This window comes from Paenibacillus kobensis NBRC 15729 (assembly GCF_004000825.1).
Classification (GTDB): Bacteria; Bacillota; Bacilli; order Paenibacillales; family Paenibacillaceae; genus Paenibacillus_T; species Paenibacillus_T kobensis.
This window is the reverse complement of sequence record NZ_BILZ01000022.1, coordinates 1-57,671: the sequence shown is the minus strand read 5'-3', so window position 1 is coordinate 57,671 and position 57,671 is coordinate 1. Positions and strand designations below refer to the sequence as shown.

Genomic DNA, 57,671 nt, shown 5'->3' with positions numbered 1-57,671 from the left:
GGAGCCGCTGCCATTGCCGCTGCCCGCTCCTGCACCGCTTCCGTTACCGCCCGAGTCTCCGCCGGTCGATCCTCCCGAACCGCCGCTCGTGCGGGTAATCGTCATCGTAATCGTCTTCGTCGCTTGGTTTGCGCGTCCTTTGTCCGCATACCATGACTGCGCAAGCGTCTCAGCCGTAGGCTCAATATGCAGAACGAATGTGTTGACGCCTGCCGCTAGCGGCATTGCATCCAGATTCACGTTGCCGTATGCATCCATTGCGCCAGCTGCAAGCGGCTGGCCATTGATCGTGAATGCTGCGCCATAAGGCACGAACGCCTTCAGCTTCACGCTTGCTTCATCGGTCGTGAACGCGATATCCTCGCCGAACGATTGGCGCGGCATCGTAATGATCATCGGCATATCGACCCAACGCAGCACATAATCGTCGACGATCATTTGGTTGCTGCCCTGGTTCTGGATCGTCAGCCGCATGTTCGTATCGGTCGAGCTGTACGCCCAATTGCCGTAATCGGTCGTGTCATTTGCGCTGCGCGTATGGCTCGTGAACGCTTCCGTGTCCCAAGAACCGCGCGTATATTTGTACTGAATGCTCTTGCCTGCCATCATTTTGAACTTGTATTCCACGACCTCGCGCGTCGTAGCGCCGCTCGGCACATTCAGCTTGCCGCCGCTTGCATTCCAGCCGTTCAGATCGCCCGCAATGAATATATCGCTCGTCGTCGGCGTGTACGTTGGAATATGAAGCCGCAGCGTCACATCGACCATGACGAGCTTCGGCGTTACGGCTTGCATGCCGGATTGCGCACGATTGTATGCAGCATCATAGGAAGTAACGTAATACACATAGTTTTTGTCGTTGCTCACCGCAAAGTCGGTGAACGTTACCGCGTCCGCCGCAAGGCTTGCAATCCGCTTGAACGCAGAATCGCCCGGCGATTGGCGGAACACTTCATGCCCAGCCGGCGCTTCTCCGCCCGCCGGCTGCGTCCAGTTCAGCTGTACGCGGTTCGATTCCACCGTAATCGGCTGCAGCACCGGCGCCTCCGGCGCAGCCGTATCCGTCGTATCCGCCAACGCCTCCAGCGTAACGGACGGCGATACGGAGAACGATTCGCCGTTATTCGTCGATACCTTCGCGAAATAAGCATAGGTGCCCGGTTCCGTCGGTTCGAACGACGCCCAATATACTTTCTCTCCGCCTGCCGTATCCGATGCGTAACGCAGCTTGGTCTCCTGCGCCGTCGATGGGCCTTGTGCGAGATTGTAGTAGACGAGCTTCGCTTCCAGCCCTTTCGCTTCCTTGCCCGCGAGCGCCGGATCATCCGTCAATCCGTACACCGCCACCGACACCGAGACGGGTTCCGTCATCTTGCCCGTGCCGATCGTCAGGTTCGGCGCTTGCGCTGTAATCGCAACGCCGTTCACCGCGAACGCCGGCAGAGCTGATACCATCGCGCTCATCGCGCTTTCGGCTGTTCCTTGAGCAGCCGTTACGGCATAATAATACTTCGTGCCGTTCGTGACAGCCGTATCCGTGTAACCCCCTTGCGCGCCAGTCGCCGGCACCGAGCCAAGCAGTGTCAGGTCGCCGCCTTCAATCGCCGCACGGTAGACGTTGTAGCGGTCTGCGCCGGCCGCTTCGTCCCACGCCAGCTTGACGGAGCCGTTGCCGCCTGCTGCGGACAGCGCTTGCACGTCGGCAACCGATGACAGCTGCTGGTCGGACAGCATCATGTAACCTGTCAGCGCGGGTATCGTCAGCACGATTTTACCGCTTGCAACCGCCGCTTGCGCGCCGCTTCCGAGTGCATCCGTGAACGTAAGCCCCTCCGGCAGATAACCCGCCGTATTCGCCTCGATCGTTACCGCCGTCTCGCCCCGGTTAATCATAACCAGACCTGCTACCTTGCTATTCTTGCGGGCATAAGCGATGACATCGCCCTGCGCATAGACAGTCTTCAGATCGCCCGTGCTGAACACAGCATGCCCGTGGCGAACGGCTGCCGCCTTCTGGTACATCGACAGCAGCGACCCGTAAGTGCCTTGGCCTGCGAATGCGCCCCCGCTCTCCTGTACGCGTTCCCACGGGAACGTTTTGCGCGAATCCGGGTCCTTCGTGCCCGTCAGTCCGACTTCGTCGCCATAGTAGATCGTCGGTGCACCCGGATAACCGAGCTGGAACAGCGCCGTCAGCGCTTGGCGCTTCATAGCCAGATCTCCTGCTTCGCCCGCTATCGCCAGATGCTCTTCCTCCCAGTCCGGATGCTCCAACTTCGTAATGTTGCGTGTCGTGTCATGGGAGTCGACCAGGTTTAGCATCGACTGCCATGCTTCCTTCGGGTAGTCTTCGCGGATCGATTCGAGCGCTTCGTTCATCGCGGCTGCATCGCCGCTGATCATGAACGATTGCAGAGCGCCGCGGAATCGATAGTTCATGACGGAGTCGAATTGGTCGCCCAGCAGGAATTTCGTCGCTACGCCCCACTCCTCGCCGAGAATGAACGGTTCGTCGATTGCCGCTCCGTTCGTGTTCGTCCGTCCTTCAACCGATTTGACCGCATCGCGAAATTTCTCCCATGTGCCCGCTGATACGTCTGGGGCAACGTCGAGGCGCCAACCGCTTGCGCCCAACCACGCCCAGCGCTGCGATACCGTATTCTGCATCGCGGAATCGGCTTCGCCGGCTGTTTTGCCTGTCAGGTCGTGGCCGATAACCTCTTCGCGGTAATTCACATTGTTCCACTCATGCTGGCCGGACAGCGAATCCGTGTCGCCCGGCTGCGGTTCTACCGCATCCATAACCGGCAGCGAATCGTACCCCCACCATGCATCATATTTGTACCGGTAATTGCCGTTCGGATCTTTCTCGTTCGTCTTCTCGTTCAGAACCGTGAACCATGTCGTATACGTAAAATCGTCCGGATAAGCGTAATGAACACCTGTCAGCGGATTGATCTGCGACGTGAACGACGCGATCACCTGCTGCTCGGCATCCGGCTGCGATATACCTGCGTTCACTTTGTCCCATACCTTCGCCCAATACTCGTAAGCGCCGATCTCCGGATATTTCTCATACCGGTCAAAATAGATCGAGTCATCGCCGACATGGTTGAACACACCGTCCATAATAAGCCGGATGTCCTTCGCCATAGCCTGCTTCGCGAATTCGCTGAACACGCGGTCGGATGCGACTCGCGTCTTCTCGTAATCGAGTCCCGACAACGGATCGCCTGGCGTATTGTACACCGGCTCGCCAAACATCGGATCCAGATGCTTATAATCGGTAGCGTCGTACTTGTGGTTTGAAGCTGCCCAGGCAACCGGGTTCAAATAAATGGCCGTGATGCCGATCGACTTCAAGTAGTCCAGCTTCTTGCCGATCCCTTCGATATCGCCGCCGTAGAATTCGTTCGACCATACGCCGTCCGACTTCGCATTCGGATAATACGGCTTGTTCTCGGCGCTAATGCGGTCCGGATTCTCCGGTGCATCCGACCAGTTGCCCCATACTTGATCCGGCGTCGGATCATTCGGCACGCCGCCGTCGAAATACTGGCTCTTCGTCGCCGTAATGACCGGCTCGCCTGTGCCGCCGTCGTTGCGGACGCCGCGAACGCCGTCAACCGCTTTCGCGCGGTTGTTCGATGAGTCGCCATCGAAGAAACGGTCGACGAACAACTGGTACACGACCGCATCCTTGATCCAATCCGGCGTAGAGAATCCCGCTTTGTATACGGTCAAATCATAAGGCAGCGCGCCTTCTGCCGCCGCTGCGCCCTTGCCGCCGCGCGTGCCGTCGTCGCCGTATTCCACCTTCGTACTGCCGTCGATCAGTATAAATTTATAGGACCAAACGCCGTAAGGAGCAAGCTCGCTCTTCGGAATGACGGCTTCGAAGTAATCTTTGCCGCCGGCCGTCGTCGCTTTCGCCATGTCATAAGTGCGGGCGAGACCTGAGCCGTCTGTCAGCTCGGCACGCGCCATCTCTACGTCGCCCGCTTCCGCTGCAATGCGAAGCGTCAAATCCTGCTTGCCTTCCTCAATCGCGCCGAACGGCTTCTTGTAAGTAACCGATCGGCTGTCGAACACGATAGCATCCTTATTGATCTGGCCGTCGAACTCCTGGTCCTTCGGCTTGTAGTCGTGCGTCAGCTTCGCCGCAGCGCCTGATCCAAGATCAAGCGCGAATGTGACGTTCGTTGGATCGAGCACGTTCAGCGCAAGATTCGAACCATTCAGCCCGTTAGCGCCGTAATTGACCGTCCAGTCGCCCCCCATCGCCACCTTCGCTTCGTACTTGCCGGCAGGCATCGTGCGCTGCAGCAAGAAGAGGGTGCCGTCGAAGTTGTAGTCGACGAACATCTGCTTTGCTTCCGCAGGGTTCCAAGCCGGCTCGCCGAACGCCGTCTGGATGTCGCCTACGAGCCGCGGCCAGCTGCTAACCGGTACGGCCGGTACATACTGTGCCAAATTTTCAACGCCCGGAACGCTAATGCGCGCCTGTCCGAGCTCTTCATTAATATAGAATCGAACGTCGGTCTTCGCCGTTCCGCCGAGCGTCATGGAGAAGTTGTTGCCCGCGTTGCTGAAGCCGTCCCACGTTCCGTTCTTCGTCAGTTTAAACTCATAAGTGCCCGGATCCAGCGGAAGAACAAGCGTGTAGAACCCTCCTGCCAAATGTTTGAACTGGAATGCCGCATCGGCATTGTTCCATCCGTTGAAGCTTCCTGCCGCATACCATCTGGTCGTCCCGCCAGGCTGGCTGTCCGATCCGTAGTCCGGGTACTCGATGCTTCCTCCCGCACTCCCGTCGGAGCCTGCGCCCGCTGCATATGCCCTTCCCGTTAAGTTGCCGGAGAGCGCTGTCCCTATTCCGATCTGCATGACCAGCACAAGGCACAAAAACAACCTGTACGTTTGAATCGTATGATGCCGCATACACTACTCCTCCTTCTGACTTTCAAATGATCGAGCCTAACGTCCGAATATCCGCCCCCCGCCACCGATATCGATACCGTACGACCACTATCCTTGCTTCAACTGTATTCATGGTCCATTAGACTGGACAACCCCAATATGTGCAATCGTTTGCACAAATAAGAAAAAACAAGCTGCCGTATTCCAATCAGCCCCACTCTCCACTAGCAGCGAATAAGCCCTTAAAATACGACAATGTTTGATAAAACATAGAAAAAAACGAGTCCATCATTCTGGCAGACAATGTTTACTGGCGTGGAAAATAAAACGACGGTGGGGAGAATTTGTGGTAACGTTTGCATCATCCGGTGGAATTGATCATATCACCCGCCTGTAAGCGTTGTCAACCGGATTTTACCACCCGTTTCCGGAGGAGCCGTGTATCATTCTTGACGCTATTACCGAAAATAGGTAAGATGCAAGATGCAACGTTTTATCTATCATCGCATCTTAGGAGTGTCCACCGATGACTTCCGCAGAACTGATTTTACTGCTGCTTCTCCTGCTGCTTCCGGTCAATATATTGCTCGCCTGCGTCGTCGTCTTCATGGAACGGCGCAACGTCGAAGCCACCTGGTCTTGGCTGATGGTGCTGCTGTTCGTACCGGTGCTTGGCTTCGCGCTCTATATGTTTCTCGGGCAAAATTTGCGCAGAAGAAAGCTGTACCGTCTTGACCGGCGGTTCCGGGAACAACTGAATGCCGCCATTACGGAACAAGCGCGCATGCTCGCCGAAGGCTGGCCCGCCGACGAAGACGGAGCCATCGATCCTTACCGGAAGTTGATCGACTTGAATGCGACCCGCTCGCTGCTGACCCTGCACAACGAAGTCGATTTCTTCACGAACGGTCTGGCGAAGTTCGAGCGGCTATTAGCCGACATAGCCGCCGCGCAGCACCATATTCATATGCAATATTACATCTTCAACAATGACGAGTGGGGGCGGCGTATCCGCGATGCCCTCATCGCGAAGGCGAAGGAAGGGGTCCATGTCCGGCTGCTCTATGACGACATCGGTTCCAATCAGCTTAGCGACAGCTTCTTCACCGACTATGACGCTTCAGGCGCGCAGCGGGCAGTGTTCTTTCCTTCCCGCATCCGTTATTTGAATTACCGGATCAATTACCGTAATCACCGCAAAATCGTCGTCATCGACAGCCGGATCAGCTACACGGGCGGCTTCAACGTCGGCAACGAATATGTCGGGCTTAACCCCCGCTTCGGCCATTGGCGCGACACGCATATGCGCATTACGGGCGAGTCCGTCCGCACGCTGCAATCGTTGTTTCTAATGGACTGGAGCTTAGCGAAGCATCGGGTCGTCCAGCTCCGGCCGGAATTTTTCCTGCCTTCGGCAGAAGAGCATGAGCCGAAGAAGAAGCTGGCGATGCAATTCGTTGCGAGCGGTCCGAGCGATCAATGGCGCCATATCGAGAATGCGCTGCTGCACATGATCTATACGGCGAAGAAGACCATACTCGTGCAGACGCCATATTTTATACCCGATGAAAGCTTGTTGAACGCCCTTCGCGTTGCTTCATTGTCAGGCGTCGACGTCCGCATTATGATTCCGAATCTGGCGGATCACATGTTCGTTCATTGGGCGACACGCTACTATGTCGGCGAGTTGCTCCAAGCGGGCGTGAAATGCTACCTCTATAATGACGGTTTCCTCCATGCCAAAATGATGGTCATCGACGGATCGGTCGCCACCGTCGGAACCGCCAACTTCGATATTCGCAGCCTGCAGCTGAACTTCGAGGTGAACGCCGTCTTCTACGACCGGTCGACAGCTGGGCGGCTCGAAGAGATCTACTGGGCCGACGTCGAGAAGAGCATCCCGTTTACGCTGACCGACTACAACAACCGTTCTGCCTGGAGCAAGTTCAACGAATCGCTGTCCAAGCTGCTGTCTCCGATTCTATAAGCTCCTTTCCGTGCAATACAAAAAACCGCGCTCGTCCCCTTCCGGACGAAACGCGGTTTATTTGTTTTATAGGAAAATCGCCTTGATGATCTGGAAGATGAGCGCTGCGACCAACGATGAGATCGGGATCGTAATGATCCAGGACATAATGATCTTGCCGGCTACGCCCCACTTGACGCTGGAGAAGCGCTTCGCACTGCCCACGCCGAGAATTGAAGACGTAATGACATGCGTTGAGCTGACTGGGAAGTGCTGCATCGTCGCCGTCATAATGACCGCATACGACGTCACGTCCGCTGCGAAACCGTTGATCGGCTCGATTTTGAAGATCTTTGTGCCCATCGTCTTGATGATCTTATATCCGCCGATTGAAGTACCGAGCGCCATCGCGAGCGCCGCCGAAATTTTAACCCAGAGCGGCACGTCGTCCGTCTCCTGCACCTTCGCCGCCATCAGTGCGAATACGATAATGCCCATCGCCTTCTGCGCGTCGTTCGTGCCGTGCGCGAACGATTGAAGCATGGCCGTCGCAATTTGTCCGGTGCGGAATCCTTTGTTCAGCTTGTGCGGACTGAAGTTCGCGAATACTTTCTTCAGAATCCACATGACGATGAAGCCAATCGTGAACGCGATAAGCGGCGAGAAAATAAGCGCCTTAACGATGTCCTTAAAGCCGCTCGCATTGATGCCGTCCCAGCCTTCTGCCGAAATAACCGCACCCGCTAGCGAGCCGATCAAAGCATGGGAGGAGGACGACGGAATGCCGAACCACCACGTAATCAAGTTCCACGCGATAGCGGCGATCAACGCCGCTATCACGACCTCAACCCCATGCTCGATCTTAAGCGGATCCGCTACCTTGCCGCCGATGGTCTTCGCTACGCCGGTAAACAGTATCGCGCCGACGAAGTTCATAGCCGATGCCAGAAGAATCGCGACACGCGGCTTGAGCGCTCTCGTCGATACCGTTGTTGCGATGGCGTTGGCCGTATCGTGGAAACCGTTAATGAAATCGAACGCTAGCGCAAGAAAAACAACAAGACTAAGTATTAAATAAGTCTGATCTATATGCATGAGAATATCGCCCTGCCCCTCGTGAATTAGCTGTTACGCATAATAATGGACTCGAGGGTGTTGGCGACGTCCTCGCAGTAATCGGTCGTTTGTTCCAGCCGCTCGTAAATTTCCTTCTTCTTGATCAGCTCGATTGGATCCTTCACTTTGCTGAACAAGTTCGTAATGCCTACGCGCAGCAGATCATCCGCTTGATTCTCCAGCTCGTTGATGGCGATGTTCGGCTCGCGAATCGCCAGCAGCTTCTTCTCGGTCAACAGATAGATGGCTTTCTTGATCTGATGCGAGCAACGCACGAGATTGTCGGCGAACAACGCTATGTACTCATCGTGCTCCATAATATGATACATTTCAAAACGGGATGCGCACGCCTCAACGCCGTCAAGCACGTCGTCCAGCGACTTCGTCAGTGCCATGATGTCTTCGCGTTCGATCGGCGTGATGAACGTTTTGTTCAGCTCCGTCAAGATCGTATGCGTGTAATGGTCGCACTGCGATTCGTATTCTTTCATCTGCTTCGCGAATGCACTAACATCTTTGAGCTTCACGACGTTTGCACTGAAATATTCGATCGCTACAACAAGTGTATCCGCCATTTCTTCCAATGTTTTGAAAAAGATATCTTTTTTCTTAAATAACATGCACTTTTAGTCCCCTTCGCCCGATTCAGAAGTTTCTGTAAATATGAGCCGTTCATTATCTTATCACGCTTGAAAGGCAATGTTAAGTTTTCGTAAACGATTTAACACAGCGTTAACAATTTTCCTTGCTTGGACGACTTCATTTTACAGCTTTCCCAGAATCGAATAGATTCACCCATACTTCAAGTGATCTTCAAAGGTTGGCTTATTAGGAACAATATGGTAGAAGGTGTGTCCTGGAATAAACGGAAGCTCCTTGCCGTCCTTCACAAGACGAATCGTGTCGGTGCCTTATCTCGTCCATTCGCAGACAACAGCTTGTCCATTCTGGAACAGCACCGCCTTGCCGCCTGAAGACAGGTCGACCTTCATCCGGCCATAGTCGTCATATGTCTGCTGATTGGCGCCGAGCACAACGACATTGGAGGCCGACAGCTGCTCTTTATTGTTCAGATCGATATGCGGTTCACCGTTAATGGAGCGCAGGTACACATTTTTGGCCGCATCGTAGCTGTAATTGACTTTGTAATCGTCCATTAGAAACTTGATGTCGATGGTGTTCGCCAGCCCGTCGTAGGTGCCCGCTCCTTCTTGCGAGAAGGTGAATGACGGAATCGGAACATCGGCTGAATATTTCTTGTGCTCTGCGCCGTCGCGCATTTTGCCTAGATCGGAGTACAGATTGTGCGGCGCCTTGCGCGTTTTGTCCCGCCAGTAGTATGCGCCTGCGTTCGTAATTTCGTCCATATAGTCTTTGCCGCCGTGATGCTGGAGAATGTCGTAAGCATCGTTGCTCGCTCCCGCATGCACGAGCACGGCATGATAGGAATCGCCGATATCGATGAGATAAGGCCGGATGCTGCGGATCGGTCCGATCGGATCGGTCGATTCCGAGCTTTGGAATATGGCGACGAGTCGCGTAATGCCGCCTTCGGCGAGCACTTCCCACACGACATCGGCTTGCGTCAAGCCTGATTGAGGTCTTGCTGCCTTATAGTTGTTAACCATGACAGCAATCGGCCGGCGTGTCGCTTCCTGCTCGATCGGAAGTCCGGTAAGCGGTGTCGTAAATGCGGCTGGGACAGGCGTCTGTTCAGCCGTGGCAGTCTCCGTTGTATTCGGCTGCGTCTCGACGGGAGCAGACGTCTGCTGCGGCTCTTCCTTCTTGCCGCCGGAGCTGCACGCGGTCACCGTTAGCGCTGCGGCAAGAATGACAACCGCCAGATGATGCACGCGTTTCGAGCGTTTAACCATGTTCGTATTCCACCTTTGTCGATTGTAGTAGACAGCATTCACGTTGCTTGTTCCTTTGTATGGCGGGACGACTTCAACCAACCATAAATCTTTACATTTCCATTTAACCACATTAGAGGGTAAGTTGTCTTGCGGCGCGAGGCGCGTGCGTAATTGGAGCTGCGAGCGCACCTGCATGCGCGGCTGCAGCGAGTCAGCATCACTTTTTGTGTCACACCAGACCGGTTATCTCGACCATCGGCGTTCTTGCATCACTTTTTAAGTCACAACCATTCATCGCTTTTTGTGTGCAACAAAAAACCTCGAATTCCACTCCAAGTGGAATCCGAGGTTTTCGAGATCCAATAAAGGTCCAATAATCTCCCGCTGCTCAAATGCTCCAGTGATGCCATTCCTCATGGCGGCGGTCCAGACCGGCCAGCCAGTTTCTCGTTACGCTGATCGCTTCCTCTTGATGCTTCCGGTTCGAATACGTATGGTCCGCTTGAAAAATAATTTCTTTATCGCAAATGCCGTCGCTCCGAGTCCAGAACACTTTCTGGTACAAAAAGCTGTAGTCAGCCGGAATGACGTCGTCGCTCGTACCGTGAACGAGCAGAACGTCGCCGCCGAAGCGCGGCGCCTCTTGGAACGGTTGATGCTCCTGCAGCGAGTCGAAAAACACCGGCTTCAGCGAATAGCCTGCGTGGTCGGTGCTGCCCGTCTGGATCGCCTCGTCGTAGTTCGACCGGCCGACGATTCGGACGATGTCCGAGAACGGATGCGCAACCGAAGACCAGAGCACCAGCCGCTTTACCCGCCGGTCCCGAACAGCCGTAAGCAATGCCGTGGCTCCACCGAGCGAATGACCGAGCAGTACGATTCGATGCGGATCGACCGAGTCCATGGACGAGATGTAATCGAGTGCGGTACGCGTCTGCGCAATCATCGATTCGAGACCAAGATCGCCATAATCGCCGTCGCTTTCGCCGCAGCCGCCATAATCGAATCGAAGCACATAAGAGCCTGCCGCTGCAAGTGCGCGGGCTGTCTTAACGAACAACCGGTCAACGCCGACGCGGCTGCCGATAAAGCCGTGGCAAATAATAACCGCCTGACGCTTGCCTTCATTTCCGTCTCCCGTCGGATAGTGAAGGGTTGCCGTCAAATTCAAATGTTCATGCTTCAAAGTCAGCTGTTTTTCCATCATCATCCCGCCTTTTCTCTTGGTCGCTTTAGACCCGCAATCCGCAATATCATATTCTCCCGAATTCGCCTGAAGGCATTCAATCGAGTGAAGGTATGTCGTATCATTTATTAATACTTATTATTCCTACCAACTTAGTATGATTTATTGAATCAAGAATACCATCCTCTCCCTTAGATTGTCAACGGGTAAAAGCATAACCATTCCAATGGCATGGATAGCTTTGTGCGGACGGCTCATACTAACGGTACATCAATTGCAGAAGCGGAGAGGAGATGCCGGCATGCCTCTATGGATCGAATGGCTGACCGATCATTGGATTGGCACGATATTAGTGCTTGGAGTAATCGCTGCCGTCATATATGTTATGACCAATCGAAACTCCTTGTTTTATAAGGAATAACCAGACGGTATCCGAACAGAACATTCCTGATTCCTGATTCCAAACCCTGCCCTGCTCATGGGGAAAAAGCCTGCAGCCTACAGGCAGCGTCGTTTCGCCACTTCGCGAAACACCGCAATTCCGGTAGAACATGCAGGCTTTAAGTATGTCTATATGTCAAGTTGAAGGAGACGGCTCGAAGCTGTCGTTAATTTTCTTCATCCATTTGAGCATCAATGCCGCCTCTTCCTCTGAGAACCGCTGCCGAATCAGCATCTCGCCTTCCTCCGTTATCGCCAGCGACTCTTCTTTAATCGATTGGCCGAGCGGCGTCAGATAGATCCGGTTTATTCGCGAGTCGTGCTTATCCTGCACCCGGTGGACAAGCGTTTTCTCCTCAAGCCCCCGCAGCAATGAGGTTAGCGATGCTGGCTGAATGCCAAGCACCTGCACAATTTGCTTCTGAGTGACCCCCTCTTGTTCCCAGAGCATCATGAGTACACCGAGCTGCGAGTTGGTAACTCCCAAAGCGGCAAGCCGCTGGTCCAAAAAATTGCATACATTGCGATAATTTTTTTTCAGCCAGAACCCGATTGTCGATACAAGCAATTGATCCATGCAGCCACATCCCTTTTGCCCATTATGGCGTCTATCCCATCCTCACGCTGCCCCTGCCGCTTCATGAACAGCCAATTGCGAGGGCGGCGAAGATGCTCATCTATCATAGCTAGGATCGGCAGCAATGGTTACCATTCGACCTGAGCGATTTTTCTGATTGATCGGAACAAATCGATTAGAGCGGCAAGGCGGAAGCGGCCGCAACCGGCTTCCCCCTTCTGCTCTCCTGCGATTAAGTCATGCACCGGCAGAGACGTCCGCCGAACGGCTCTTATTCGAACCCGCACCAACCGATGCCTCATTTTTGAACTGTCCAACGATCGCGTCCCGGATACGAGAAGCGTCCTGCGCGACCCAGCCGATTAAGGCCGAGCCGCGGCAGGTCTGCCACGGGAGACCGACGTAATAAAGACCAACAACCGGCGACACGCCTTTCTCATGCAGCAGCTCGCCGCTGCTGTTCTTCGCCCCGGCAACTTGCAGCCAGTTGTAGTCCGGCCGGAAGCCGGTCGCCCACAATACGCCTTCTGTATCCATCCGGGAGCCGTCCTCGAATAGGATCGCATTCTCTTCCGCGTCCACGGCTCTTGGGGCGAGCGACAGCTTCCCGTCGGCAATCGCTTTCTTCAGCTCGTAACCGTACAACGGGTCCTGCTTGTTCTTCAACTTGCTGCCAAGCCGGGTTTCCGGCCCTTTGCGCAGCAATCCGATTCGCTCGTACCACCAGAACAAGCTTCTGCCGAGCACCTTGTAAGGCAAATAATTGATCGCCTTGCTCGCGGACAGCACGACTTTGTGCGTCGAAGCGCATTCGTAAGCGATTTGCCCGCCGGAGTTGCCGCCTCCGACGATAACGAGCCGGCCGGCCGGCATATCGCCCGGATTCAAATATTCCGACGTATGAAGCTGCTTGACCCGACTTGATAATTTGTGCGCAAAGTCCGGAATGTACGGCCGCTGGAAAGGACCGCTCGCCACGACAAGCCGATTTGCAGCGATCAATCCTTGACTCGTCTCGGCGATGAACTGTCCTTGGCGGTGAACGACCGATTGAACGTGTGTATTCATGAGCATCGGGAGCTCCAACGCCTTGCTGTACAGTTCCAAATAATCCGCCATTTCCTCCTTATCCGGATACCCCCACGGATTTCCATTCATCTCGATCGGCGGCATCGCGCTGTATTTGCGAGGCGTGAACAGCTTAAGCGAATCGTATCGGTTGCGCCAGCTGTCGCCCACTCTTTCATTCGCATCGACGATTAAGCACGGAATTCCTGATTGCTGCAAATAATAGCCGGTCGAGAGGCCGGCTTGGCCTCCGCCGATAATTAACGTATCGATTTCGCGCATTCCTAGTTCCCCCTTCTAGCAAAAGCAGACGAACGACGGCGCTGCGCCGTCCGTATTGGAAGGCCAACACGATTCCGTCTCCCATGCGTAGGTCGGCAGCATATGGCTGCCTCTTGCTCCGGCTTCCCGGTCACGGGGATGGCGAATATCGGCGCCCGCAGCGAACAGCTTGCCGGCAAGCGCAAGCGTCGGCATTCCGCCCGTGCCGCCAGCCGCAGCCAGAACGGCGCCTGCGGGACGATTCTGCCCCGCCATGGAGAGCTCTGCTTCGCCAAGCTCCGGATGAAGCACAATGACAACAGCATTCGCACCATCTGCCGGCCAAGGCGGCGCCGGCTCCTCAAGGTCTGACGGCTGCGTGTCTTCCGTCCGCAGCTGCAGCAACGCCTCCTCCAGCGTAGTCTCGCCGGAGATACAAGCAGCTGCCAGCTTGCCCCCGCCCGTCCCCTCATAGCCGGCTGCTTGAACGCCCTGCCGCTGCAGCCATTGGCACATGGCCAGCTGAAGGATGAACAGCTCGGCGCGAGGCGAAGCCGAAGGCGGTTCTCCGAACCGATCTTCGTACAACCGGGACAGCATCGCAATCGGTTGCTCAAGCTGCGGATCGTTCTGCCAGCTGGCATATCCGTTCGAAGCTTCCTTCCGCTCTCCTGCATCCGGGAAGAGAATCCATACAGCAGCGTCCGGTTTAGCTGTGCCGGAAGAGATGCCGCTGCACGGCTGGCCCGAGGCGAATGACAAGAGCCTCTCTGCCAACTGCTCCCGATTAGAAGCCGTTAACGCCAGCCGGTGCATATCCCGCTTCCGGCTTGTCGAAAGCGTTCGGCACACCTCGCCTAAAGCCCTCTCTTTCGTCCCAGGGATTTCCTTTGCGAGCTTCGCTGCAAGCTGCCGCAGCGAGCCTGCCGTCCTCGCCGACAGGAACAGCAGTTCTTGCTGCTCTACCTTCGGTTCGGTGCTGTACGCCGCTGCTGCAGCCACTTGTCCTCTGCCCTCCGGCGAATAAGGCGGTTCGGTCAGGACGACGTGAGCGTTCGTTCCGCCGAAGCCGAAGGAGCTTACGCCGGCAACGGCCGGGCCGTCATCCGGCCACTTCATGAGCGAGGCCGGTATCGCAAGCGGCAGCTTCTCCAAGCTAATGTGCGGATTGAGTCCTGTATAATGAAGGCTAGCCGGGATCTGTCGGTGCTTGATCGCAAGCGCCGCCTTAATGACGCCCGCAATGCCGGCGGCAGATTCCAGATGGCCGATATTCGTCTTCACCGAACCGAGCCAGCAGGTCCGGTTTCTCGGACGTCCGGCGCCAAGCACGGCGCTTAATGCCTCTGCCTCGATCGGATCGCCGAGATACGTTCCCGTACCATGCGCCTCGACCAGTCTGACCGCAGCCGGCGCAATGCCGGCGCTGCGGTAGGCATCCTTTAGCACCCGCTCCTGCGCAAGCCGATTCGGCGCCGTCAGCCCGTTGCTTCGTCCGTCTTGATTCATCGCGCTTCCCGGGATGACGGCATATATTTCATCCTTATCGTTTAATGCCATGGACAGCGGCTTTAACAGCAGCACGCCGCAGCCCTCTCCCCTAACGTAACCGTCGGCTCGCTGATCGAATGACTTGCAACGGTCATCCGGCGCCAGCATGCCGGCCTTATCGAGACTGTCCGTAATGGACGCCGACAACAGCAAGTTCGCGCCGCCCGCAATGGCACGGTCCGAATCGCCTTGCCATATGCTTTGACAAGCCAGATGAAGTGCGGCAAGCGAAGACGAGCAGGCGGTGTCGACTGCTAAGCTCGGCCCGCGCAGATCGAAGGCGTACGACAACCGGTTCGCCGCAATGCTAAACGCGCTGCCCGTCACCGCATGAATCGTCGCTTGCTCGGGATCGCTGAGCAAGGACCGGCCGTAATCGCTGTTCGATATACCAATGAACACGCCCGCATTCGTATCTGCCCATTCGTCGGCAATGATGCCCGCGTCCTCGAACGCCTCCCAGGTTACTTCCAGCAGCGCGCGCTGCTGCGGATCCATTCGAACCGCTTCCCGGTAAGACAGATGGAAGAACTTATAATCAAACCGGTCGATGCCTTCAAGGTATCCCCCTTGCCGGTATGGGCCTTCGAACGAGATGTCCCGGCCAAGCGCTTCCCGGGATGCCGGGTAAGGACCGACGGCGTCGATCCCCTCCCGCAGCAGCCGCCAGAAGGCGGCCGGTCCGTCAGCGCCGGGAAACCGGCAGCCGATGCCTACGATCGCAATCGGCTCCCGCGCCGCTGGCTTCAATATCCGCTCCTGCTCCTCGGCAGTCTCTGCCCGCTGCCCGTGCGACTCCCCAATGTGCACGCAAGCGCCTGCCAGCTCATGGATCGTCGGATAGTCCCACAGCATCGTCGGCGGAACCTCGCGTCCAAGCAGCTGCTCCATGTCGCCGCACATAATCATAGCTTCTGCGGAATCGATGCCGTAGTAGGAGAATGGACGGGACGCGTCCACTTCTTCACGGCCAATGCCGAATCTGGCGGCAACTTGATCCCGCAGCCATATTTCAATATTTTCCCGATTGTTCAACACGTTCGTAACGTTGCTCCCTTCTCTTACAACGTTTCGAGCTTCCCTTGCTCGTACAGCTGTTTCGTGTACTGGCGTTGGATTTTGCCGCTCGACGTTTTCGGAATCGTGCCTACCCTAATAAGCACAACACTGTGGACTGTCAACTCGTGCTGAATCGATACGTCCTGCCGGACGGCGGCGGACACTTCGGTCAGCAACTGCTTCATGCTTGCCGCCCCGCTGTCTCTTTGGCTGCCGCGCACCCGGTATTCCCGGTTGATCTCCGCCACGATGATTAGCCGGTCTTCGCCATCGCGCTGTTCGACGAACGCCGCGATACAATCCTCTTTCACCGCAGGATGCGCTTGCTGCGCCGTCAGTTCGATATCTTGCGGGTAATGGTTGCAGCCCCTAACGATAATGACGTCCTTCATCCGGCCCGCGATGTAGAGCTCGCCGGCAAGCGTAAAGCCGAGATCACCTGTCCTCAAATAGGCCGTGTCGCCCTCGCCCTCAATCCGGGCTTGAAACGTTTGGTTGGACGCTTCCGGCTTGCCCCAATAGCCGGTCGCGACGCTCTCGCCGTGGAGCCATATTTCGCCGATGGCTCCATCCGCAAGACGCTCACTTGAAGCCGGACTGACGATAGCAAGCTTCTGCTCCGGCGGAATCACTCCACAAGATACAATCGTCTGCGCATGCTCCGCATCCGGCAGCACAGGCTCGATAGTGCTCGCCTGAACGCTCCTGCTATCGACGGTGACCGTCCACCACGCCTCGTTATCCCGGCGGATGCCGGACACGAAGAGCGTACCTTCCGCTAACCCGTAAGCAGGCACGAGACTTTCCTTGCGGAAGCCGTAAGGGGCATAGCATGCCGCGAACTTGTCGAGTGTCTGGCTTCGCACCGGTTCGGCTCCGTTGAACGCCGTTAACCAACTGCTCAAATCCAGTCCTTCCGCAGCTTCTTCTTTAAACTTGGCTACGCACAGCTCGAATGCGAAGTTCGGCGCGCCGCTGTATGTCGCCTTCGTACGCGATATGGCCTGCAGCCAGCGGAGCGGCTTCTGCATGAAGCTGACGGGCGACATGAACGTCAGGCTGCAGCCGGCATGAAGCGCCGTCAGCAGCTTGCCGATCAGCCCCATATCGTGATGGGCCGGAAGCCAGCTGACGCCCCGCGTCTCCGAAGATACACGGAAGTATTTGGCGATCATCGACATGTTGTACAACAGGTTCTGATGCGTTACCATGACGCCCTTCGGCGTGGAAGTCGAGCCAGATGTATATTGCAGGAACGTGACGCCGTTTCCGTCGATGCGCGGCGGACTCCACGTCATGCCGGATGGCAGATTATCCGTTGCCAGCCAACGAAGCCCGCTCAAATGCTGCATATGGTCGCCGTGCAGCGCCGCTTCCCGCACGTCCTCGCAAAGTTTGTGTGTCGAGAGCGCAATGGACGCTCCCGTATCTTGGGCAATCGCAGCCAGCCTCGGTGTAGGCTTGCGCAGATGGGGCGGATATGCGGGAACTGCAATCATTCCCGCATACAAACAGCCCATAAAGCCAACTAGAAAATCAATGCCCGGCGGGTACAGCAGCAGCACGGGTTCGCCGGGACTGCCGATCTGCTGCAGCGCAGCTGCGGTAGCGACGGAACGCTCCCGCAAACTTGCCGCCGTCAATTTATGCTCAATCCGTTCACCGTCCGCCAGAAACGTATAAAGCTCCAGATCAGGCTGCGACCATGCCCGATATTCCAACAGATCGACTAAGTGCTGAAACATCGCTCCTGTTTTCATCGTAGTCACATGCCTCCTTACGCATCCGCCAGACAGCCGGCGACGAACAACGCTAACGTATTGACAGAACGAAAGTGATCCTTCATCAGATGCAGCTTCGTACGGTCAATCTGAATGCCGAACGATTCCTGCATACCGGCCGCGATATAGAACGCCTCGACGGATTCTAGTCCGAGTCCTTCTCCGAACAACGGCATATCGTCGCCGATATCCGCTTCGGTCACGCCGCGCAGCTCCAAATTTTTGATCAGTATGGTTTGTTTAATGGTCTGGCGAATGGATTCTAAGGTATGACCTCTCAAATCGATCGGTTGCGACACTTTCACACACTCCTATGTCCTATTTATTTGAAAGTCTATCTATACAGCGCCGACTACCGATAAAGCCCGCAAATGCAAGGCAGCCTCTGCAAGCTGGCAGATCAGCTTCTCCATCTCCGCCTCTCCAGCCGCCGGTCCGAAGCTAATCCGAACCGCGCTCCGGATTTGTTCATCGCTTCTGCCGATCGCACGAAGCACATGCGACAGCGATGCCTGCTTAGTCGCGCTGCATGCAGAGCCGACCGACACGGCCGCTCCATGCTTCACGCCGATATAAGCGGCAAGCGATTCCCCTCGAATGCCGGTGATTTCGATATTGATCGTATTCGGCAGCGCTTCGCTCCCGTCAACCGGCCCGTTGAAGCGGCAATCCGGCACAAGCTCTGTGAGCCTGTTGACCACCATGCGCTTCAGCTTGCTCCATTGCACGAGCTGAGCTTCCATCTTCGCGCGGTCGAGTACGGCAGCAGCCTTCCCCAGACCTGCAAGGCCGACCACATTCTCTGTCCCGCTGCGGAGCCCGAATTCCTGCCCGCCGCCGTGAATAAGCGGTTCCAGCTCTACGCCTGGCCGCACATATAACGCGCCGACGCCTTTCGGCCCGCCGAACTTATGCGCGGACATCGAGAGAGCATCGACGCCAAGTTGACGGACGTCGATCGGCAATTTGCCGGCTGCCTGCACCGCATCCGTATGCATAAGGATGCCGCGGCTCCTAGCCAGCAGCGCCGCTTCCCTGATCGGTTGAATCGTGCCGATCTCGTTGTTAGCCAGCATCATCGTGATGAGCCGCGTCTCGGGGCGAATGGCCGCTTCCAGCTCCGCAATCGAGACGGCGCCTGCTTGATCGACCGGCAAGTACGTCACGGCCGCTTGCCCCGTTCGCTCCAAATAGGCGCACACCTGCATAACGGACGGATGCTCGATAACGGTCGTAATCAGATGGGCCCGTCCGCGGTGTCCGCTCGCTTCAAGCAGCCCTTTGATCGCCCAGTTGTTCGATTCGCTGCCTCCTGAAGTGAATTTCACGGCTTCCGGTTCGCAGCCAATGAGGCGGGCAACCGATTCTCTCGCTTCGGAGACGATCGCTTTGGCAGCCGTGCCATAGCTGTGCCGGCTGGATGGATTGCCGAATACGTTTAAGCTGTCGATCATGGCTTGCCGCACTTGCTTGTCCAGCTCCGACGTCGCATTATAATCGTAATAGGCTTCGCTGCTCATCAGCCGTTCACTCCTTGAACCGATGCGCACGCGCGCTCTCGCAGTTCAAGCATGATGTCGATGCAATGCTTCTGATTCGGCTCCAATTCGCCAAGCAAAGCGGCAAGCTCCGCATTCGAACGGCCGCTGAGCTCTTTCAGCTCCTTGCCCGTAAAATATTCGCTCGCGATGCTCGCAGTAGCAATCGAAACCGCGCAGCCATAGGCCCGGTATTTGACGTCTGTAATCCGGCCGTCTTCAAGCGCCAGATGCATAATGATCGTATCGCCGCATACGGCGTTGCCAATTCGAACCGTCTCATCCGGCGATGCCAGCTCGCCCACGTTCATCGGATCCATGAAATGTCGTGCCACGATTTCGTTATACACGATTATCCCCCCTTGGATTATAAGTCGTTCTAACGGCCATTAATCGAGCAACTGCTCCAACTGTTTTCTTTATCCTCCATATGCTTCTCAAGGTTGATTGCGCAGCAGCCGATCTCCGCCCCGCGGGCCCGGTACATATAATGAACGACCTGACCATGCCGGCCGCATTCGCATGCACCATCGCTTAGATACACGATGTCCTCCGTCTGGATGAAGCCCGGATACGAACGGCAAGCCGGGTCCATGACGTGAAGAAGGCCTGGCTCGCCAACCGCGACTTCGCGGTCCAGCTCCTCTAAGCTGCGGACGGAGAAATGAACGGCAGGCGGCACATGCTTGCGGTGATGCTCGCATTCTATTGCCATAAAGTTCGTTTCGACGAGACCGAACATATCCCGAACTTGTCCTTCCCCAATACCGAAAGCAGCCGCACATGCAGCCCGGAATTCAGCAGCGTCGATCTCCCGTCCGGTATGCCGCTTCCATCCGCCGAGCGTAATGACTTTCGTGTTCCGGTCGAGCTGCACCGTAATACCGTTCTCCGCCATGTATTTCACGAGCCGGTCGATGACGAACGGAGGTCCGATAATGTGGCGCGTATGCTGATTTTCCCATTTGGTCAACTGCTCTATTGCGTCCTGCGGATTGAACGTGGAATGATGGATAAAATAGCTCGTCGTATCGAGCAAGCCAGAGAACATGCTGATCAGCTTAACGAGTCCCATCTCCGGCATGTCTTCCGCAGACGGCGACAAGAACAGCCCCGCTCCGCCGAATAGGCCGAACATATCGCGCAGCATGGCATAGATACCGACGACGCTGCGGTCAACCGTAATCGAGTCACGGCGCGAAATACTCGGAATGCCGCTCGTTCCCGTACTGCGAAGCTCGTGCTCCAGCTCTTGGAGCGGCAGCGACAACAGCTTGTGGGAGTTGACGTCCTTGAAGCTTTTGATCGGAATGGAAGGGATGCGCAGCAGATCTTCGAAATTGCGGATTTGATCCGGGTGTACTCCGCGTTCCTGAGCAATTTCCCGGTACACGCGGTTCGTCTCGTAATGATAACGGAAGCTGTCCTGCAAGAGCAGGAAGCGCACCGCCTCCTGCTCCTGCTGCGGCTGTCTCAGCAGCGTGCGAGTGGAGGCAAGGACGGCGGCGACGGGGTCAATCCCCATCGCCCGGAACGTTTCAATCGTCGAATGGTTGTGCTCGGTTTGCTGCATAGTCATTCTCCTTTATTTGCAATCTAGGAATCCTGAACATCATCTCATCCAGCGTCTTGCCCGCTTGCTTGACTTGCCCGTTGCCCCCGCAGCGCCAGAAGCGCCCCCATGAACAACACCGTCAGGATCGCACCGCCTAGATAGGAACGGCCCATCGAAGTCGCTTCGGACCGTCCCGCTTCGGCTGCAAGCCATGCTTTCAACTGTCTGGACCGCTCCTCACCAAGCGAGCCGATGTTGGCCGATGCAGCTGACGCCTCCGCCCGTTCAGCCGGCGCAGCATAGAAAGCATGAACAGTAGCGAGCGCTTCGCTCTTGGCCGGTTCCGCCCAGTCCGTCTGCTCGACTTGTGCGGTGACGGCTTTCTCCATCGCTGCTTCCGAACTATTGAATGAGCTGAGCATGATCGATACGAACAGTGCGACGCCGACCGCGCCTCCCAAATTGCGCATCATAGCGAATACGCCGGAGGCCATCGAAATATCGGAGGGCTTCACGTTGAGCGTGCTTAACATAAGGCTCGTTACGGCTATGAATCCGACGCCTGTGCCCACGATAGTGAGTGAAGCTATGACGTACGGAACGGAAGAATCAGATTGAATGACAGCCATCATTCCGCACCCGATAAGAGCGATGATGTAGCCGGCAGTCAACGGTTTTACAGCACCGGCGCGGTCGGCCCACTTGCCGACGAGAGGAGCAGCAACGAGTAGAATAGCGGATAGCGGCGTAATCGCCAGAGATGCGTGAATCGTGGAGTAATGCCGTACCTCGGTAAAATAGAGCGGAGCGAGTATCATGATGCCCATCAATAAAATGCCGCCTAAGAAGTTGGAAATGACGCCTACTGTGTACGCCCGGTTACGGAACAAGCGGAAATCGACGAGCGGCGACTTCGATCTGCGCTCCACTCCGATATAAGCGGCAAGCAGCACAACTGCACAACAGAAGCCGCCGATAATGCGCCAGCTGGTCCAGCCTTGATCCTGGCCGGACAGCAGCGAGTCGGTCAGCAGGTAAATCGCGCCGCTCAGAAGAATCGTAGAGACCGGATTCAGCCGGAGCCGTACCTTTTCGTCACGGTAACCTTTGAACAATCGAAGCATGAGCAGAAGTGCGACTCCGATGACGGGAATGTTAATGTAGAAGACGGACCGCCAGCCGGCCAACTCCGTCAGTGCGCCGCCTAGCGCAGGACCTGCCGCGATGGCGAGCGCGCCTGCTGCGCTCCATATCCCCATCGCCGACCCGACCTTGCCTTCAGGAGCAGCCGCGCGTACAAAGCCCATACTGGCCGGTATCGACATCGCGCCGCCGATGCCCTGAAGAACTCGGAACAGGATGAGCATTTCCGGCCCCTTCGCTAATGCGCACATGAGTGAGCTGAACAAGAACACGAACAATCCGAGCGTATACAGCCGGTATTTTCCGATCAAATCTGCCAGCCTTCCCATGAACACCAGCAGCATCGCTACCGTCATGGTATAACCGTTCATAATCCAAGCCGCCGTATCCAGACTCATGCCGAACTGCTCAATGATGCTGGATAGAGAAATATTGACGACTGTGCTGTCTAGAAATATGACGAACAGGCCTAGGCTAATCACCATGACTCGGACCATTCCCGACTGCTGCCCCCCTTGTTCCGATGCATTCAGCCGTACAGCAGCTGCATCGCCCGCGGTTTGTTTCGTTCCCATTCCGTCATCCCCTTGTATTGTCTTTAAAAACCGCAGCTCCGATAACGGGCTACGGTAGGAAAGTTTATTTGGCGCGCGGTGCTATCGAGCAGGTCGCCGTGCGCATTTTTCTAAAGCCATACCAGGTGCCAACGGCCCATATCGATGTCGTCAGAATGCCCGCTATAATCATATTGTCGCGGAACACGACGCCGAGCGCGGAGCCGCCAAGCAGAAAGGACAGTACCATGAGCGTGATCGGGAGGTGACAAGGGCACAGGATGAATGATATCCCGACCCATAACATTCCTTTGCGCCGCTGACGGACGCCCTGCTCATCCATTTCGCTCAGCAATTCTTGCTGGTTGTTCAATTGGTTCATTCTTCTTCACTTCCTTGTTCGTTTAACGTACGCTTCTCTTCTTCCGGAACATCGCAAACGCCGTAACCGTACATACGCAGACGCATACACAAATGATAACAATCGTCGTCGTCGTCAAGCTCATCACCTTCCTTCCATCGATTGTCCTCCGGGCGCACCGGCACAGGACGCGCCCGGTGAAACGTTCATTCGGAACCGTTAGGCGCCATCTCCTTCCGGATTCCGGTTAGCTCCTTCGTATTAGCTGTTCGCCGCTACGCCCGCTTGATCGAATGCGTTCAATGCGTTGATGCCGTGCGTCAGCACATAGCCAGCATTCGCTACGCCGCCGATCAGCAGCGCTTCGAGCGCTTCCTCGCGCGTTGCCCCTACATCGGCAAGGCGGCGGGAATGGCGGTCGATGCTGTAGGCGCAGCCGTTCACATGCGCAATGACGAAGGCGATCAGCTGTTTCGTCTTCGCGTCTACCGAACCTTCGCGGAACGCTTCTTCCGTGAAGCGGTCGAACGCTTCGAAAGCAGCTGGCGACATCAGCTTCGCTTCATTGTTGTACACATCCATGTTGGAAGTTTGGTACAACGGGTCTTCCGGACCGCCATTGCCGCTCATTGTGTTTATGGCATTGGCACTGTGGAACAATACCGTCTCCGCGTTGACCGCACCGGCAACCAGTACCGCTTCGACCGCCTCTTGCGGCGTGCCTTGGTAGCCTTTGAATTTGCCGGTATGAACGTCGATGCAATACGGGCAGCCGGTTACGTGTGTAACGGCAACCGCGATCAATTCTTTCGTACGGGCAGACAACAACTTAGGCGCGAAAGCTTGGTGCATGAATTGAAAGAACGCGGTCGCACCCTCCGGAATGAGCTTCTGCAGTTCTGGCACACGAGCCAAATTCGAGCGTTTATACAACGAATCGGACATTTGACAAATCCCTCCATTTCTTGATTTCGATATTATGATATCTAACTAAATCTTGGCTGTCAATGGGCAAAACATTAAGATTCCTCAAACGATGTTCCGCGCCTAATATTAATGCGCTTACACCAAGAAACCAATGGATCAATAGGTTGTATAACGCATAATATCTATAGTCCGTAAGCATTATCACCGATTTGACTTCTTTATTCAGCCTAATCCCCTGTTCCATGAAGTCCACTAAAACTGTTTAAGTATCAAACTATATTTTACTTTGATATCATCATAATTTAATCCTTTTTAGGTCTCTGTTCCTTTGCTCCCACCCTCGCTCGCGACCAAAGCCTGATAGGACGAGGACGGAACAAACCGCAAGCTTCGAACACTCCATGTCTGTCGCATCATTATTAACGAAGAAGACTAGCCGACCTAAACGCCAACGCCAAAAAGACCGCAGTCCTGCAAGAACGTTTCCGTTCTTACAAGACTGCGGTCTTTATTGTTCCAATAGCCTTATCTGAGTCTGTTGTACTGCCGACTGCTGCCGCCGCGCTGTATAATTAGCCTACGCAACAACGCAACAGGCTTGTTCAACGTTATTGCGTTAGCGTGTTTGCGTACTACCGCAATGCCTTCATTGCGATATCCGAGCGCGTGTGGGCACCTTCGAACTTAATAACGCTGACTGCTTCATACGCGCGTGCGCGAGCTTCTGCGATGTCACGGCCGCGGCCGACGACGCCGAGTACACGTCCGCCGTTAGTCACGACTTGACCGTCCTTGAACGCCGTACCTGCGTGGAATACGAGAGCGCCTTGCGCTTCCGCAGCAGCAATGCCTTCAATTACACGGCCTTTCGGATACGAGGCTGGGTAGCCCTCCGAAGCCATAACGACGCACACTGCCGCTTCGTCGTCCCATTGAATGTCGAGCTGGTCCAGACGGCCGTTGATCGACGCGAGGATGATATCGACGAGATCCGTTTTCAGACGCGGGAGCACAACTTGCGTCTCTGGATCGCCCATCCGAGCATTGAACTCGATCGTCTTCGGACCGTCCTTTGTAAGCATAAGACCGGCGTATAGAACGCCGCGGAACGGACGACCTTCGCTTACCATTGCTTTCGCAGTCGGCTTAATAATGTTCTCGATCGACTCTTCGATAATCGCCGGATCGATGTGTGGCAGCGGCGAGTATGTGCCCATGCCGCCAGTGTTCGGCCCTTTGTCGTCGTCATATACAGCCTTGTGGTCCTGTGCAGGAACCATTGCCCGCACCGTTTCACCATCCACGAACGCCAGGATAGACATCTCTTGGCCAGACAGGAATTCCTCGATGACGACTTGATTGCCGGATCCGCCGAACACCTTGTCGACCATCATTGCCCGGAGTGCCTGCTCCGCTTCTTCGAGCGTTGCGGCCACCGTTACGCCTTTGCCTTCCGCAAGACCATCCGCTTTAATAACGATCGGTGCTTGCTGCTGGCTCAAGTAAGCGAGCGCCGTCTCGAAGTCCTGGAACGTCTCATATTTCGCCGTAGGGATATTGTATTTTTTGAGCAGGTTTTTCATGAAAATCTTGCTGCCTTCGATCTCTGCCGCATTCTTGCGCGGTCCGAAGATCGGAATGTTCTTCGCTTCGAACGCATCGACGATGCCGCTAGCTAGTGGGCCATCCGGTCCAACGACGACCAGATCGATCGAATTGTCACAAGCGAATTGGATCAGTTCGTCGAATTGATTAACGGCGATTGGTACGCATTCCGCCACTTGTGCAATTCCGGCGTTGCCCGGCGCACAATAAATCTCTTTCACTTTCTCACTCTTCTTCAGCGCCCATGCGATCGCATGCTCACGTCCGCCGCCGCCGATAACTAATATACGCATCATTGACCCTCCCATATAGTTCCCGCTCTGCCTAATCCCAAATGAACGAATGGGCGCCATGCAAGCGCATAGCGTCCATTCGTATGTTGTACTAGTGCTTGAAGTGGCGTACGCCTGTGAACACCATCGCGATGTTGTGCGCATTCGCCGCATCGATCGACTCTTGGTCTTTCACAGAGCCGCCCGGTTGGATGATCGCCGTAATGCCGGCTTTCGCTGCCGCTTCCACCGTATCGCCCATTGGGAAGAATGCGTCCGACGCGAGCGCCGAACCTTGTGCTTTCTCGCCCGCTTGCTCAATGGCGATTTTCGCTGCGCCTACGCGATTCATTTGGCCTGCGCCTACGCCGATCGTCATGTTGTCTTTCGCGAGCAGAATCGCGTTCGACTTCACGTGCTTCACGACTTTCCAGCCGAACAGCAACTGTTTCAGCTCTTCTTCCGTCGGCTTGCGGTTCGTCACGAACTGCAGGTCCGCTTCCGTCAGCGAGTGAACGTCGCTCTCTTGTACGAGCATACCGCCGTCTACCGACGTTACGAGAAGCTCCGGCTTGCGCTCGCCGGCTGCTTGCAGTTCGCCCAGTTTGAGCAGGCGGATGTTCTTCTTCTTCGTCAGAATCTCAAGCGCTTCCGGCGTAAAGTCCGGCGCGATGATGATTTCGAGGAAAATTTCGCTCAGTAGTTGAGCCGTGTCAGCGCCGACTGTACGGTTAGCCGCAACAATGCCGCCGAAGATCGACGTCGGGTCAGCCGCGTACGCTTTTTGATACGCTTCGTGGATATCTGTGCCGATGCCCACGCCACAAGGATTCATATGTTTAACCGCAACAACTGCAGGCTCGTTGAATTCTTTCACGATCGCGAGCGCCGCGTTAGCGTCATTGATGTTGTTGTACGACAGCTCTTTGCCGTGCAGCTGCTCAGCCGTCGTAATGTTGCCTTCTTTCGCAAGAGGCTTGCGGTAGAATGCCGCCGTCTGATGCGGATTCTCGCCGTAACGGAGGTCTTGGACTTTCTCATACGTTACCGTGTACTTCTCAGGCAGCGGCTCGCCTACTTGCTTGGACAAGTATTCGCCGATCAGCGAGTCGTAAGCAGCCGTGTGACGGAACACTTTCGCCGCCAGACGTTTGCGCGTTTCGAGCGTCGTGTCTTGGCCGGCTTTCACTTCTTCCAGTACCGTTGCATAGTCGCTCGAGTCAACAACGACCGTTACGAAAGCATGGTTTTTCGCAGCCGAACGAAGCATCGTCGGTCCGCCGATATCGATGTTCTCGATCGCATCGTCATACGTTACGTCCGGCTTCGCGATCGTCTCTGCGAATGGATAGAGGTTAACAATGACAATGTCGATGTAATCAAGACCGAGATCTTTCATCGCTTGCTGATGCTCTTCGCTGTCGCGCACCGCCAGCAGGCCGCTGTGAACAGCAGGGTGCAGCGTTTTGACGCGGCCGTCGAGAATTTCAGGGAAGCCCGTTACGTCGGAAATACCGATTACCGGAACGCCTTCCTTCTCCAGCAAACTCTTCGTGCCGCCCGTCGAGATCAGCTGTACGCCTTGTGCCGCCAGCCCGCGGGAAAATTCAACGATACCTGTTTTGTCCGATACACTAATTAACGCTCTCCGAATAGCCAACTTGATGGCCCTCCTTAAAATTATTAGCGCTGCTTCCACCGCAGTTGCAATGCATGCACTACATACACATTGCCGCACCGAGAAGCCTGCACCGTCGTCCTAAATCTATCGAAACGGTTTAATGAGTCCGTTATCTTCCGATTACCCGCACTCGCTTAGGTGCATATTTGCCTAGGGCAGACACCCTATTTAGCTCATTATCGACGCAGTAGCCTTACTTAAGTGCTTTTGGGCACCTATTTAGCTCATTATCGACGCAGCAGCCTTACTTAAGTGCTTTTGGGCACCTATTTAGCCCATTATCGACACAGCAGCCTTACTTAAGTGCTATTGGACACCTATTTCGCTCATTGTCGACGCAGCAGCCTTACTTAAGTGCTTTTGGACACCTATTTAGCTCATTATCGACCAGTCACTGCACTGCTCCATCACTTTTGTGTCACACCAGACGGGTTACTCGACTCAAGCGCCACTGCATCACCTTTTGTGTCACCCCAGCTAGGTTACCTTGCTCCCGAGCGCAGTTACCTTTACCCGATCGCCACGCGGCGGCCGTCGAGCTTGACGCGGCCGTGGGCGATTTGCTGCACGACCCACGGCAGCAGCGCCTGCTCCGTAGCATGAATCCGCTCGGCGAGCGACGATTCCGTGTCGTCCTGCTCGACCTCGACGGCCCGCTGCGCGATGATCGGCCCGCTGTCCAGTCCTCCGTCCACGTAGTGAACAGTTACACCAGTCAGCTTCACGCCATACTCCCAAGCTTGCCCAATGCCGTTCACGCCAAGGAAAGCCGGCAACAGCGACGGGTGGATGTTGATCATCCGGCCGTAATAAGCATCCACCAGCACCGGCGTCACAATGCGCATGTAACCCGCCAACACAATCAATCCGACGCCGCGGCGCTCCAGCTCCGCAGCAATTTCCGTCTCGTATGCTTCGCGGGACGGATAGTCCTTCGGCTTGAACACGAACGCATCCACGCCGGCAAGCCGGGCACGCTCGACAACTGGCGCCGAAGGCTTATCGCAAACCAAAAGCTCGATGGTTACATCGAGCTTCTGGTCCCGCACCGCATCCGCCAGCGCCTGAAAGTTCGTACCTTGGCCGGAGGCGAATACCGCAACGCGCAATTTGCTCATTACACTTGCGCTCCCGTGAACGTTACGATGCGGTTGCCCGCCGTTACGTCGCCGATGCGGTAAGCTTTCTCGCCTTGCTCTGCGAGCACGCTAAGCGCTTTGTCTGCTTGGTCAGCAGGAACAACAACGACGAGACCGACACCCATGTTGAACGTAGTGAACATGTCACGGTTCGTGATCGAGCCTTTGTCCTGCATCAGCTTGAAGATCGGTTGAATCGGCCACGAGCCGTACTCCACGTTCACGTTCACGCCTTCTGGCAGTACGCGAGGAATATTTTCGATAAAGCCGCCGCCCGTAATGTGCGCCATGCCCTTAACCGTCACTTGTTCTGCAAGAGCCAGCGCGGATTTGACGTAAATTTTCGTAGGCTCGATGAGCACGTCGCCCAGCTTCGCGCCATCCAGCTCAGGAAGCGCATCTTGCAAGCCGAAGCCTGCTTGCTCAAGCAGCAGACGGCGAACGAGCGAGTAGCCGTTGCTGTGAATGCCGCTCGACGCTACGCCGATGACTGCATCACCAGGAGCGATCGTCGTGCCGTCGATAATTTTCTTCTTGTCGACGATGCCGACCGTGAAGCCTGCGATGTCGTACTCTTCGCCTTGGTACATGCCCGGCATTTCAGCCGTTTCGCCGCCGATCAAGGCGCAGCCTGCTTGTTGGCAGCCATCCGCAATACCTTTAACGATTGCTTCGATTTTCTCCGGCTCCACCTTGCCGCATGCGAGGTAGTCGAGGAAGAACAGCGGCTCAGCGCCTTGAACGATAATGTCGTTCACGCACATCGCTACCGCGTCAATGCCGATCGTGTCATGCTTGTCCATCGCGAAGGCGATTTTCAGCTTGGTGCCGACGCCGTCGGTACCGGATACGAGAACCGGCTCCTCGTATTTGTCCTTGTTCAGACCGAACAGGCCGCCGAAGCCGCCGAGATCCGTCAGCACTTCCGGACGGAACGTCCGCTTCACATGCTTCTTCATCCGTTCTACTGCTTCGTTGCCTGCCGCGATATCGACGCCGGCTTGTTTGTAAGCTTCAGATGACACCTTCACGTCACTCCTATTCAACATCGTAATCCCGCCTAAGCGGGCCTATATGAAAAGCTGGCACGCACTTTCGTGCGCGCAGCCGTTAACAATCTTTATCTAATGCCTGCGGCCCTAAGCTTAGCAGCTGCAGCTCTTATCCGATTCCTCATCCACCGGTGTCGGATAAGTATTGTTGAAGCATGCCATGCACAGGCCGCCTTCTTCCGAAGCACCGCCGATACCGACCGTATCGATCAAGCCTTCGCTGCTCAAGAAGTAGAGCGAGTCTGCATTAATCGCCTGGCGAATCTCCTCAATCGTCTTCGACGACGCGATAAGCTCCTTGCGGTCAGGCGTATCGATCCCGTAGTAGCAAGGATTCTCAAAAGTCGGCGAAGTAATGCGCACATGCACCTCCGTCGCGCCTGCTTCACGAAGCAGGTTCACGATGCGAAGCGAGGTCGTGCCGCGGACGATCGAGTCGTCGATCATGACGACGCGCTTGCCTTCGACGATTTTGCGAACGGCGGAGAGCTTCATCTTCACGCCCTTCTCGCGCAGCTCTTGAGAAGGCTGAATGAACGTCCGGCCCGTATATTTATTCTTGATAAGACCAAGCTCATATGGAATGCCTGTCTGCTCAGCATAACCGATCGCTGCGGAAATCGACGAATCCGGTACGCCCGTCACGATGTCAGCGTCGACGAACGATTCGAGCGCGAGACGCTGTCCCATCCGCTTGCGCGTCATATGAATGTTGGCTCCGTGAATGTCGCTGTCCGGGCGGGCAAAGTATACGTACTCCATCGCACATACCGCTTTGCGCGCTGCCGGTGCGAAGCGCTCTTCACGAACACCTTCACGGTCGAGCACGAGCATTTCGCCTGGCATAATATCGCGGACGAATTCCGCGCCGATCACCTCGAACGCGCAAGATTCCGAAGAGAACACGTAACCGTCGTTAAGCTTCGCCATCGAGAGCGGACGCAAGCCGTTCGTATCCGATGCAACAATCAGCTTGTCGTTCGTCATGATGAGGAAAGCAAAGCCGCCGACAACACGCTGAAGTGCGTCGCGAGCCGCCTCAACGAAATCTTTCTCCGAACGTGCGATCAAGTGCGCGATAACTTCCGTGTCGCTCGACGTCTGGAAAATCGAACCCTTGCGTTCAAGCTCCTGGCGGATTTCCGGCGCGTTCACCAAGTTGCCGTTCGTTGCGATAGCAAGATCGCCGTCGCGGTATTTGAAGATCAATGGCTGCGCATTCGCGAGCTTGCTCTCACCAGCAGTCGAATAACGAACGTGACCGATCGACCGGTCGCCCGTCAGCGTCACCAGCACATCCGACGTGAACACTTCCTTCACGAGACCCATGCCGCGATGATAGTTGAAGTTGCGAGGATTATCGCTTTCAACCGTGCAGATCCCTGCGCTCTCCTCACCACGGTGCTGCAGTGCATGCAGCCCGTAGTAAGAGAGGGAAGCGGCGTTCGGGCAACCGAACACGCCGAACACGCCGCACTCCTCACGCAATTTGTCAAAAATATCGTCCCGTCCGATGCCTTCGTTATAATGGTCTCCGGTCCACAGCTTTAACGGCTGCTTCACTTCATGAGACATGGGATCGCTTCCTTCCAGACCTTCTCCAGTTGTTCAACCGGCGCGGATACGCCTTGGTTGCCGTTCACTTGAATGTTCAGCGTGCTAGCTGCCGTTACTTTACCGATCGTTGCGTTCACAACATCGCGCTTGTTCAGAAGCGCCACGAGCTCAGCTGCTTTGTCAGCCTTCGCCGTCAACAGAATGCGCGATTGCGATTCGCTGAACAGCGCGTGGTCAGGACGCAGCGAGGTTGCAATGTTCACGTCAGCGCCGAGGCCCGTGCGGAAGCACGATTCCGCTACCGCTACTGCCAGACCGCCTTCGGACAAGTCATGCGCCGAAGCGACGAGGCCAGCTCGGATAGCTTCGAGCACTGCGTTCTGCGTACGCTTCTCGACTGCGAGGTCGATTTGCGGCGGACGGCCTTCCGTTTTGCCTTGCAGGACGTATTGCAGCTCGCTGCCGCCCATCTCTGCTTTCGTCTCGCCGAGGAGGACGATAACGTCGCCTTCGGATTTGAACGATTGCGTCGTAATATGATCAAGGTCATGCACGAGACCAACCATGCCGATAACCGGCGTCGGGTAGATCGCGCCTTTGGCGTTCTCGTTGTACAGCGAGACGTTGCCGCCGATAACCGGCGTCTCGAGCGTTACGCAAGCTTCGCTCATGCCGTCTGCTGCTTTCTCGATCTGCCAGAACACTTCCGGCTTCTCCGGGCTGCCGAAGTTCAGGTTGTCCGTCACCGCGAGCGGCTCGGCACCCGAGCAGACGATATTGCGGGAAGCTTCCGCTACCGCGATGCGTCCGCCGACTTCCGGATCGAGGAATACGTAACGGCCGTTGCAGTCCGTCGTCATCGCGAGCGCTTTGCGCGTGCCGCGAATGGTCACGACTGCCGCGTCCGAACCCGGTTGAACAGCCGTGCTCGTGCGTACCATGTAGTCGTATTGATTGTAAACCCACTCTTTGCTCGCTACCGTAGGGGATCCAAGCACTTGTTTCAGTGCACCAGTCAGGTCCGTTACTTCTGGATATGCAGCCGTATCGATCTTCGCGAACTCACCGTAGTAAGCTGGCTCCGAAGATGGCTTGTTGTATACCGGGCACTCGTCAACGAGCGCTTTGACCGGCATGTCAGCTACTTGCTCGCCTTTGTGGAACAGGCGGAGACGGCCGTCGTCCGTTACTTTACCGACTTTCTTGCAAATAACTCCCCAACGATCGAAAATTTCCATGGCTTGTGCTTCGTTCTCCGGCGTAACAACGAACAGCATCCGTTCTTGCGACTCGGAGAGCATCATTTCGTAAGGCGTCATATCTTTCTCGCGCTGCGGCACTTCGTCGAGATACAGCTCAAGGCCGTTGCCCGCTTTGGAAGCCATCTCAGCACTGGAGCACGTCAGGCCTGCTGCACCCATATCTTGGATGCCAACCACGATACCGGAGTTGATCAGTTCCAGCGTCGATTCCATAACGAGCTTCTCCATGAACGGGTCGCCGACTTGTACGGCTGTTTTCTTCTCTTCGGATTCTTCGGACAGCTCGACCGACGCGAACGTTGCGCCGTGGATACCGTCGCGGCCTGTTGCCGGACCAACGTAGAATACCGGGTTGCCAACGCCTTTCGCTACACCGCGTTGGATTTTATCGTGATCGATGAGGCCCACGCACATTGCGTTAACGAGCGGGTTGCCTTCGTAGCTTTCATCGAACATGACTTCGCCGCCAACCGTCGGGATACCGATACAGTTGCCGTATCCTGCGATACCGCTGACGACGTTCTCGAACAAGTACTTAACGCGGTCATTCTCAAGACGACCGAAACGGAGGCTGTTAAGCGACGCAATCGGACGGGCACCCATCGAGAAAATGTCGCGGATAATGCCGCCAACGCCCGTTGCAGCGCCTTGGTAAGGCTCGACTGCCGAAGGATGGTTATGCGATTCGATTTTGAAAACAACCGCTTGGTTGTCGCCGATGTCCACGATGCCGGCGCCTTCGCCCGGCCCCATCAGAACTTTCGGTCCCGTGATCGGGAACTTCTTCAGAATCGGCTTGGAGTTCTTGTACGCGCAGTGCTCAGACCACATAACGCTGAATACGCCGATCTCCGTGTAGTTCGGCTTACGGCCGAGGAATCCGCAGATAAGCTCATACTCATAGTCGCTCACACCGAATTGCTGATAAATCTTCTGATCCGCGATTTGTTCTGCGGTTGGCTCCTTAGCCGTTAACTGCTGCGCCATGCTGTTCCCTCCATGCATTCAAAATCGACGTAAACATCCGTTTGCCGTCTGCCGAGCCCAAAATTTCATCAATCGCGCGCTCTGGATGCGGCATCATGCCGACAACGTTGCCGCTCTCATTGCTGATGCCTGCGATGTCGTCAACCGAACCGTTCGGATTCGCGCCCGCTTTGTAACGGAACACGATCTGATTGTTCGCTTGCAGCTTCGCCAGCGTCGCATCGTCGCAGTAGTAGTTGCCTTCGCCGTGCGCGATTGGAATATCGATAATTTCGCCTTTGCTGTATTGGTTCGTAAAGGCGTTGTTGTTGTTTACCACTTCAAGCAGCGCGCTGTGGCAGCGGAACTTCAGGTTCTCGTTGCGGCGCAGTACGCCTGGCAGCAGGCCAGCTTCCGTAAGGATTTGGAAACCGTTGCAGATACCGAGAATGTACTTGCCTTGCTCGGCTGCTTTTACCACTTCGTTCATAACCGGTGCAAAACGAGCGATTGCGCCGCAGCGCAGGTAGTCGCCGTAGGAGAAACCGCCCGGCACGATGATCGCGTCATAAGCGGACAAGTCCGTCGCCGTATGCCATACGTAGTCAACCTTTTGGCCAACCGTATCTTCTACGGCCTTGTAGCAGTCAATATCACAGTTGGAGCCTGGAAATACGAGTACCGCAAATTTCACGTCTTAGCCCTCCAGTTCAACACGATAGTCTTCGACAACCACGTTCGCCAGCAGCTTCTCGCACATTGCTTTGACGCGTGCTTCTGCTTCCGATTTATCGTTCGTGTCCAATTCGAGCTCGAGGTACTTACCGATGCGTACGCCGCCTACTTCTGCGAATCCCATCGTGTGGAGTGCGCCTTGAACCGCCGTTCCTTGCGGGTCCAATACGTTTTCTTTGATCGTCACGTATACCTTTGCTTTCATCGTCGTGATTCCTCCTAAAGAGTGGTTGTCGTTATCTATTCGTTCGGGTGTTAGCCCGGCTGTGCCTAGTTCAGTTCTGCGCCCGTCAGACGACGGTAAATATCGAGGTAACGGCGGGTCGTCTCTTCGACAACCGCTGCCGGAAGCGGATCAGGCTTGCTGTTCTTGTCCCAATCGGAGCCCAAGAGGTACGTCCGTACCGGTTCCTTGTCCATGCTGTCGATCTCGATGTCGAGTTCGAACTTGTCCGTAGCCCAGAAACGGGAAGAGTCCGGCGTGAAAATTTCATCGATCAAAATGACTTTGCCGTCGATCAGTCCGTATTCGAATTTGCAGTCGGCGAGCACGATACCGCGCTCCGCGCAGTAGCTATGCGCATACTCGTACAGCTTGATGCTGCGGTCGCGAAGCTCGGTCGCGAGATCTGCTCCGACGAGCTCTTGCATCTTCGCGAACGGGATGTCCTCGTCATGGCCGACGTCGTTCTTCGCTGCAGGCGTGAAGATCGGCTGCTGGAACCGCTCGTTCTTGCGAAGACCTGCCGGAAGCTCGATGCCGTTGATCGCTTGCGTCTGCTGGTATTGTCTCCATCCGCCGCCAGTGATATAGCCGCGCACGACGCATTCAATGTCGATGCGCTCTGCTTTCTTCGTCACCATAATCCGGTTGCGGAGCAACTCCGGCTCGGTTACGATGTCGCCCAGCTTGTCCACATCGGTATGAACGACGTGGTTCGGCTGAATGTCTGCCGTCTGCTCGAACCAGAATGCTGCCAGACGGTTCAGCACGTTGCCCTTTTCCGGCACGGCTGGGTCCAACACATAGTCGAAAGCGCTGATCCGGTCCGTTACGACGATCAGGAAGTGCTCGCCCAGATCGTACAACTCGCGCACTTTCCCTTTGTACACGAGCGGAGCTTTAATGTACTCGGCTGCCGATGATAATGCTTGCATTTCTTCAACTCCCATTGAGGGGCTACCCACCCAAACCCTCCCTGCAAGGGAGGGCCCCAGAGGACTTCCGTCCTCTGGACTCCGGGAAGGCGCTGTTTAGTTGCTACTGGAGCGTGCCCCGCTTTCCGTCCCTGGGTTTGCTACCCACCCAAACCCTCCCTGCAAGGGAGGGCCCCAAGGATTCCATCCTCTGGACACCGGAAAGCGCTGCTTTGTTACTGTAGAGCGTGCCCCGCTTTCCGTCCCTGACGGGACCCGCTCCCCTTACTTACGTATCTAAATCCGTTACCACTTCCGCACCATTCATTCGCCGCACCCCTGACACTCCGTGCTTACAGCCGCTTGTCGTCCCTTACGGGACCCGCTCTACGCCGTGCTACCTAGCGTGCTCCGAACTGCGCGTCCCTGCGGGACATGCGCGTTCTTCGCAGGAGCGATCATCCCTGCGGGACATATGCTTGCGGGAACCAACTGCTTGTCCTCGTTGCATTTCATACAACGAAAAGCAAGGCTTGAAGTGTGTTCGACGCGTTTCATTGCATTATGTGCAATGAAACGCGGCTTGTTTTCTGCGATTGTGTTCTGTAATGGTGCGTTATGCGGATTTCTCATTGTACAAATTACAACCAAACTCACTTATGTGCCGTCTGATGCAGTTCTTCGTTGTACAAAATACAACGACGAACCTCGTGCGAGCTCCGAACCGCGCGTCCCTGCGGGACATGCGCGTTCTTCGCGAGAGCGGTCGTCCCAGCGGGACGCGCAGCTCTTCGCTTGATTTACACCAGACCCAAACGAGTGAAGATCGTGCTCACGTGCTTCAGGTGCCACGACGGGTTGAATGCGTCGTCGAGGTCTTCGGAAGACAGTACGTTCGTAATTTCCGGCGTTTCGTTGATGATGTCGCGGAACTGGCGCTGCGTCTCCCAAGCTTGCATCGCGCGCGGCTGAACCGTATCGTATGCTTGCTCGCGGCTGAAGCCTTTGTCGATCAGCTTCGTCATGATGCGGCCGGAGAATGGTACGCCATACGTCGACATCATGTTGCGTTTCATATTCTCAGGGAACACCGTCAGGTTCGCGATGATGTTGCCAAGGCGGTTCAGCATGTAGTTAAGCAGCATCGTTGCGTCAGGCAGGATGATGCGTTCAACCGACGAATGGCTGATGTCACGCTCATGCCAGAGCGGAACGTTCTCGTACGCACTCACCATGTGGCCGCGGATCACGCGCGCCAGACCGGAAATGTTCTCGCAGCCGATTGGGTTGCGCTTATGCGGCATTGCGGACGAGCCCTTCTGGCCCTTCGCGAATGGCTCTTCAACTTCACGGAATTCGCTCTTCTGCAAAGCGCGGATTTCCGTTGCGAACTTGTCGAGCGACGTTGCGACGAGCGCCAGCGTCGCCATATATTCAGCGTGGCGGTCGCGTTGGAGCGTTTGCGTCGAGATTGGAGCCGGCTTCGTGCCGAGCTTGCGGCAGACGAACTCTTCTACGAACGGATCGATGTTCGCGTACGTGCCCACTGCGCCGGAGATTTTACCGAATTGAACGCCGTCAGCAGCGCGGTTGAAGCGCTCAAGGTTCCGTTTCATTTCTTCATACCACAGTGCCAGTTTCAGACCGAACGTCGTTGGCTCTGCATGTACGCCGTGCGTACGTCCCATCATCGGCGTATCTTTGTACTTCACCGCTTGTCCGCGAAGAATTTCAACGAAACGCTCAATGTCGGCGCGCAGAATCTCATTCGCCTGGCGGAGCAGGTAACCGTTCGCCGTGTCAACGACGTCCGTGGACGTCAAACCGTAGTGAACCCATTTGCGCTCAGGGCCGACCGTCTCGGATACGGCACGCGTGAACGCGATAACGTCATGGCGCGTTTCAAGCTCGATTTCGTTAATACGGTCGATATCGAAGCTTGCGTTCTTACGAAGTGCTTCTACGTCTTCACGCGGAATGACGCCAAGCTCTACCCAAGCCTCACACGCGCAAAGCTCAACTTCGAGCCATGCTTTGAATTTGTTCTCCTCGGTCCAAATCGCTCTCATCTCTGGTCTGCTGTAACGCTCCAACATCGTACCTTCACACCTTCCAAATGTTTGTAGCTTCTATATAATTCAGCGCCTTGTCCGTATTCTCGGCCAGGACGTTGACATGCCCCATCTTCCGTTTCTTCACTGCATCCTTCTTGCCGTACAAATGCACCTTCGGTGCAACGCCGTATTGCGCTGCCGCTTCATCCGCTAGAGCCATCCGCTCCAGGAGCGGTGCGACATGCTCGCCGAGCACGTTGACCATAACAACCGGCGTCAGCAGCGACGTGTCGCCAAGCGGCAAACCGCAGATCGCGCGCACATGCTGCTCGAACTGCGAAGTCCGGCACGCTTCCATCGTGTAATGGCCGCTGTTGTGCGGACGCGGCGCAAGCTCGTTCACATACAGCCCGTCCTGCTCCGACCAGAACAACTCCACCGCGATAAGTCCGGCTGCGCCAAGACCTTCTGCGATACGGCCGGCAAGCCGTTCCGCCTCGCGCTGCACCTCATCTGGTATACGGGCAGGCACGATCGACAGATGCAAAATATTATCGACATGAATGTTCTCCGCCGCCGGGAACGTCTTCACTTCCCCAGTCGTGCTGCGCGCTGCAATGACGGACAGCTCCTTATCGAAACGGATAAACTTCTCGAGCACCAGCTCCGTCTTAGCGCGAGCGAGCGTCTCATACGCTTCCTCAATCTCGCTCTCGCTGCGAATAACCCACTGGCCTTTGCCGTCGTAGCCGCCTGTCGCCGTCTTCAGTACGCATGGCGTACCGAACTCAGCAACAGCCGAGCGAAGCTCTTCCGCGCTGCCGATCTGACGGTATGGCGCCACCCGGACGCCTGCCGCTTCGATCGCGCGCTTCTCGCGAAGCCGATGCTGCGTCGTGTAAAGCAGTTCACTGCCTTGCGGTACATACGATTCGTCCATGAGCATCGCAGCTACACCAGCGTCAACGTTCTCGAATTCGTACGTGATAACGTCCGCCCGGCGCGCCAATTCACGGGCAGCCTCACGGTCGTCGTATGCGGCAACAATCTGATCCGCCACTTGGCCGCAAGGCGCATCGGGCGTCGGATCGAGTGCGACGAACCGATAGCCCATTGCGCTGCCGGCTTGCGCCATCATGCGGCCAAGCTGGCCGCCTCCCAGAATACCGATCGTGCTGCCTGGCAGCAGCGTCGTCTTTCTCCCTTGCACGGCGTTCGCGCCCCCTTGTCTCATTACCTCTGTCATGCCCGCTTACAGCGTCTCGCTGCTCGCCAGCACCTCTTGTTTGATCCGCTCGCGGCGCGATTCCACGCGCGCACGAAGCTCCGGATCAAACGCTCCAAGCATCTGTGCAGCAAGCAATCCAGCATTCGTGCCTCCAGCGTTGCCGATCGCAACCGTCGCGACCGGAATGCCGCCCGGCATCTGTACGATCGACAGCAGCGAATCTAGCCCGTTCAAGTTCGAAGACTTGACGGGCACCCCGATAACCGGCAGTATCGTCTTCGCCGCCACCATGCCAGGCAAATGAGCTGCGCCGCCAGCGCCGGCAATAATGACTTTCAAGCCGCGCTCTACCGCGCTCTCTGCATATTCGAACATAAGATCCGGTGTCCGATGTGCGGAGACGACCTTCTTCTCGTACTCAATACCAAGCTCTTCGAGTACGTCGCAGGCCAATTTCATCGTATCCCAGTCCGACTTGCTGCCCATAATGACGCCAACTGCTGCAGACATGAATCCAACCACCTTTTATATGAAAATGTCGTCAAGAAAGCAAAAAAAAATCCCAAAAGCTCTTATCCATTATAAGGAAGGCTTCGGGACACGAAGACGGTCAAGAAGAGGAGGCCGCAGCCGTCATCACGACTGAACATCCCGGACAACCTGCCCGGTGACAACCGAAAGCCGCTTCTAGCCAGAAGCAGCCATGTCATGTCATCTCTTCCCATCCGCTCGTAGTCCGAAAATTTATGGTTCCCGGGTAGATACTCTCAGGCCATATTCCCGAGTATATACGAGTGCTTCGGCCGCGCAGAAATCGACATCTGACGGGCCTTCTCTAGTTTATCAATCCGGCAAAAGGTTGTCAACGAGCAAAGACGAACATTAATTCGAATTTCTAATAAAATAGTTCGTGTTTTTCAAAACCTTTAACAGCACTCTCCTTCTTTCGCTTCATTTGCCATCAAATTAACTTTCTGTATGCATATCCCCTTAACAAGCTTCCGCACATATACATAATTTAATGCCGACTCCTGTAGTTTGGCGCCGTTTCATAAATATGATCAATCCATGTGAATCGGAGGATACACATGCCATTCCCAAGCACAGTACGTTCCGCTTAAACAAAATAACGCCATCGTCGTTGATCCCGTTCGCGACGTGTCGCCGGACGAGACCGACATTGTCGGCAGCGCGCAGTTTCCGGCAGCTTATTATGCATTCGACGGCACGAATGTTTATTTCCGCATGCGCTTAAACACCGATCCGAGATTCAAGAACGACCTCCGCAATTTCGCATGGGGCGTCTTGTTCGATACCGACAACAACCCTTCGACTTATGAATGGGAACTCGTCGTCAACGGATTGGACAATGCAGTGCAGCTCATCGCCAATACGGTCAAAATCCCGAACGTCTTCACCGACCAAGCCGAAGGAACGGACGGCAAAGGAAGCCCAAATTTCTCTGCGACGATCTGTAATTTCGACATCGCTCGCGCAATTATGACAGACGACGGATCCGAGCTCGGCGGAAACACCAACTTTTTCTCGACTTTTTTATACCCTCCTCTACGCTCTTCACGCTGCTCGGCATTACCGATAAATCCAGCCTCCGGTTTCTGTTCTTCACCGCTACGAACAATAACAACTTTAACAAAGACTTTATCGGCCCCGGCCAGACGCTTAGAGCCTGCTGGACGAAGAAGAGGAATAGAGCAGCCGAACCTTCCTCATGCGCGCATACGTCTCAATAACAGCGAACGGACCGTCATAGAGCTTCCTGCTCTGACCGGTCCGTTCACTTTTTTGTACAGAATCAAGCAACAGCCGAATAGAGTAGCAATAACGAGTATGAAACGAGCATCGTGTTCGGGCGACCGGGCGGCGGCGCTCTTATGAAGATAGGAGGGAGCAACGATGTTCATTCATGTCGTGCAACAAGGCGATACACTATGGAGATTGGCTCAGCAATTCGGGGTCACGCCTGCATCGATCGCATCAGCGAACGGCATCCCGGTCAACGGCATGCTGGTAATAGGCCAATCGCTCATCATCCCGCTGCAAGCGGATCATCATATCGTCGTACAAGGAGAAAGTCTGTGGTCGATTGCCAACCGGTACGGGACGACGCCTGAGACAATTGCCCAACTGAACGGCATTACATATCCATTCTATATCTATCCCGGCCAGCGGCTGCGGCTGCCGGTGCTGGCCAAACCAACGATCGAAGTGAATGCCTATACCGAGAAATTCGATGAAGCCGGCCAACAGCTTGTTGCCGAGATTGGCACTTTGCTCACTTATATCAGCCCGTTCAGCTATCATGTCGCCATAGACGGCACGCTATCGGGTCCGAATGACGGACCGATCCTGCAGACCGCCCGTGCCCATCGCATTCTGCCGATGATGGTGCTGTCCAACTTCAAGGATGGAACGTTCGACTCCGATATCGCCCACGCCGTGCTGACGAATACAACGGTGCAGAACAGAGTCATCAATACGACCCTCGACACGATGCGGCAAAAAGGTTACCGGGCGCTCAACATCGACTTCGAATACATACCGCAGACCGACCGCGAAGCGTATAACGAGTTTCTGCGGCGGTTGAAAGCGCGGCTTGCCCCTGCCGGTTACCTGCTCTCCACTTGCCTCGCGCCCAAAGCGAGCGCCGAGCAGAAAGGACGGTTGTACGAAGCGCACGATTATCCCGCTCATGGCGAAATCGCTGACTTCGTTATTCTGATGACGTATGAATGGGGCTGGTCTGGCGGACCTCCCCGTGCAGTCGCGCCAATCGACGAAGTGGAGAAGGTCGTCCGTTACGCCCTGTCGGTAATGCCGGCAAACAAAATCATGATGGGCATGCCGCTGTACGGCTACGACTGGACGCTGCCTTATGTGCAGGGGAACAAGTGGGCGCAGACGATCAGCAACCCGGATGCGGTGCGGCTCGCGGCGCGATACGGAGCGGCCATCCAGTTCGACGGACCGAGCCAATCGCCGTTCTTCCGCTATTACGACGATAGCGGAGTACAGCATGAGGTATGGTTCGAGGACGCGCGAAGCGTGCAGGCCAAGTTCAATCTCGTCAAAGCGCTGCATCTGCGCGGCGTAAGTTACTGGGTGCTCGGCACTCCATTCAGACAGAACTGGGTGCTGCTCGGCTCCAACTTTAATGTGGCGAAGCGCGTGTAGTCGTAGTCAGTTTCCGGAAAAAAGAACGGTGGAGCTGACCAGTCGGTCACGCTCCACCGTTCTTGTTCGCGGGGCACTATCCCTCCAGCCACACCGTCTTCGAAGCGGCCGGCTGCCGTTTGCCCGGCAGATCTTTCATATCCGGATATCCGATATAGATCAGTCCGACGAGCGATTCCTTCTCGCCTAGACCGAACGCTTCATGCATGAACGGATGATACATCGGATCTCCGCTGCGCCACACGGCGCCAAGTCCGTGCGAATGCGCGGAGAGCAGCAGGTTCTGCACCGCTGCGTGCGCTGCGGCAAGCTCCTCAATGGCCGTCGCCTTCGGATTGTCAGACGGCGAACATACCGCAGCGATAACAACCGGCGCACGATTGGCCTTCGCCCGTTCTTTGTCGAGCCGCTCTTCCAACTCGCCGGCGCTCAGCCCGCTGACGGCTTCCCCGGCGATTCGCGCATAAGCTTCGCCAAGCGTCCTTCTTCCCTCTCCCGTCATGACAATAAACTTCCATGGCTCGGTGCCGTGATGGTTCGGCGCCCAAGTTGCGTCCTCGATCATTTCCTCTATCAGCGCTTTATCGACCGGGTCCGGCTTAACTTTACCGATGCTCCGTCTTGTGCGGATCGCTTCCTTCAATAACATGACTGCCGACTCCTCTCGAAATGTCGTTCTCCGTACATTCTATACATAACGGTTTCCACAAGTCCATCCCGATACCTAACAAGGGCTGTTCCCCGCGTACGTCGTACAGCGCAAGGAACAGCCCCTATTTCATCTGTTGCAAGTCAAGCCTCGAAATTGGTATCGATTCGTTTCATCCACATCAGCATAAGCGCAACCTCTTCATCCGAGAACTGGTCACGGATTTTCCTTTCGCCTTCCTCCACAATCGCCATGGCCTCCGGTTGAAGCTGCTTGCCTCTCTCTGTCAAATAGATGCGGTTTACTCGAGTATCCGTCTTATCCTGTTCGCGCGTAATAAGACCTTTCTCCTCCAGCCCCTTCAGCAGAAACGTAATCGATGCAGGCTGAATGCCGAGCACTCGAACGATCTGCTTCTGCGTAACGCCCTGTTCTTCCCACAGCATCATTAATACGCCGAGCTGCGAGTTCGTTACACCTAACGACTCCAGCCTCTGATCGAGGAAGTTGCATATGTTGCGGTAATTCCGTTTCAGCCAAAATCCGAGCTTCGATACGAGCAACTGATCCATCCTTCACACTCTCCGCCGATAATCATTTCTTCTATCCTACACTACAATTGGTCCAGCTGGAAGAGGCTATAGTTCCATTCACCTATCGGTTGTCCGCTCCATACGATGAACCATAACTTATAGTGAAAATCCGGGAGGATACGATTCGATGACCTGCATCAACTATGCTCGCCGGCCAATGGAATATGGATACCGTGAGTTGCCCCCTGTCAACCCCGCTATGCTGGAACGATCCGCGCATACATTTCAGCCAATGGTGCAAGATGCTTCGAAAGTCATAGCCAAGTTGACGGAGCACTCCTTCGCCACTACGCTTATGACAGCCGCTCAAGCCGGCCATCAGCAGGAGGTCGACCGAATGATAAAGTCCGCCGCACCCGGCTCCCGCATCCAGACCCGCTATACGCCGAGCGGCGTCGTCATTACGATCGAACCGCCTGATGCCTCCTCGACCTGCTGCAATCTGACGATGACGCTGAAGTGGGGCTCTTAACGTGAGAACAAAAAGAACGAAAGAACACCCCTGCGCCGGTCCGCGCGGGGGTGTTCTGCTGCTCGGAAGCAACCAGGTCGATTAGCCTTGGCTTCCGATATATACATAACGAAGGATGATCAGAATGGCAAGAATCCACATCAGCGGGTGAACCTTGTAGCCGCCGTTCTGGTCGCCTTTCTTCGTCACATTGGCAATGACAGCGAGCAGCACGTACGATACGATGCCGAAAGAGATGCCGTTCGCGATGTTGTACGTAAATGGCATAAGCGCCAGCGTCAGGAACGACGGGATCGCGTACACCATGTCGGAGAAGTCGATATGCTTCACCGACGACATCATCAGCACGCCGACGATGACGAGAGCTGCTGCCGTTGCCGAGCCCGGAACGAGCGCAACGAGCGGCGACAGGAACAGCGCGAGCAGGAAGCAAATACCGGTCGTAACCGACGTCAGACCTGTACGGCCGCCTTGCGCAACGCCTGCGGAGCTTTCGACGTATGCCGTTACCGTACTTGTGCCGAGCACAGCGCCGCCGCCTACCGCTACTGCATCGACGAGCATTGCTTTACCGATACGTTTCTTACCTTCCGCTTCGTCCTTCATCAAGCCTGCACGGCTAGCCGTACCGACGAGAGTGCCGAACGTATCGAACAATTCAACGAACGTGAACGTCAAGACGACCGAGATGAGGCCCGCTTCCATCACACCGTTGAAATCAAAGTTCCAGAAGTTCAGTTGACCGAAGTCAGGCGCCCACGTTTGGCCCGAAAGCGTCTTGTTAACGTCCACTTCACCCATCAGAATTGCGATGATCGTCGTACCGATAATGCCCCACAGAATAGCGCCTGGTACGCGCATAACCATCAGAATCGCAATCAGGAAAATACCGACGATCGTCAGAACGACGCCGTTGTTTTCCAGGCTGCCCAAGTGGAAGACCGTTTCAAAACCAAGCACGTCCGTGAAAATGCCTTTCGGCACATCCGTTACCGTATTCTCAACGGCAACCGTCAGCATGCCGCTATTTTTCAAACCGATAATCGTAATGAACAGACCGATACCGGCTGTAATTGCATGCTTCAGGCTGTCCGGCACGGCCGTAATCAGCATTTGGCGAACCTTCGTCACCGTCAGCACGATGAAGATCAAACCGGAAATAAAGACGGCCGTCAAAGCGATCTCCGGCGTTATTTTACCATTAGAAGTCAATACCGTCGTTGCGAAATATGCGTTAAGACCCATACCCGGTGCAAGCGCAACTGGGAAGTTAACGAACAAGCCCATAGCGACCGTAAAGATACCGCCCGCAAGCGCCGTCGCGAGGAAAATGCTCGTCCAATCCAGTCCTGTTGCAGACAAGATGTTCGGGTTCAGCGCCAAAATATACGCCATGGTCATGAAAGTCGTCAAGCCCGCCATGATTTCTGTCCGCACATTTGTTCCGTGTTCCTTTAGTCGAAAGAAACGTTCCATTTTTTGAATAAGCCTCCCTAAAAAATGTGGTGGAACAAACAAAAAACCTAGGGAAATGGAAGCTCTCGCTTCGTATCTCTCCTAGGTTCCGCAAAAACAGGGAAAACATACACACACGCGCGTCGGACCGGTAGCGCGGTTGTCTTCCCTGTCTTTTCGTAGCCAGATCATTTACGGTGATCTCGTAGAGACTCCCAAGCCAATTCTTGAGATTATACGAAAAGATATTTTGTTTGTCGTTTAATATCCTTAATCATTCTAAGGAGCGACCCGCCGCTTTGTCAATCGTAATTTACGAACAATGAAACGTGAAAAGGCTTTCAACTTTCGGTAATAGCTGGAAAATCCCCGGATATTGATGTCCGCTTGCCCTTTCTCACCGTCCCAGTAGCCGGAATGAGGGGGAGCCGCTTTGTTCGCTCACTGTGCGGCTTCTTAGCTGGCTTTGTTGACATACTGTCCAGCTTCTTAGCTAGCTTTGTTGACACACTTTGCGGCTTTGCAGCTAATTTCATTGCATTTTGTACAGTTAAATTGGCCCGTTTGGTGCGACAATCAAAGGGTTGATTGCATAGCGAATGTGCAGGCATTTGGCGCCACAGAGCGAATATGGCCGGAGAGCGGTACAAAAGGATGCAGAGCGAGGATTTACGAAGGTTTCATTGCATTCTATGCAATGAAAACCACCGCTTAGAGCAGAAAAAGTAGCTCCGTTGTACTTCGTACAATGAGGAGAATCGGGGTATAGGTACCAAATGAGCTTGATTCACCACTTACTGAGCTTTTTTCATTGTATGGAATACAATGAGGCCTTCATACATGGTTCATTCGGTATGTTTTTATTGTATGAAATGCAATGAAGTTCAGCTGTTTTGCGTTAGGTGCCAGCGGTTATGCGATGATGAAGAAATGCCTGCACAAAATGCAGGCGTTTGGCGTCATAGAGCGAGTATGGCCGGAGAGCGGTACAAAAGGATGTAGTTTGTGCATTCGCCATATCAATAAAAACGGGGTTGTCCTAATTGGACAACCCCGTCGTCATCGTACCGCTCGCAGCGTGGCAATCGCGGAATGCTCGCTTTGCTCATACACTGCATACTCTCCGCTTCGCGTTTCGACTTACTTGTCTGCTTCGCGTTCCGCCTTGGCTGCTTCCCGTTCCGCTCTATGCTCTGCTCTACGCTCTGCCTTCGCAGCTTTGCGTTCCGCACTGTGCTCCGCCTTACGTTCCAGCCTAGCCGCTTCGCGTTCTGCGCTCCGTTCAGCCTTAAGCTCCGTTGTCACCGCTTCGCGGCTGTCCCCGTGCTTGCTGTTCATCAATATCACTGCAAAGTCGGCCAGTCTGTCCGCCTGCTTGCCGTATTGCTCCTGCGTCACATTGCCTGCCGACAGCTTCCCGTCCAGTTTCTCCTTGAGCGCCGATTCGACGACCGCTTGGACCGCCGATGCGTCTGCTCCCCGCTCCTTGGCTAGTTCAGCCAAAGACTTGTCTGCCTTCAGCCCCGCGGTCAAATCATCGGCCGACAAGCCAAGCGCGGCTGCCACACGCTCGTCCGAGAAAAGCCGGAAGACGCTGTGCGCCGAGTCGCGATCCTTCTTCCTATGTGCCGATCCATCGGCCCCAGCATCATCGGAGTCGGCCGAAGCTGACAATTGTGAACCGCCGTTTGCGTATACCGCATCATCATTCCGCCAAGCGCCTGCGCTTAATGTCAAAGCTAGAACAAGCGCGCTCGCGGTTAATAATCTTACTCTATTGGTCTTCATGCCAATTCTCCCTTCGCATAGCCGTAATAGATCGGACTAAGAAGCCAGCATGCAATATATGTTTCATTGCGTTAAAGTTCTGCAATCAACTTATCTGCTATCAATATACACGCCCAACCTTAAATCAAGCTTAACATAAAATAAAAAAAATGAAACGCTTTCATTTATCTTTTTTAGGTGTTGATTACGTCATCCTATACGGCAAATAAAAATACTCCCTTCTGCCTGCGGACACCGCAAGCGGAAGGGAGTATTTTTACGATACATGAATAAAAATTGTAACTTGAAGCTTTCGACCATACATATATTAATGTCTAATTTCTTGGCAGAGGCCCATAAGTGCAATCTCAGTCTATAATTGGTTCAAGTTCTTCCCATGATGCCCCTCCATCTACTGTATGGTAAATGTTCGCTGAAGCTCCTGCGGGTCCGACGGATACCCATCCCTCATGGTCTGTAATGAATTGAGAGGATTGTATGATCGAATTTTTAATCCCCGATATTTTTTCAGCATTGATTACCGTTTGCCACTGATCCTCGATGTTATCAATGTGAATGAGATCGAATTTATTATCCACGGCCCAGAGGTGTTCAGTGTCGATAGCAGACAATTGATTTATATTAGGGCTTGGATTAGTGAATCGCTCTATCCAAGTACTCCCGCCATCTTGGGTTGTGAATATCGAATAAAGTTGATTGCCCGTGACTGCAGCTATTCCTTGTTTATCATCGAAAAAGATCGGTGTGTCGACGGTGAAGATGCGTTCTTCTCCAGAATGATCTGTAGCCTCTATAAGAGGTTCGAGTCCCCATGAATTCCCACTATCATGACTGCGATACCAGACAGGGGTCTTAGCAACATGAGTTGTTCCAAGGAATCCTTCTTTCTGATTCTTAAACATGATTTTCCCTTTATTCCCTTCAACTCCAAGCTTTATGTTGGCATCTGATTGGGTTACAATCGGTTTCCACGAATCCCCGCCTGTGTCGGTAAAGTAAATGAGGGAGGTAGAAAAATCAGCTCCACTGTTATCCGTAATATGCATCCAGCCGATCTGATCTGAGATAAAGTACAGATTGTGAAATCCTGCTCCACGTTCTCCAATCGTTTCATTAAAAGAACTTTGAGACCAGTCTACCCCGCCATTGTTTGTATGCCAGATCAGAAGTTGCTTTTCATTGTCATCTTCCCATACCGCCCATGCACTTTGGTCATTGAGAGCGAAGAAAAATACATGTTGTTTCATGCTCCATGGAGTACGATCTTGCAAATGTTGTAACCTGTCTTGTGTATGGTACAAATATTTGTATCCTTGTTCATCACCCGATAATACCCAGCCTTTATCGTTATCATGCATTGAAAACTCAGAAATATGGTGAAGTCCTGCGTTTAATGGTGTGGTACTGGATTCAATTTTCGTTGTATCTGTGACAACACGGTTTTCAATTGAGTCAGATGGTTTTGCAGCACATCCTGATAGGATCAACAACAAAACTAACAAAAACGTAGTGCCTTTCATCATTTCACCTCCAAATAATTAAACACAAGAAAAAGAACCTTAGCGTAGGTTCTTTTTCTTGTGAGATGATACTTCATCATCATTGAATGTGACAATGACCTTCTTCTCTTCCTTGAGATTCCGAACCCTTCGCAATGGATTATCCTGTTCAGCAATAAATTCTTCATTCACTAGGTACTGAAAAAACACCTTCAACGTTGCGATATTATTATTGATTGTTGAGTTCGATTCGCTACCGCTGCTTTGGCGCTCCTTTATATATTTTTTGATATGAAGTTGTGTTACATCCTCAATCTCGGAAATGCCTAATACACTTACCGTATACTGCTCCCACCTGTTCAATCGAAATATACAAAGATCAATGTACTTCTTATCTCGACCTAAAACTTCTTGGTTCAACTTAAAATCCTCAATGAGTTCTCTGATTTTTACCATAAAAAATACTCCCTTCTATTTGCTAAACAACGCAGATAAAAGAGAGTAATTATTGCACTCTATTGTTGCAGGTGTTGTCGGAAATACAATGTAGTTAACACTGAAAACCCTTATGTATCAAGGGCTTTCAGCATTTTTCTACATTGAATCAATCCGTTCTATTCCCACTCGATCGTTGCCGGCGGCTTTGACGTGACGTCGTAGACGATCCGGTTAACGTTGTCGACCTCGTTAACGATACGAACGGAGATTTTCTCGAGCACGTCCCAAGGAATGCGCGCCCAGTCTGCCGTCATGCCGTCGATCGACGTTACGGCGCGGATGCCGACCGTGTACGAGTACGTACGCGCATCCCCCATAACGCCGACGCTCTTCATGCCCGGAAGCGCCGTGAAGTATTGCCAGATCTCGCGATCCAAGCCAGCCTTCGCGATTTCGTCGCGCAGAATCGCATCGGATTCGCGTACGATGTGCAGCTTGTCCTCTGTCACTTCACCAAGAACGCGGATCGCAAGACCCGGGCCCGGGAATGGCTGACGGTTAACGATTACGTCTGGCAGGCCGCATTCCGCGCCAACCTTACGAACCTCGTCCTTGAACAGCGCCTTCAGCGGCTCGACGAGCTGGAATTTCATGTCTTCAGGCAAGCCTCCGACATTGTGGTGCGACTTGATCGTCTGCGCCGTTGCCGTACCGCTCTCAACGATATCCGTATACAGCGTTCCTTGTGCGAGGAAATCAAAATCTCCAAGCTTCGCCGACTCTTCGTCGAATACGTAAATGAACTCGTTGCCGATGATTTTGCGCTTCTGCTCCGGATCGGTTACGCCCTTCAGCTTGCCGAGGAAGCGTTCGCTTGCATCGATTTTGACTACCTTCATATCAAACTTGCCGACGAAAGTCTCCATTACTTCCTCAGCTTCGTTCTTACGCAGCATGCCGTGGTCGATGAACATACACGTCAGTTGATCGCCGACTGCCTTGTGAATCAGCATCGCAACAACCGAAGAATCGACGCCTCCGGACAGGCCGCACAGTACTTTCTTGTCGCCCACTTGCTCGCGGATGTCGCGAATCGTATCTTCAATGAACGTTTCCATGCTCCATGTGCCTTCGCAGCCGCACACGTTGAACAGGAAGTTGCGGATCATTTCGTTGCCGTAGACGGAGTGGCGGACTTCCGGATGGAATTGCACCGCGTGGAAGTTGCGCGACGGGTTGCTCATCGCTGCGATTGGCGCATGCTCCGTGCTGCCCGTTACGGTGAAGCCTGTCGGCGGCTCGACGACGAGGTCGCTGTGACTCATCCATACCGTTTGTTTCGCATCAAGACCGCTCGTCAGCGCGAAGTCGGTTACGAAGTCAACTTCCGCTTTGCCATATTCGCGTTTGCCCGCACGTTGTACTTTGCCCTCAAGCTGGTGCGACATGAGCTGCATGCCGTAGCAAATACCGAAGATCGGTACGCCTAGATCGTACACGCCTGGATCGACCAGCGGCGAGTTCTCCTCATACACGCTTGCTGGACCGCCGGAGAAGACGATGCCCTTCGGATTGATTGCACGAAGCTTCTCGACGGACGTGTTGTAAGGCAGCAGCTCACTGTACACGCCAAGGTCGCGAATGCGCCGTGCGATAAGCTGGTTGTACTGTCCCCCGAAATCAAGGACGACGATAATTTCATTCGGTTTGTTCATGAGATCCTCCTAATGATAGTCGCTAGCTAAATATATCAACGCCTAAGCCGTTGAGATCGCCAATGGACGCACGCCCTCCATCATGAATGTAGTCATTATATATAACCGCATTCCGCCCAGTCAAGAACAAGCCCCGCCCGAACGGCCGTCTCTTGCTGCTACGGCGCCTTAATTTCGCTCAGACTCCCGCGCATGTCATATTGACTTTACAATTGAGAACCTTTATCATTGACAAATACACCAATTGATAATTTTTCTCATTACATATACTAACGACAACATCCAAGGAGCTGATCCGTTTGTTCAAGGCGGAGGAACGCCAATTGATGGAGCAGCAGTTCGGCTTAACTTTTCAGCCGCACCCGTCTCCTATCGCATCCTTCAAGCTTAGCGACCTGTACGACGAACCGCATATGAAGCGGCTCCTCGACGTATATACCCCGCTCATCCAGGGACTAGACCCTACGGTCGGCGGCATGTATTTGACTTCATCCTTTATTTTGTTCAGTGCAGCGCTTCATTATATGGTCGCTATTCATCCGTCTGCGATCGATTTCTCGCCGGAGAGGTTCACGGCCGAGGTTGTGTATATCGAAGGAACCTACTCGTACTACACGGTAAGATTTCGGGTCGACGAGCTTGTAGCGGTCGCCATCGATCCCTCGCGGCGCGAGCAGCAGCGCAACGAACTGTTCGACAGGCTGTACAGCAATACGATCCGCCCGCTCATCGAGCTGCTGTCGGACGTTTCGGGCACGCCGCGCATTCAAATGTGGGGATCGTTCCCCCGCATTACGTATGCTTACGAGCATTTGATCGCCATCGAGCAGGACCCGCAGCGCAAGCAGCAGCTTCAGGACGACTTCCGCTATACGACCGAGGAGATGCCCCCTGACGCGTTCGGAACAAAGCGCAATCCGTATAAGCATACGTACCGGCTGCTGGACAATCCGTACAACCCGGAGCAGCCGTACCGGATGAAGCCGACCTGTTGCAACTATTACTTGACCGAAGGCGGCTACTATTGTTATACCTGCCCCCGCCTCAAACCGATGGAACGGGAAGAGCGGAAACAAAAAATACTTGCAGACCTTGCAGCGAAACAGGCGGACGGCTAAGGCCGGCAGCCTGTTTTTTTGTTCGCTTTGTCAGGCGGTTTGTTTGGCGTCCCCTTCCCCGCGCATAAAATTGGTCGAACCATCCATAATAAACCCGATACTTCAACTACTACGCTTAGCGCGGCACGGGAGACTCGACTATGGCAGCAACCATTCCTCGTAAAATATCGTTCCTGCAAGCAGCCACCATCGTCATGCTCGCTAGCGGACTCGTCAGTCACGTCATCGTGAATCCGATATTGCTGGACGCATCCGGACGCGACGCATGGATAACTATACTCCTGTCGGGGGCGTTCTTTATTCCGTGGTGTTTCTTGCTTGCGCTCGCTATGAGACGAATGGGCCAGCAGAAGCTGCTTCCATGGCTCGCAGAGCAGACGCATCCCGTTCTGGCTTGGCTGCTCGTGCTGCCGGCGCTCGTCTGCCTATACCTCATTGGCGCGATGACCGTTACATACACAACAACATGGACCATCTCTAACTATTTGCCTGCTACGCCGCCGTTCGTGCTAAGCTTCGTCCTTGTCGCAATAAGCGCTTTAAGCGCTATATGGGGCATCCGAGTCATTGCGCTCACTTCCGGCATATTGCTGCCTTTCGTCATTGCGCTCGGCTATTTCGTCAGCATTTCCAACTCGTCCGAGAAAGACTACAGCCTGTTGAAGCCGGTTCTCGAACACGGATGGGACCGGGTATGGGACGGTCTTATTTACTGTTGGGGAGGGTATATTGAATTCACCTTCTTATTCTTGATGCAGCATCATATCAAGACCAAAGTAAAGCCCTGGCAGATCGGCTTGCTCGGCCTCATCATGATCTATATTTCGCTCGGCCCGATCGTCGGGGCTATTACCGAGTTCGGCCCTCATGAGGCGGCCAGGCAAATGACATCGCCTTACGAACAATGGAGACTCGTCAAACTCGGCAATTACGTGGAGCATGTCGACTTCTTCTCGATCTACCAGTGGGAATCGGGAGCTGTCATCCGAACGGCGCTGGCGCTCTTCCTTATCGCCGATTTGCTGCCGATCAAACGCCCGAAGATCCGTCTGATCACAATCGGAACAATCGCAGCCAGCTACATAGCGGTCTCGTTACTGCCTATTAACGAATACAGCTACTACTTGTTTTTGTACCATTGGTACTTCCCAATCTCATTCATCGTACTGCTAGCAGCTTCAGCTGCGTGGATGCTTATTTCTTGGATCATGAAACCGGCAAGGGAGGTGCGGATATGATTGGCTCCGGCAATTCCAATAGCGGTGGCACAGCAATCGGCTCAGGCAGTGAAAGCAGTGCGGGCAACACAACCAACACAATCCATGCAAGCGACACCAACAACGGAAGCAGCTCTAATGAGCAAAACACGGACAAAAGCGTAAGCGACGCCCAAGATTCTGACCAAGCAAGCTTGAATAACAAGGACTCCGATACCCGTCCAACCAATAACAGTCCGCAGAACGGTCAGAATTCTATGTCCGCGAACGATGCATCGGGCCAAGACAAGCCAAGCCAGGACAAGAACGAGTCTAATGTAATTGGACCCGACGGCTATTGGACGGAAGACGATCTGAAGGCCGTGTTCAAGCACTCTCATGACGTGTCGTTCCAGTCGTACCAGTTGAATGAGAATCCTCAATCGCGCGTTATTTTCGCATTGGCAGAAGGGTTAAGCGACAGTTCCATGCTTGCCAGGTTCGTGCTGCCGGGCCTTCTGGCTATGTACGAGAAGGGTATCCTCCAAGACACCCAGGCGAAATGGACGGGAGAACTGCCGATGGTGCCGGTCGACCGGTCCGCCAAGCCCGAAGAACTGGCGGAGACCGTGTTCCGCGGCAGCATGCTCGTGCTCTTGCCAGCCATCAATACGCTGTTCGCTCTTGACGCAGCCGACCCGCCTCGGCGAGTGCCGAACGATTCGAACACCGAAATTTCCATTAAAGGCCCGCGCGACTGCTTCGTCGAAGAAATTATGACCAACATGGCGCTCATTCGCAAAAGGATCAAAAGCGATTCGCTCTGCTACGAATCGTATGTTGTCGGTACACGTACGAAAACGAGGGTTGGGCTTATTTATTTTCAAGACATCCTCTCGCCCAAAGTGTTGGCTGAAGCGCGCAAACGTCTGCAGCAGATCGACATCGACGGACTGTACAGCCTCGGGCAGCTGGAAGAAATCATTTCGGACTATAAATATTCGGTGCTGCCGATGTTCGACTTCTCCGGCCGCCCTGATTACGCGGTCAGCAGTCTTCTAGCGGGAAGGTTCGTTATTATAGTGGACGGCAATCCGATGGTGCTCATCGGACCGGGTACACTGTCGCTGCTGATGAAGTCGCCGGAAGACATCCACTTCAATTTCTTCTATGTCTCGTTCGCAAGAATGATCAGGCTGATCAGCCTGCTGGCAACTTTGCTGCTGCCTGGTATCTGGGTCGCACTCATGGCTTTCCATCAAGACCAGCTTCCGTTCCGAATGATGGCGACTATATCCGTATCCAGACTCGGGCTGCCGCTATCGCCGCAGATGGAATTTTTTATTTTGCTGCTATTGCTTGAAATATTCCGGGAAGCCGGCGTGCGCCTCCCGAATCCGATCGGTCAGACGCTCACCGTCGTAGGCGGGCTCATTATCGGGGATGCTTCGATTCGCGCCGGACTCGTATCGCCGTCCGTCGTCGTCGTCGGCGCGATTACGGCCGTAGCAGGCGTAACGCTCGTCAATCAAACGCTCAGCACCACGATCAGCGTTATACGGCTGTTCATTTTTCTGCTGGGGTGCTTTCTTGGCATGTACGGCGTTATTCTCGGCATTGTCCTGTTCGCTGCGTACATGTCGAGATTACAATCGTTCGGCGTCCCTTATACGTCGCCGTTTTCTCCGATGCGCTTGAAGGAGCTGCTGCCCGCCTTCATTCGGATTCCATGGAAACACATGACGAACCGTCCGAGTCAGGTTCATCCGATCGATCCCGATCATCAGCCGGAGCAAGCACCATGACCATCGGCTTTCGCAAGATCGCTTTCCGTGCTGCTGCAACGGGGTTGCTTGTCTCGTGTCTAACCTTGCTCTCGGGCTGCTGGAACTCGAAGGATATTCAAAACATGGCCTATGTGACGGCCATCGGTCTGGATTACGCGGACGGACATTATACCACTTACGTACAGGTGTTAAATTTTATGAATATTGCGCGGTCAGAGGGCGTTCAAATCGGCAAAAAGGTGCCGATCTGGATCGGCAAAGGAGAGGGCGAGACGATTGTCGGTTCACTGGATGCCCTCTATGCAACCTCACAATTGCGGCTGTTCTGGGGACACGTCAAGACAGTTGTCGTCACCGAGGGGTTAATGCGCCAGGGCCTTGTCGAAGCGTATAACGCGTTGAACCGCTACCGGGAAATCCGGTACAACGTGCTCGTATACGGAACGAAAGAACGAATGACCGATATTTTTACGCAAAAATCGCTGCTGAACATGTCGCCGCTGGACTCGCTCATGTATTCGCCGCAGGATACCTACGCCCAGCATTCATTCATCGCGCCGATTCAAGGACATAAAGCGATCGCGTGGATGAACGAACCTGCTCAACCGCTCATGATACCGTCCCTCTCGATTACGAAGAACGTCTGGAACGAAGACGAGAAGCACGTTCCGATGTTCAAAATATCGGGGGCTTATTTCTTTAACGATAAACGGTTGTCGGGATGGCTGTCCGATAATGAACTGAAAGGAGTCAGATGGGCACAGCACGATCTGGAAAAGGCCTTCATCCAAATACCGGAGAAGGGATCGCCTGTAGCCATGGTGGAGCTTGAAAAGCCAATATACTCGATTCGTCCCGTCACTACGGGTAGCAAAGTGCAATACGACGTGAAGGTAAGGGTTCGCGGCAAGCTGTCGGAGCTTATCAAGGAGGCCAGCATCCAGAAGCTGGAGCAAATGAGCGAGGAGACCATTAAAGAACAGATCCAGGTAACGTATCTCAACGGCCTCCGCGCCAATTGCGATGTATTCAAGCTCCGAGAGCAGCTCTACCGGAACCATCCGCAAACTTGGAAACGGCTAAAAAACCAGCCCTTGGACGAACAATCGCTCCGTCATATACGCGTGAGCGTCTCCATCGTGAACACGGGCAAGTATAAAGGCCGGGCGGGTTGAGGGAATGTGCCTAGAATTGGGATAGCAGGAGGAGTCGTGATACGGAATTCCCGTATGGGGACTCCCCTCGCCTCAATGAGATGGTTGAGCCAAATAATCGTACGATTACTGAGAAGCAGCGCGACTGCTCGCTTCCAGGCTGCCTTGCAATTGAGTCAGCGCTTGATCAACGGTTTCCTCGCCTCTCAATACGGATCCGATCTGTTTCATCATTTCATCCCGCATGGCTACGAACAACTCGGACGGAATCGGCGAAGGATCATACACGCCATAAACGGCCAGTTCCTGATCATAGAACGGAGACAAATCAAGCGAGAGCGCTTTTTCCAGCACACTTACGCGTGCGGGCAAATCGCCAACATTTTGAATGCCTCCGCCTCCGCCATTGCTTGCCTGTTCTTGAATATTCTCATCGCCTGTCAAATACTCGATCAACTTCCACGCTTCCGCCGTGTGGCTCGAGTTCGAATTAATGCCGTACATTTCGCTGATCTGGGAATAAAGCTGCTGGCTTCCAGGCTGATTCGCAATCCCCCACCATGACGAATTGGCCTTGTTCAGCATATAGATCAAGCTGGGATCCCCCAACACGAAGGCTGCCCGCCCGTCAAGAAACGGTTTATACCTCGATTCGTCCGTCACGCCCTGCTCAAGTTTGATTGTGCCGACTTGCTCGTACTCTTCATTACTGATCCCGCCTTGCTTATAAGCATCAATGAAAGACCCCGCCAGCTCTTTCCAGCCATCGGAATTTGCAGTGACCTCCAGCGTCTGCGGCTGAATCAATTGAAGCCCTTCCGACTGCCCCGCATTGTAAATAAGCCAGAACAACTTCTCCTCCGGATCATTCTTGCCAGGGTCCAGAAAAGGAACAATTCCGGATGATTCATTCTTCACTGCATTCGACAGTTGCGTCGTCAGCTTCATCAAGTCGCTCCAGGAAGATGCTTGCTCAGGATAGGGAACATGATAACGGTCAAGCAGCTCCTTATTATAGAACAACGCTTCCGTACGGAACGCTCCCGGCCACGCATACAGTTGTCCTTCGCCGGACTTCCGAATGTTGTTCAGCACCATTGGGGCGATGGCGTCAAGCGCCTTGGAATCGTTGGCGAAGCTGTCCAGCGGCATGACCAAACCGCCATCAATCAAAGGCTTCAGAGCCGCAGTCCCTGCGAAAAATAAGATGTCCAGGCTAAACTGGCTGAAAAGCTGCTCATATTGAATGTTGCCTTCCCTATCTTGCGGCATATCCCCGTAAGGAACGAAATTCAAATTGATTTCTTGCCCGTCAAGAACGAGCTGTTCGCCGTGCTGTTGCGTAAAAAATTCCGGAATAACGCCCGCTATGGTCAGCGTAACCGGTTCATGGCTCTCCCGCTTCGAGCTGCAAGCGGCAGATAGGATGGATAGCCCGATCATGACTGATGAAAGAAGAATGGCTTGTTTTCTCATTTCGAGTCCCTCTCTTCAAACAACGCTTAGCTTCCTCAATGAAACGTTCTTCACCCGACTACAATTACGACTCGTTGCCGAAACACTTGCAGCCATTACTAACGCGCGTTAATTTTTGCAAACATAACGTTCACTCTCTCTGGAACCACCCGCCACCCATTACAATTATTACTATAAATAATACTAATTTCATGCGCAACGCAATAATCCCGCATTCCACGCAAAAAGAACCGCCGTGATGCTAAAATGCTGCATACGGCGGCGTTAATATCCATTTTCACAAAGGAATCGGTGGTTTTATATTCTTTAAGATTTAGCGCGGAATCCAGCCTGAACGGTTTTGTTGGCCCGTTCTATGCCGCCTTTTGATCACCTGACAGACGCCCTTCAGCTGCTCCGGCGCCGGCGGCTGGAATGCTCCGTCTCCGCCAAAGCGGGCCGCCTCGTCCCATTGCAGAAACTGCTCGAACGCGGAACGCTCCGCATCTGTCAGCGGCAGGCCCGCGCCATAGCTGCGCGCGCTCTGCGCCTCCGGGCGCGCGCCGAACCGGCGCTCGACGCGCCGCCAAAGCGCATCCGACGCGGCGAGAT

Annotated in this window: 46 protein-coding genes and 2 riboswitches (1 of these 48 running past the window's edge); of the genes, 8 read left to right on the top strand and 38 right to left on the bottom strand. The window is 54.5% G+C overall.

Translation table 11 applies throughout. The features are described from left to right. On the bottom strand, positions 1 to 4,941 hold the 5' portion of the coding sequence (locus PKO01S_RS14365; RefSeq protein ID WP_246070580.1) for an alpha-amylase family glycosyl hydrolase. The gene continues 696 nt to the left of window position 1, outside the view; the window shows 4,941 of its 5,637 coding nt (coding positions 1–4,941); the start codon lies at positions 4,939 to 4,941; its stop codon lies off the left edge, out of view. A gap of 505 nt (positions 4,942 to 5,446) precedes the next feature. On the opposite strand from PKO01S_RS14365, the gene cls reads away from it, so the two are divergent. Next, on the top strand, positions 5,447 to 6,907 hold the full coding sequence (gene cls / locus PKO01S_RS14360; RefSeq protein ID WP_127532041.1) for a cardiolipin synthase: 1,461 nt from the start codon (positions 5,447 to 5,449) through the stop codon (positions 6,905 to 6,907). A gap of 66 nt (positions 6,908 to 6,973) precedes the next feature. Here the strand turns inward: cls and PKO01S_RS14355 are convergent, their stop codons facing one another. From PKO01S_RS14355 to PKO01S_RS28800, 28 genes are all read right to left on the bottom strand, one after another. Continuing rightward, complete coding sequence (locus tag PKO01S_RS14355; RefSeq protein ID WP_407669651.1) at positions 6,974 to 7,981, bottom strand: inorganic phosphate transporter; 1,008 nt, start codon at positions 7,979 to 7,981, stop codon at positions 6,974 to 6,976. Positions 7,982 to 8,007: 26 nt separating this feature from the next. Continuing rightward, positions 8,008 to 8,622, bottom strand: a complete 615-nt coding sequence (locus PKO01S_RS14350; protein ID WP_127532040.1) for a DUF47 domain-containing protein — start codon at positions 8,620 to 8,622, stop codon at positions 8,008 to 8,010. A gap of 291 nt (positions 8,623 to 8,913) precedes the next feature. Beyond that, complete coding sequence (locus PKO01S_RS14345) at positions 8,914 to 9,876, bottom strand: DUF3048 domain-containing protein (protein ID WP_307719832.1); 963 nt, start codon at positions 9,874 to 9,876, stop codon at positions 8,914 to 8,916. A 370-nt stretch (positions 9,877 to 10,246) separates the two neighbouring features. Beyond that, positions 10,247 to 11,062: an alpha/beta hydrolase gene (locus PKO01S_RS14340; RefSeq protein ID WP_164779612.1), complete on the bottom strand. Its 816-nt coding sequence runs from the start codon at positions 11,060 to 11,062 to the stop codon at positions 10,247 to 10,249. Between the two features lie 559 nt (positions 11,063 to 11,621). Continuing rightward, positions 11,622 to 12,062, bottom strand: coding sequence for a MarR family winged helix-turn-helix transcriptional regulator (locus PKO01S_RS14335; protein ID WP_127532038.1), 441 nt, complete (start codon positions 12,060 to 12,062; stop codon positions 11,622 to 11,624). 237 nt (positions 12,063 to 12,299) lie between these two features. Continuing rightward, entirely contained in the window at positions 12,300 to 13,412 is a 1,113-nt protein-coding gene (locus tag PKO01S_RS14330; RefSeq protein WP_127532037.1) for a flavin-containing monooxygenase, read from the bottom strand. Positions 13,413 to 13,427: 15 nt separating this feature from the next. Further along, on the bottom strand, positions 13,428 to 15,980 hold the full coding sequence (locus tag PKO01S_RS14325) for a type I polyketide synthase (RefSeq protein WP_127532036.1): 2,553 nt from the start codon (positions 15,978 to 15,980) through the stop codon (positions 13,428 to 13,430). A 23-nt stretch (positions 15,981 to 16,003) separates the two neighbouring features. Next, positions 16,004 to 17,761: a fatty acyl-AMP ligase gene (locus PKO01S_RS14320; RefSeq protein WP_127532035.1), complete on the bottom strand. Its 1,758-nt coding sequence runs from the start codon at positions 17,759 to 17,761 to the stop codon at positions 16,004 to 16,006. A 17-nt stretch (positions 17,762 to 17,778) separates the two neighbouring features. Next, the gene (locus PKO01S_RS14315; RefSeq protein WP_127532034.1) at positions 17,779 to 18,081 is read right to left on the bottom strand and encodes an acyl carrier protein; all 303 of its coding nucleotides are present in this window, start codon (positions 18,079 to 18,081) and stop codon (positions 17,779 to 17,781) included. Between the two features lie 39 nt (positions 18,082 to 18,120). Beyond that, a complete protein-coding gene (locus tag PKO01S_RS14310; RefSeq protein WP_127532033.1) occupies positions 18,121 to 19,302 on the bottom strand; it encodes a cysteine desulfurase family protein in 1,182 nt (393 codons plus the stop codon). After that, positions 19,302 to 19,670, bottom strand: coding sequence for an iron-sulfur cluster assembly scaffold protein (locus tag PKO01S_RS14305; RefSeq protein WP_127532032.1), 369 nt, complete (start codon positions 19,668 to 19,670; stop codon positions 19,302 to 19,304). Before PKO01S_RS14305 ends, PKO01S_RS14310 begins: the two co-directional genes overlap by 1 nt. A gap of 29 nt (positions 19,671 to 19,699) precedes the next feature. Further along, complete coding sequence (locus PKO01S_RS14300) at positions 19,700 to 20,893, bottom strand: LuxE/PaaK family acyltransferase (protein ID WP_127532031.1); 1,194 nt, start codon at positions 20,891 to 20,893, stop codon at positions 19,700 to 19,702. Between the two features lie 44 nt (positions 20,894 to 20,937). After that, positions 20,938 to 22,593: a DHA2 family efflux MFS transporter permease subunit gene (locus tag PKO01S_RS14295; RefSeq protein WP_127532030.1), complete on the bottom strand. Its 1,656-nt coding sequence runs from the start codon at positions 22,591 to 22,593 to the stop codon at positions 20,938 to 20,940. A 64-nt stretch (positions 22,594 to 22,657) separates the two neighbouring features. Continuing rightward, a complete protein-coding gene (locus PKO01S_RS14290) occupies positions 22,658 to 22,954 on the bottom strand; it encodes a hypothetical protein (RefSeq protein WP_127532029.1) in 297 nt (98 codons plus the stop codon). A 240-nt stretch (positions 22,955 to 23,194) separates the two neighbouring features. Beyond that, positions 23,195 to 23,878 carry a carboxymuconolactone decarboxylase family protein gene (locus PKO01S_RS14285; RefSeq protein WP_127532028.1) on the bottom strand — a complete coding sequence of 228 codons (684 nt, stop codon included), beginning with the start codon at positions 23,876 to 23,878 and terminating at the stop codon, positions 23,195 to 23,197. Between the two features lie 614 nt (positions 23,879 to 24,492). Further along, positions 24,493 to 25,758 (bottom strand): phosphoribosylamine--glycine ligase, encoded by a 1,266-nt coding sequence (gene purD / locus PKO01S_RS14280; RefSeq protein ID WP_127532058.1) that lies wholly within the window; start codon positions 25,756 to 25,758, stop codon positions 24,493 to 24,495. Positions 25,759 to 25,849: 91 nt separating this feature from the next. Beyond that, positions 25,850 to 27,397 carry a bifunctional phosphoribosylaminoimidazolecarboxamide formyltransferase/IMP cyclohydrolase gene (purH, locus tag PKO01S_RS14275; protein ID WP_127532027.1) on the bottom strand — a complete coding sequence of 516 codons (1,548 nt, stop codon included), beginning with the start codon at positions 27,395 to 27,397 and terminating at the stop codon, positions 25,850 to 25,852. A 530-nt stretch (positions 27,398 to 27,927) separates the two neighbouring features. Then, a complete protein-coding gene (gene purN, locus PKO01S_RS14270) occupies positions 27,928 to 28,536 on the bottom strand; it encodes a phosphoribosylglycinamide formyltransferase (RefSeq protein ID WP_127532026.1) in 609 nt (202 codons plus the stop codon). After that, positions 28,536 to 29,606 (bottom strand): phosphoribosylformylglycinamidine cyclo-ligase, encoded by a 1,071-nt coding sequence (purM, locus tag PKO01S_RS14265; RefSeq protein ID WP_127532025.1) that lies wholly within the window; start codon positions 29,604 to 29,606, stop codon positions 28,536 to 28,538. The genes purN and purM overlap by 1 nt, the downstream gene beginning before the upstream one ends. 96 nt (positions 29,607 to 29,702) lie before the next feature. Continuing rightward, the gene (gene purF / locus PKO01S_RS14260; RefSeq protein ID WP_127532024.1) at positions 29,703 to 31,184 is read right to left on the bottom strand and encodes an amidophosphoribosyltransferase; all 1,482 of its coding nucleotides are present in this window, start codon (positions 31,182 to 31,184) and stop codon (positions 29,703 to 29,705) included. Beyond that, the gene (gene purL / locus PKO01S_RS14255) at positions 31,169 to 33,415 is read right to left on the bottom strand and encodes a phosphoribosylformylglycinamidine synthase subunit PurL (RefSeq protein WP_127532023.1); all 2,247 of its coding nucleotides are present in this window, start codon (positions 33,413 to 33,415) and stop codon (positions 31,169 to 31,171) included. Before purL ends, purF begins: the two co-directional genes overlap by 16 nt. Further along, positions 33,393 to 34,088: a phosphoribosylformylglycinamidine synthase subunit PurQ gene (gene purQ, locus PKO01S_RS14250; protein WP_127532022.1), complete on the bottom strand. Its 696-nt coding sequence runs from the start codon at positions 34,086 to 34,088 to the stop codon at positions 33,393 to 33,395. The genes purL and purQ overlap by 23 nt, the downstream gene beginning before the upstream one ends. Positions 34,089 to 34,091: 3 nt before the next feature. Then, positions 34,092 to 34,334: a phosphoribosylformylglycinamidine synthase subunit PurS gene (gene purS, locus PKO01S_RS14245; protein ID WP_127532021.1), complete on the bottom strand. Its 243-nt coding sequence runs from the start codon at positions 34,332 to 34,334 to the stop codon at positions 34,092 to 34,094. 65 nt (positions 34,335 to 34,399) lie between these two features. Continuing rightward, a complete protein-coding gene (locus PKO01S_RS14240; RefSeq protein WP_127532020.1) occupies positions 34,400 to 35,287 on the bottom strand; it encodes a phosphoribosylaminoimidazolesuccinocarboxamide synthase in 888 nt (295 codons plus the stop codon). Between the two features lie 779 nt (positions 35,288 to 36,066). Further along, positions 36,067 to 37,362: an adenylosuccinate lyase gene (purB, locus tag PKO01S_RS14235; protein WP_127532019.1), complete on the bottom strand. Its 1,296-nt coding sequence runs from the start codon at positions 37,360 to 37,362 to the stop codon at positions 36,067 to 36,069. Between the two features lie 7 nt (positions 37,363 to 37,369). After that, positions 37,370 to 38,554, bottom strand: coding sequence for a 5-(carboxyamino)imidazole ribonucleotide synthase (purK, locus tag PKO01S_RS14230; protein ID WP_127532018.1), 1,185 nt, complete (start codon positions 38,552 to 38,554; stop codon positions 37,370 to 37,372). 18 nt (positions 38,555 to 38,572) lie between these two features. Further along, positions 38,573 to 39,058 carry a 5-(carboxyamino)imidazole ribonucleotide mutase gene (gene purE / locus PKO01S_RS14225; RefSeq protein WP_127532017.1) on the bottom strand — a complete coding sequence of 162 codons (486 nt, stop codon included), beginning with the start codon at positions 39,056 to 39,058 and terminating at the stop codon, positions 38,573 to 38,575. Between the two features lie 62 nt (positions 39,059 to 39,120). After that, on the bottom strand, positions 39,121 to 39,258 hold the full coding sequence (locus PKO01S_RS28800) for a hypothetical protein (RefSeq protein WP_164779610.1): 138 nt from the start codon (positions 39,256 to 39,258) through the stop codon (positions 39,121 to 39,123). 2 nt (positions 39,259 to 39,260) lie between these two features. Continuing rightward, positions 39,261 to 39,362: riboswitch (purine riboswitch) on the bottom strand. A gap of 344 nt (positions 39,363 to 39,706) precedes the next feature. On the opposite strand from PKO01S_RS28800, the gene PKO01S_RS14220 reads away from it, so the two are divergent. Together PKO01S_RS14220 and PKO01S_RS14215 are read left to right on the top strand one after the other, a co-directional pair. After that, on the top strand, positions 39,707 to 40,444 hold the full coding sequence (locus tag PKO01S_RS14220; protein WP_127532016.1) for a hypothetical protein: 738 nt from the start codon (positions 39,707 to 39,709) through the stop codon (positions 40,442 to 40,444). A gap of 18 nt (positions 40,445 to 40,462) precedes the next feature. Next, complete coding sequence (locus PKO01S_RS14215; protein WP_127532015.1) at positions 40,463 to 41,740, top strand: LysM peptidoglycan-binding domain-containing protein; 1,278 nt, start codon at positions 40,463 to 40,465, stop codon at positions 41,738 to 41,740. Positions 41,741 to 41,816: 76 nt separating this feature from the next. Here the strand turns inward: PKO01S_RS14215 and PKO01S_RS14210 are convergent, their stop codons facing one another. Both PKO01S_RS14210 and PKO01S_RS14205 read right to left on the bottom strand, forming a co-directional pair. Then, positions 41,817 to 42,389 (bottom strand): nitroreductase family protein, encoded by a 573-nt coding sequence (locus PKO01S_RS14210; protein WP_127532014.1) that lies wholly within the window; start codon positions 42,387 to 42,389, stop codon positions 41,817 to 41,819. A gap of 143 nt (positions 42,390 to 42,532) precedes the next feature. Next, positions 42,533 to 42,961 (bottom strand): MarR family winged helix-turn-helix transcriptional regulator, encoded by a 429-nt coding sequence (locus PKO01S_RS14205; RefSeq protein ID WP_127532013.1) that lies wholly within the window; start codon positions 42,959 to 42,961, stop codon positions 42,533 to 42,535. A gap of 148 nt (positions 42,962 to 43,109) precedes the next feature. Here PKO01S_RS14205 and PKO01S_RS14200 point away from each other — a divergent pair, with 148 nt between their 5' ends. After that, entirely contained in the window at positions 43,110 to 43,454 is a 345-nt protein-coding gene (locus PKO01S_RS14200; protein WP_127532012.1) for a hypothetical protein, read from the top strand. A gap of 81 nt (positions 43,455 to 43,535) precedes the next feature. Here the strand turns inward: PKO01S_RS14200 and PKO01S_RS14195 are convergent, their stop codons facing one another. The 5 genes from PKO01S_RS14195 to guaA form a co-directional block, all read right to left on the bottom strand. Then, the gene (locus PKO01S_RS14195; RefSeq protein ID WP_127532011.1) at positions 43,536 to 44,930 is read right to left on the bottom strand and encodes an NCS2 family permease; all 1,395 of its coding nucleotides are present in this window, start codon (positions 44,928 to 44,930) and stop codon (positions 43,536 to 43,538) included. Positions 44,931 to 45,069: 139 nt separating this feature from the next. After that, positions 45,070 to 45,170: riboswitch (purine riboswitch) on the bottom strand. Positions 45,171 to 46,049: 879 nt separating this feature from the next. Then, on the bottom strand, positions 46,050 to 46,697 hold the full coding sequence (locus tag PKO01S_RS14190) for a hypothetical protein (RefSeq protein ID WP_127532010.1): 648 nt from the start codon (positions 46,695 to 46,697) through the stop codon (positions 46,050 to 46,052). A gap of 347 nt (positions 46,698 to 47,044) precedes the next feature. Further along, positions 47,045 to 48,217, bottom strand: a complete 1,173-nt coding sequence (locus tag PKO01S_RS14185; RefSeq protein ID WP_127532009.1) for a WD40/YVTN/BNR-like repeat-containing protein — start codon at positions 48,215 to 48,217, stop codon at positions 47,045 to 47,047. A 39-nt stretch (positions 48,218 to 48,256) separates the two neighbouring features. Further along, positions 48,257 to 48,652 carry a site-specific integrase gene (locus PKO01S_RS14180; protein WP_127532008.1) on the bottom strand — a complete coding sequence of 132 codons (396 nt, stop codon included), beginning with the start codon at positions 48,650 to 48,652 and terminating at the stop codon, positions 48,257 to 48,259. A gap of 158 nt (positions 48,653 to 48,810) precedes the next feature. Next, complete coding sequence (gene guaA, locus PKO01S_RS14175; protein ID WP_127532007.1) at positions 48,811 to 50,349, bottom strand: glutamine-hydrolyzing GMP synthase; 1,539 nt, start codon at positions 50,347 to 50,349, stop codon at positions 48,811 to 48,813. A gap of 299 nt (positions 50,350 to 50,648) precedes the next feature. Between guaA and PKO01S_RS14170 the strand changes: the two genes are divergently transcribed. The 4 genes from PKO01S_RS14170 (at position 50,649) to PKO01S_RS14155 (ending at position 55,625) form a co-directional block, all read left to right on the top strand. Continuing rightward, positions 50,649 to 51,467: a (2Fe-2S)-binding protein gene (locus tag PKO01S_RS14170; protein WP_127532006.1), complete on the top strand. Its 819-nt coding sequence runs from the start codon at positions 50,649 to 50,651 to the stop codon at positions 51,465 to 51,467. A gap of 140 nt (positions 51,468 to 51,607) precedes the next feature. Then, a complete protein-coding gene (locus PKO01S_RS14165) occupies positions 51,608 to 52,705 on the top strand; it encodes an endospore germination permease (RefSeq protein WP_127532005.1) in 1,098 nt (365 codons plus the stop codon). Continuing rightward, positions 52,669 to 54,468: a spore germination protein gene (locus tag PKO01S_RS14160; RefSeq protein WP_246070579.1), complete on the top strand. Its 1,800-nt coding sequence runs from the start codon at positions 52,669 to 52,671 to the stop codon at positions 54,466 to 54,468. Before PKO01S_RS14165 ends, PKO01S_RS14160 begins: the two co-directional genes overlap by 37 nt. After that, positions 54,465 to 55,625 (top strand): Ger(x)C family spore germination protein, encoded by a 1,161-nt coding sequence (locus PKO01S_RS14155; protein WP_164779609.1) that lies wholly within the window; start codon positions 54,465 to 54,467, stop codon positions 55,623 to 55,625. The genes PKO01S_RS14160 and PKO01S_RS14155 overlap by 4 nt, the downstream gene beginning before the upstream one ends. Before the next feature lie 105 nt (positions 55,626 to 55,730). On the opposite strand, the gene PKO01S_RS14150 is transcribed toward PKO01S_RS14155, so the two are convergent. Both PKO01S_RS14150 and PKO01S_RS28795 read right to left on the bottom strand, forming a co-directional pair. Next, entirely contained in the window at positions 55,731 to 57,080 is a 1,350-nt protein-coding gene (locus PKO01S_RS14150) for an ABC transporter substrate-binding protein (protein ID WP_127532003.1), read from the bottom strand. 313 nt (positions 57,081 to 57,393) lie between these two features. Further along, positions 57,394 to 57,671 (bottom strand): hypothetical protein (locus PKO01S_RS28795; protein WP_164779608.1); only part of this gene is annotated, 278 nt, incomplete at its 5' end.

What these genes read in the sequence shown, in the direction of transcription:
- guaA (WP_127532007.1), bottom strand. Translation starts at nt 50,349, where the DNA reads ATGAACAAACCGAATGAAATTATCGTCGTCCTTGATTTCGGGGGACAG.
- PKO01S_RS14150 (WP_127532003.1), bottom strand. Translation starts at nt 57,080, where the DNA reads ATGAGAAAACAAGCCATTCTTCTTTCATCAGTCATGATCGGGCTATCC.
- PKO01S_RS14200 (WP_127532012.1), top strand. Translation starts at nt 43,110, where the DNA reads ATGACCTGCATCAACTATGCTCGCCGGCCAATGGAATATGGATACCGT.
- purM (WP_127532025.1), bottom strand. Translation starts at nt 29,606, where the DNA reads ATGTTGAATAGGAGTGACGTGAAGGTGTCATCTGAAGCTTACAAACAA.
- PKO01S_RS14205 (WP_127532013.1), bottom strand. Translation starts at nt 42,961, where the DNA reads ATGGATCAGTTGCTCGTATCGAAGCTCGGATTTTGGCTGAAACGGAAT.
- PKO01S_RS14195 (WP_127532011.1), bottom strand. Translation starts at nt 44,930, where the DNA reads ATGGAACGTTTCTTTCGACTAAAGGAACACGGAACAAATGTGCGGACA.
- purD (WP_127532058.1), bottom strand. Translation starts at nt 25,758, where the DNA reads ATGCGTATATTAGTTATCGGCGGCGGCGGACGTGAGCATGCGATCGCA.
- PKO01S_RS14165 (WP_127532005.1), top strand. Translation starts at nt 51,608, where the DNA reads ATGGCAGCAACCATTCCTCGTAAAATATCGTTCCTGCAAGCAGCCACC.
- PKO01S_RS14350 (WP_127532040.1), bottom strand. Translation starts at nt 8,622, where the DNA reads ATGTTATTTAAGAAAAAAGATATCTTTTTCAAAACATTGGAAGAAATG.
- PKO01S_RS14210 (WP_127532014.1), bottom strand. Translation starts at nt 42,389, where the DNA reads ATGTTATTGAAGGAAGCGATCCGCACAAGACGGAGCATCGGTAAAGTT.
- PKO01S_RS14335 (WP_127532038.1), bottom strand. Translation starts at nt 12,062, where the DNA reads ATGGATCAATTGCTTGTATCGACAATCGGGTTCTGGCTGAAAAAAAAT.
- PKO01S_RS14285 (WP_127532028.1), bottom strand. Translation starts at nt 23,878, where the DNA reads ATGTCCGATTCGTTGTATAAACGCTCGAATTTGGCTCGTGTGCCAGAA.
- purB (WP_127532019.1), bottom strand. Translation starts at nt 37,362, where the DNA reads ATGTTGGAGCGTTACAGCAGACCAGAGATGAGAGCGATTTGGACCGAG.
- PKO01S_RS14310 (WP_127532033.1), bottom strand. Translation starts at nt 19,302, where the DNA reads ATGAGCAGCGAAGCCTATTACGATTATAATGCGACGTCGGAGCTGGAC.
- purS (WP_127532021.1), bottom strand. Translation starts at nt 34,334, where the DNA reads ATGAAAGCAAAGGTATACGTGACGATCAAAGAAAACGTATTGGACCCG.
- PKO01S_RS14345 (WP_307719832.1), bottom strand. Translation starts at nt 9,876, where the DNA reads ATGGTTAAACGCTCGAAACGCGTGCATCATCTGGCGGTTGTCATTCTT.
- PKO01S_RS14155 (WP_164779609.1), top strand. Translation starts at nt 54,465, where the DNA reads ATGACCATCGGCTTTCGCAAGATCGCTTTCCGTGCTGCTGCAACGGGG.
- PKO01S_RS28800 (WP_164779610.1), bottom strand. Translation starts at nt 39,258, where the DNA reads ATGACATGGCTGCTTCTGGCTAGAAGCGGCTTTCGGTTGTCACCGGGC.
- PKO01S_RS14185 (WP_127532009.1), bottom strand. Translation starts at nt 48,217, where the DNA reads ATGAAAGGCACTACGTTTTTGTTAGTTTTGTTGTTGATCCTATCAGGA.
- PKO01S_RS14330 (WP_127532037.1), bottom strand. Translation starts at nt 13,412, where the DNA reads ATGCGCGAAATCGATACGTTAATTATCGGCGGAGGCCAAGCCGGCCTC.
- purF (WP_127532024.1), bottom strand. Translation starts at nt 31,184, where the DNA reads ATGTCTCATGAAGTGAAGCAGCCGTTAAAGCTGTGGACCGGAGACCAT.
- cls (WP_127532041.1), top strand. Translation starts at nt 5,447, where the DNA reads ATGACTTCCGCAGAACTGATTTTACTGCTGCTTCTCCTGCTGCTTCCG.
- PKO01S_RS14215 (WP_127532015.1), top strand. Translation starts at nt 40,463, where the DNA reads ATGTTCATTCATGTCGTGCAACAAGGCGATACACTATGGAGATTGGCT.
- PKO01S_RS14295 (WP_127532030.1), bottom strand. Translation starts at nt 22,593, where the DNA reads ATGGGAACGAAACAAACCGCGGGCGATGCAGCTGCTGTACGGCTGAAT.
- PKO01S_RS14320 (WP_127532035.1), bottom strand. Translation starts at nt 17,761, where the DNA reads ATGAAAACAGGAGCGATGTTTCAGCACTTAGTCGATCTGTTGGAATAT.
- PKO01S_RS14190 (WP_127532010.1), bottom strand. Translation starts at nt 46,697, where the DNA reads ATGAAGACCAATAGAGTAAGATTATTAACCGCGAGCGCGCTTGTTCTA.
- purK (WP_127532018.1), bottom strand. Translation starts at nt 38,554, where the DNA reads ATGAGACAAGGGGGCGCGAACGCCGTGCAAGGGAGAAAGACGACGCTG.
- purN (WP_127532026.1), bottom strand. Translation starts at nt 28,536, where the DNA reads ATGAGCAAATTGCGCGTTGCGGTATTCGCCTCCGGCCAAGGTACGAAC.
- PKO01S_RS14300 (WP_127532031.1), bottom strand. Translation starts at nt 20,893, where the DNA reads ATGCAGCAAACCGAGCACAACCATTCGACGATTGAAACGTTCCGGGCG.
- PKO01S_RS14355 (WP_407669651.1), bottom strand. Translation starts at nt 7,981, where the DNA reads ATGCATATAGATCAGACTTATTTAATACTTAGTCTTGTTGTTTTTCTT.
- PKO01S_RS14180 (WP_127532008.1), bottom strand. Translation starts at nt 48,652, where the DNA reads ATGGTAAAAATCAGAGAACTCATTGAGGATTTTAAGTTGAACCAAGAA.
- PKO01S_RS14240 (WP_127532020.1), bottom strand. Translation starts at nt 35,287, where the DNA reads ATGCAAGCATTATCATCGGCAGCCGAGTACATTAAAGCTCCGCTCGTG.
- PKO01S_RS14340 (WP_164779612.1), bottom strand. Translation starts at nt 11,062, where the DNA reads ATGGAAAAACAGCTGACTTTGAAGCATGAACATTTGAATTTGACGGCA.
- purE (WP_127532017.1), bottom strand. Translation starts at nt 39,058, where the DNA reads ATGTCTGCAGCAGTTGGCGTCATTATGGGCAGCAAGTCGGACTGGGAT.
- PKO01S_RS14290 (WP_127532029.1), bottom strand. Translation starts at nt 22,954, where the DNA reads ATGAACCAATTGAACAACCAGCAAGAATTGCTGAGCGAAATGGATGAG.
- purL (WP_127532023.1), bottom strand. Translation starts at nt 33,415, where the DNA reads ATGGCGCAGCAGTTAACGGCTAAGGAGCCAACCGCAGAACAAATCGCG.